The organism is Pseudofrankia asymbiotica (genome assembly GCF_001983105.1).
GTDB classification, from domain to species: Bacteria; Actinomycetota; Actinomycetes; order Frankiales; family Frankiaceae; genus Pseudofrankia; species Pseudofrankia asymbiotica.
Window position 1 is genome coordinate 1 of sequence record NZ_MOMC01000009.1, and the last position, 57,671, is coordinate 57,671.

A 57,671-nucleotide genomic window follows, 5' to 3' on the forward strand; every position below is an offset into this window, starting at 1 on the left:
GGCGGGCGCCGTCGCGGTCCTGGCGGCTGGCCGGCATGATGAGAACCCCGAGGAGCAGGCCGAGGGTGTCGACGACGATGAACCGCTTGCGGCCGTTGATTTTCTTGCCGGCGTCGTAGCCGCGGGACCCCGCGGCGACGACCTGGGAACCCTTGACGGACTGGGAGTCGATCACCCCGGCGGTCGGGTCGGGTCCGCGTCCTTCGGCGTGGCGGACCTGGTCGCGTAACCCGTCGTGGACGCTGATCGTGATGCCTTTCTTCTTCCACCGGTCGAAGAAGCCATAGACCGTCTTCCAGGGCGGGAAGTCCGCGGGCAGCGCCCGCCAGACGATGCCGTTGTGCGCCACGTAGAGGATCCCGTCGACGATGTCCCGGCGGTCATGGCTCTCGGGGCGGCCGTCCTTCGGAACCGGCGGCAACAGCGGCTCGACGTAGGCCCACTCGGCGTCGGACATATCGGAGGGATACCGGCGAGATCGACCCATCCCCCGACCGTGACCAACCGAGCCCACCCGACCTGCCCGCCACACCGCGCAGATCAGAAACAGACCACCCGCAGTCCACACCACCAAGATTCAGGACAGGCTCTCAGCCATGAAGGGCCGAGCCTTCAAACCCGGAACGGCGACCGGCAGCCTGTCAGGAGGACTACCAGCCGACCAGCCCCGCGCCGCACACGCCCGCACAGACGTCTTCCGCGCGAGCCAGCTGGGTCTGTCCACCCGCGGCCGTCGCGACCTGCTCACCCGTCTTCGACCGATCACCCAGGATCGAGCGCGTCCCCAGGTCGAGCTCCCTCGTTGACCCACCAGTGCTGATGGGGTGTGGACTGGGCGTAGGCGAGGGGCGCGATCGTGACCGCCTGAGGGCACGGACGGCGATCTGTGAGTGTCGCAGGGCCGATCACCGGGTGGCGGCGATGAGCTTGTGGGTCGCCGGTGTCTGTCGATCTCAAGAAATGTAGGGCTTGGCCGACGCGCCATCTTTAGGATCAACCGCAGGAGGACGTCCACGGTATGACCGACTCTCCGATCGATCTCTCCAGGCTCGCTGCTTCCCGCCGTACCGGAGCGCTCGGCTGGCCGCCGCGGTACGGCGTCGACGCGCCGGCCTTCGTGGCGGGCCTCGGCGTCGCCGGGGTGGCCAGCTGCCTGGCCGCCGCCCGGCGACGGCGAGGCCGGGTCGCGATGGCGGCCGCCGGTGGAGTGCTGCTGGCCAGTACGGGCGTGTACCTGCACACCACGCTGCGCGGCAAGCTGCGCGTCTGGGAGCGGGAACTGGACCGGGCCGGCCTGAAGGGCGACGAGCGGCTGCTGGATCTGGGCTGCGGCCGCGGCGCGGTGCTGATCGCGGCGGCCACGCGGCTGCCGTCGGGACGCGCCGTCGGGGCGGACCTGTGGTCGGGGAAGGACCAGAGCGGCAACGGTCCCGAGGCCACGCTCGCCAACGCCGCCGCGGCCGGGGTCGCCGACCGGGTGGAGGTGCACACGGCCGACATGACCGCCCTGCCGTTCGCCGACGGCTCGTTCGACGTCGTGACGAGCGCGCTGGCGATCCACAACATCCCGTCGTCCGAGGGGCGACTCCGCGCGGTCGACGAGGCCATGCGCGTGCTGCGCCCGGGCGGGCGGCTGCTCGTCGCCGACCTCTGGCCCATGGCCAGGAAGTACGCCGCGCACCTCGGTCAGGGCGCGCCGCGCCCGCTCGGGCCCGAGTACTGGTACGGCGGGCCGTGGGCCGGCATCACGTTCCTGCACGTCATCAAGGAGCGTTAGTACGACACGATCAAGGAGCGTTGGTACGACCCGGYCGGGGCGTGCTCGTGGCTAGGCGGCCTGGTATCCGGGGATGTCCTCGACGCGGTGGTAGACCGGCAGACCCCTCGCCTGGGCGATCTGGACGTCCTGGTCGGCGCCGGTGGACTCGCCGGGTAGCCGGAGCACCGCGTCGCAGTGCCGGAGCAGGCGTTCCGCGGTGGGATACATGATCTGCTCGGCGACCGGGTCGGTGGGGCCGGTGCCGCCCGCGCCGCGCAGCACGGGCAGCGCGACCCACTCTCCGATCATCGGGAGGTGGCCGCTGCGGAAGACCGGCCAGGCGGCTTCCTCCAGGCGGGCCAGGTTCCGCGCCATCAGCTCGGGATCGTCACCGGTGCCCGAGCGGTAGGGCCCCGCGATAAGAATCAGCATGGTGCCGACCATATCGTGTAAGAGTCGGCAGAAACAAGGAGAAACGTGCATGCTTGCCGCCCAGCGCCGCGACCTTCTCCTCGAACGGCTGCGTACTGACRGCCGGATCGTCGCCAAGGACCTCGCGGCGGAACTCGGCCTGTCCGAGGACAGCATCCGCCGCGACCTGCGCGACCTCGCGGCGGCGGGCCTGTGCCAGCGTGTCTACGGCGGGGCGCTGCCCGTCTCTCCGGCGATCGCTGACTACGCCGCCCGCCAGGCCGTCGAGGTGTCCGGCAAGCAGCGGGTGGCGGCCGCCGCGGCCGCGCTGATCGAACCGGGCGGCACCGCGATCCTCGACGGCGGCACGACCGCCCTGGCCGTGGTGCGCGCACTGCCCGTCGACCTGCGTGCCACCGTCGTGACGCACAGCCCGACCGTGGCGAGCGCGCTGGTCGACCACCAGGACGTCGAGGTCTACCTGATCGGCGGTCGGCTGTTCAAGCACTCGATGGTCGCCTGTGGCGCCGCCGCCGTGGAGGCCGCGCGCGGGCTGCACGCCGACCTGTTCCTGCTCGGCGTGACCGGCGTGCACCCCGAGGCCGGGCTGACCACCGGCGACGCGGACGAGGCCGCGATGAAGCGCGCCCTGGCGCACCAGGCCGCCGACACCTACGTCCTGGCGAGCTCGGAGAAGATCGGCGCGGCGTCGCGGTTCGCCGTGCTGCCGCTGACGGAGGTCGCGGGGGTCGTCACCGACGCGAGCGCGGACAACCCGACCGTGCGGGCCCTGGACGTGCCGGTCATCCACGCCCCGTAACGCGTGACGCGCGCCGCGGGGCGCCTGAACCTGACCCTGGTCCCGCGCGGCTCGGGGTTGGCCTCGGCCTGTTCGGCTTCCCTGAGGAGGCGGTCCAGGCGGCCATCGACGTCCGTGCCGGGCTCGCGCAGGTCGTTCGCGACCTCGGGAGGTGGGGACGGCCCGGGCGCCGCGGCGGGCGAAGGCTCGGGCGCTGGCCTGGCCGATGCGGCTGCCCGCGGCGGTGATGACCGCGACGACGGTGGTCCCTCAAGGCTCACACGTCTTTCGCTCCGTTCAGAGGCCCGCACGGCACGGCCGGCGCGGGGTGCTCGACGCTGTTGGTATGGCCGGCCGGGACGTCTGTACCGCGGTGGGTACCGCTACGTTGAACGTGCGAGCCGTTCATGATCCGGTGTGATCCTGGGAGCTCTGGCGCCGACGATTCCACCAGATCATGAACGCGGCCGTCGCGGAGCCGTCGGCACAGCCCACAGCCCACAGCCCACAGCCCATGGCTACGGCGCGACGGCCGGCTCGCTGTCTGCGCCCCCGTGGTAGCGGCCGATGGGGACGACCATGGGGGCGCAGGAGACGGGGTCGGGTACGACGCGGGCGCGGATCCCGAAGGCGGTGGTCACCAGCTCCTCGGTCACGATCTCGGAGGTGTCGCCCGCCGCGACGGCGGCGCCGGAGCGCATGGTGATCAGGTGGCTGACGATGTGGCGTCCGTCGCGCGCTTTGCTGCGATACCTCGGCGAGCCCTTCCGCCAGGGCCAGTCCGCGCATCGCGTTTCACGCGTCGCCGCAGGTTCATAGCGTGACATGGTTAGCTTTGGCTTACCTAAGCTGGTAGACACCGTGGTGGCTCGGCGCTGGATCGCGCCTGACGGTGGCGGCCGCCCTCGTGCGCGGCGCGGCATCCCGCGAAACCGACGCGGGAAGCGCCCGGGCTCGATGGAAGGAGCTGCCCGTGAACGTCGTCGTGCCACCACCCACCGACGGTGGTTCGGCGCGTGCCGACGCCGCGCCGTCGGCCGGCACGGAGGGGCTGGCGGGCGGCGACCAGCCGGCGGGCGGGGACCTGCTGCTGACGGCGGTGCGCGGCCAGCGGCGCCGGCTGGCCGGTGGCGTCGTGGGAGCGATCTGCCATCAGGGCGGCGAGGCCCTCGTGCCCGTCCTGATCGGTGTGATCATCGACCGCGCGGTCGCGACCGGCGCTACCAGCGGCCTGCTGGCCTGGCTCGGGGCGCTCGCCGCGGACTTCGTCCTGCTGTCCCTGGGTTTCCGGTTCGGCTTCCGGGTGACGGTGAACGCCGCCGAGTGGGCCGGGCACGACCTGCGCCTCCGGGTGGCGGCCCGCGTCGTCGACGACCGCGGCGGGGCCGAGACGGGCCGCCTCGCCGGGGAGCTCACGAACCTGGCGACCAGCGATGTCCGGCGCGCCAGCGGCGTCAACCTGGTCATGCCGGGCGGCACCGCCGGGCTCGCCGGCCTGGTGGTCGCCGCCGTCGCGCTGCTGAACGTGTCGATCGTGCTCGGCCTGTTGGTGCTGCTCGGCTCGCCTCCGTTGCTGTGGCTCTCGCACCTGCTGGGCCGTCCGCTGGAGCGGCGCAGCGCGGTGGAGCAGGAACGCGCCGCGCGCGCGTCGGGCGTCGCCACCGACCTGGCCACCGGTCTGCGGGTGCTCAAGGGCATCGGCGCCGAGGACGCCGCGGTGGGCCGCTACCGGCGCACGAGCCAGGACTCGCTGGCCGCGACGCTGCGGGCCGCCCGGGCCCAGGCGGGGTTCGACGGCGCGGTGCTCGTGCTCAACGGGATCTTCCTGGCGGTGGTGGCGCTGCTCGCCGGGCGGCTGGCCGCGCGGGGGGAGATCAGCATCGGCGGTCTCGTGACCGCGGTGGGGCTCGCCCAGTACCTGCTCAGCCCCCTGGGCATGGTGACCAACGTCATCGGCCAGTTCGCCCAGGCCCGGGCGTCGGCCACCCGGATCGCCGCCGTCCTCGGCGCGCGGCCGGCGGTGGCCGGCGGGCAGGCGGACCCGGTGGCGCACCCGCGCGGCCGCCTGCGGATCGACGGCCTCGCCTGCGTCGACGGGCTGCGCGGCGTCGACCTCGACGTCGCCCCGGGAGAGCTGCTCGGCCTGGTCGTCACCGACCCGGACGCCACCGGCGCCCTGCTGCGCTGCCTCGCGCGCGAGCGCGACCCGGACGCCGGCGTCGTCGAGCTCGACGGCGTGTCGCTCGCGGACCTCCCGCCCGGCGAGGCGCGCCGGCTGCTTCTCGTCGCCGCCCACGACGCGGACCTCTTCGCGGGCACCCTCGCCGAGAACGTCGCCTCCGGCCTCGCCGCGGACGGACCGGCCGCCTTCGCCGCGGCCGACGCGCGGACGCGCGCCGCCACCCTGTCGTCGGCGCTGGCGGCGGCCGGGGCCGACGAGGTGGCCCGGGCGCTTCCCGACGGCGTCGACACGCAGATCTCCGAGTTCGGCCGGTCGCTGTCGGGCGGCCAGCGCCAGCGGGTCGCGCTCGCCCGCGCGCTCGCCGCCGACCCGCCCGTCCTGGTGCTGCACGAACCGACCACCGCCGTGGACACGGTCACGGAGGCCAGGATCGCCACCGGCCTGCGCGAGCTGCGGCGCGGGCGGACGACGGTGCTGGTCGCGACGAGCCCGACGCTGCTGGCCGTGACCGACCGGGTGGTGGTGCTCGACGGCGGCGGCGTGCGCGCCGACGGCACCCACCGCCACCTGCTCGACAGCCACGCCGACTACCGCGCGGCGGTGCTCGCGTGACCGCCCTGGACGGATCGACGACCGGATCGACCGCCGGCGCCGCGGCGGACACGCCGCCGCCGCCGCCGACGACGGTGCCGGTGCCGGTGCCGGTGCCGGTGCTGCTGCCGACGGCGACCGGCGCGCGTACCCGAGGCGCCGTCGGCGAGCTGCTGCGGCCGCGGCGGGCGCTGGCCGTCGCCGCGCTGGTCGCGGTCGCGGCGGGCACCGGCGTCGGGCTGCTGACCGCGCCGATCCTCGGGCACCTCGTCGACCTCGCCGCCGACGGCCACCAGGCCGCCGCGATGACGGCGCCGTTCCTGTTCCTGATCGTCGTCGCGGTCGTCGCCGGGGGGTTGACGGTCCTCGGCGAGTCGCTGGTAGCGCAGCTCGGCGAGAACATGCTCGCCGAGCTGCGCGAACGGCTGGTGGCCCGGGCGCTGCGCCTGCCGCTGGAGCGGGTCGAGGCGGCGGGCACGGGTGACCTGACCGCCCGGGTCACCAACGACGTCGGGATGATCGCCGACGTCGTCCGCACAGCGCTGCCGCAGTTCGCCCGCGCCGGCCTGACGATCGGGCTCACCCTGGTCGGCATCGCGGTGCTCGACTGGCGTTTCCTGCTGGCCGCGCTGCTGGCCACCCCGGTGCAGGCCATCACGGTCCGGTGGTACGCGCGGACCGCCCCGCCGGTGTACGCCACGCAGCGGATCGCCGCCGGCGCCCAGCAGCAGCAGCTGCTGGAGACGGTCGGCGGCGCGGCGACGGTCCGGGCGTTCCACCTGGCCCCCCGCCAGCTGGGCCGGGTCGAGGAACGGTCCGCCGAGGCCGTCCGCTGGACGCTGTCGGGGACCGCGCTGGTCACCCGGTTCTTCGGCCGGCTGAACCTGGCGGAGTTCATCGGGCTCGCCGCGGTGCTGTCCACCGGGTTCCTGCTCGTCCGGCACGACGCGGTGAGCATCGGCACGGCGACCGCGGCGGCGCTGTACTTTCACAACCTGTTCAACCCGATCAACGCCGCCCTCAGCCTCGTCGACGACGCCCAGGCCGCCGGCGCGAGCCTCGCCCGCCTCGTCGGCGTCATCGACCTGCCGGACGAGTCCGCTGTGGTCGCGGCGCCGCCTCACCAGCGCGCGCACGCGGCGGACGGCGACGGGCCCCCCACCGCGGGCCCGCCCGCCGAGGCGTCCTCCACCCAGGTGGAACCGAGCGCGGCGTCCGTGAGCGTGACCGGGGTGACGTTCGGCTACCGCTCGGGGCATGACGTGCTGCGGGACGTCGACCTCACGGTCCGGGCGGGGGAGCGGGTCGCGCTCGTCGGCGCGAGCGGCGCCGGCAAGACGACCCTGGCCAAGCTGATCGCGGGTATCCACCAGCCGTCGGGCGGCTCGGTGTCGATCGGCGGCGTCCCGCTCGACGAACTCGGGCCGACGGCGACGAGGCGCACCGTCGCGCTGGTCACCCAGGAGGTGCACGTCTTCGCCGGCCCGCTGGCCGACGACCTCCGGCTCGCCGCCCCGGGCGCCACCGACGACGAGCTGACCGCCGCGCTCGACGTGGTCGGGGCCCTGGCCTGGGCGCGGCTGCTGCCGGCGGGCCTGGACACGGTCGTCGGCGAGGGCGGGCACCGGCTGACCGTCGCCCAGGCGCAGCAGCTGGCGCTCGCCCGCCTGGTCCTCGCCGACCCGCCGGTCGCCATCCTGGACGAGGCGACCGCCGAGGCCGGCAGCGCGGCGGCCCGCGCGCTGGACGCCGCCGCCGACGCGGCGCTGCGCGGCCGCACCGCCATCCTGGTCGCGCACCGGCTCGCCCAGGCGGCCACGGCCGACCGCGTCGTCGTGCTCGACGAGGGGCGCGTCGTCGAGTCCGGCCCGCACGCCGAGCTGCTGGCCACCCCCGGGCGCTACGCCACTCTCTGGTCCGCCTGGACCGCCCATCGCCCGAACTCTCCTGGCGGGTCCGCGCCGCCCCCTGCCCCGAGGAGGGCCTGATGGCCGCCGACCCTGCCGCCGCTGATCTCGCCGAGCTGCGGCGGCCGGTCCGCGGGCGGACGACGGTGGGAGCCGTCCTGCAGGCGCTGGCCGCGGTCCTGTCCGTCACGCCGGCGGTCGTGCTGGTGGAGATCGCGCGGCGGCTGCTGACCGGGTCCGGGCAGGCGGTGTGGCCGCTCGCGTGGGTGGCGGTCGGGCTGCTCGCGGCCCGGTTCGTGCTGTACGCGTCGGCGAGCCTGCTCAGCCATCTCGCCGACGCGGACCTCGCCTACCTGCTGCGCCGCCGCCTGACCGAGCAGCTGAGCGGGCTGCCGCTGAGCTGGTTCGCGGGCGGGGTGTCGGCCCGGGTGCGTTCCACGGCGCAGGACGACGTGGCGACGCTGCACCACGCGGTGGCGCACGCCCGCGGCGACCTGGCCTCGGCCGTGGCCGGCCCGCTGGTGGTCGTCGGCTACCTGCTCTGGGTCGACTGGCCGCTGGCCCTGCTGACGGTCGTGATGGTCGGCGCGGCCCAGTCGATCCGGACGCGGGTCCAGGTCCAGGCCGCGGAACAGATGAGCCGCATCGCGGCGGCGAACACCGAGCTGACGGCCGCCGTGCTCGAGACCGTGCGGGGCATCAGCGTCGTCAAGACGTTCGCCGGCGGCCGGGGCGCGGCGCGGTTCGCCGCGGCCGCGGCGGACTACGTCGACGCCGACGAGCGGGCACAGCGGATCTTCCTGCGGCCCCGCGGCCTGGCCAGGGCGACGGTCGCCCCGGCGACCGTGGTCTTCGCGGTCACCGCCGTCGGGACCGGGCTGGTCGCGGCCGGGTGGAGCGACCCGGTGGACCTCGTCGCCTTCACCCTGCTCGCGGTCGGCCTGTTCGAGCAGCTCACCCCGATCTACCTCGCCCAGGACCTGCGGGAGAGCGCCCAGGGAGCGGCCGGCCGCATCGGCGAGCTGCTGCGGGGACCCCGGCAGCCGGCGGTCGAGCCCGCGCGGGCGCGCGCGGTCGGCGCGCCGCTGACGGTCGAGTTCGACGACGTCCACTTCGGCTACCAGGAGGGGCATCGCGTCGTGCGCGGCGTCAGCGCGACGCTGGAACCGGGCACCGTGACGGCGCTGGTCGGGCCGTCGGGGGCGGGGAAGTCGACGCTCGCCATGCTGCTGGCGCGCTTCGCCGACGTCTCCGAGGGCGCGATCCGGCTCGGCGGCGTCGACCTGCGCGACCTCGAGCGGGACGAGCTGTACCGCCACGTCGGGTTCCTGCTGCAGGACGCCGTCCTGCTGCGCCGCTCGATCCGCGACAACATCGCCCTGCCCGTCCCGGACGCGACCGAGGAGGCGGTGCGCGCGGCGGCCCGCGCGGCCGCCGTCGACGACCGGATCCTGGCGCTGCCGCGCGGCTACGACTCGGTGGCCGGAGAGGACGCCGTCCTGTCCGGCGGGGAGGCGCAGCGGGTCGCGATCGCCCGCACGCTGCTCGCCGGGACGCCGGTGGTCGTCCTCGACGAGGCGACCGCGTTCGCCGACCCGGACTCCGAGGCCGCGATCCAGGACGCGCTGGCGGAGCTGGCCACCGGCCGCACCCTGCTCGTGATCGCGCACCGCCTCTACACGGTCACCGAGGCCGACCAGATCCTGGTCCTCGACGAGGGCCGCGTCGTCGAGCGCGGCCGGCACGACGACCTGCTCGCCGCCGGCGGGCGCTACGCCCAGCTCTGGCGGGCCCAGCAGGGGAGCGAACTGTGACCGACCCGTTGCGTGGCCTCATCCCGGCCGACCAGCACCGGCCGCTGGGCCGCTACCTGGCGGCGGTGGCCGCCTACGCCGTGAGCGAGGGCGTCGCGTTCGGCGTGCTCGTCCCGCTGCTGATCGCCCTGCTCGACGGCCGCACCACCACCGCCGCCTGGTGGCTCATCCCGCTCACCGCCGCGGCCGGGGTGGGCTGGTTCGCGCACTACTACCTGGGGTCGCGGGCGCTGCGGCTGTCCTCGGCCTGGCGCCGCGCCCTCTACGGCCGCATCGGCGACAAGCTCGTGACGCTGCCGCTGGGCTGGTTCGACGGTCCGCGGGCCGGCCAGGTGCCGCAGCTGATCGTCGGTGACGTGGCCCGGGTCGCCAGCACCGTCTTCCTCGTCCAGGCCCTGCTCGGCGCGGTCCTGACCCCGGCGACGATCGCGGTGTTCCTGCTCGCCTACGACTGGCGGGTCGGGCTCGCCGCGCTGCTCGTCGTCCCGGTCGTGCTCGCCGCGCTCTCGGTCGGGCGCCGGCTGACGGAACGCACCGAGGCGGCCAACCACGCCGCGACCGCCGAGGCCGGCAGCCGGCTGGTCGAGTTCGCGGGCGCCCAGCCGACCCTGCGGGCCACCGGCAACGCCGCCGCCGGCCGGGTGGGCCTCGACGAGGCGCTGGCCGCCCAGCACCGGGCGGCGCGGCGCGAGATCGTCGGCTCGCTGCCGGGCGAGTACCTCGGCGAGCTCGGCATCCAGCTCGCCTTCACGGCCCTGCTCCTCACCGGCCTCGCCCTGGCCACCGACCACGATCTCGCGCCGGCCCGGATGATCGCCGTCGTCGTCCTCGGGATCAGCCTGCTGCGCCCGCTCGACGCGCTCGTCGGCCTCGGTGGCGTGCTGCGGGCCTGCCAGGCGTCCGCCGGGCGGATCGACGACCTCCTCGAGGTCGAGCCGCTGCCGGAACCCGCGGCCGGCCAGCCGGTCGGCGACGCCGGGATCGAGCTCGTCGACGTCCGCTTCGGCTACCCCGGTGGTCCCGACGTGCTCACCGGGCTGACGCTGACGATCCCGGCCGGCCGCACCACCGCGCTCGTCGGCGCGTCCGGCTCGGGGAAGACGACCGTCACCAAGCTCATCGCCCGCTTCCACGACGTCGCCGCCGGCTCGGTGCGTGTCGGCGGCGTCGACGTCCGCGAGCTCACCAGCGCCGAGCTGCTCAGCCACCTCGCGCTCGTGTTCCAGGACGTCTACCTGTTCGACGCCACCCTCGAGGACAACATCCGCTTCGGCAACCCCGACGCGACCGCGGAGCAGGTGCGCGACGCGGCCCGGCGTGCCCAGGTGGACTCCATCGTCGCCCGGCTCCCGGACGGCTGGGCCAGCCGCGTCGGCGAGGGCGGGCGGCTGCTGTCCGGCGGCGAGCGCCAGCGCGTCGCCATCGCCCGCGCCCTGTGCAAGGACGCGCCCATCGTGCTCCTCGACGAGGCCACCGCGTCCCTGGACACCGAGAACGAGGCCGCCGTGCACGCCGCGCTGGCCGAGCTCGCCGTCCACCGCACGGTCCTGGTCATCGCGCACCGCCTCGACACGATCGTGCGCGCCGACCAGATCGCCGTCCTCGACGGTGGCCGCGTCGTGGAGTGCGGCCCGCACGCCGAGCTGCTGGCCCAGGACGGGCGGTACGCCGCCTTCTGGCGCGAACGCGGCCGTGCCCGCGGCTGGCGGCTCCACGCCGGCGAGCGCCTGGACCGGGAGCCGGCCGACCAGGCAAGCCCGTAGGACGGGTGCCGCGCTCTCCGCGGTCGTCGCGACGCTGGTGCTGGCGGTGGCGGTCCCTGCCGTCGCCCGCCGGTCGGTTCGCGGAATGTAGGTTAACCTGTCCTTACTTGTCGGGCCGAACTGTGGGGCGGTTGGTGCGTACTGTCACGGACGGCGTTCCCGCCGAGCGTCCGCCGGCCTCCTCGGCGCACCCGCCGAAGGGCGACGCGCCGGCGACACACCCACCCGTCCCAGCAGTAGGTACGTCCGCGGCGATCCCCGCGGTCGCACCGGTGCCCGCGGCCGTCGGGGAGCCCCAGGCCGCGCGGGTGCGGCGGGCCCGCTGGCGGCTGTGGGAGCCGCGGCGGCGGCGGTTGCCCGGTCTGCTGCTCGCGGTGGTCGTGCTGGCCGGGGTGTGCCTGCTCAGCGTCTGGATCGGCGCGAACCACCTGCCGTTCGGCGTCGTGTGGCGGGTCCTGTGGCACGACGACGGCTCGCAGGCCGCGGTGGTCGTCCACGACCTGCGGATCCCGCGCACGCTGCTCGGCCTGGTGGTCGGCGCCGCGCTGGGTGTCGCCGGCGCGCTGACGCAGGCACTGACCCGCAACGACCTGGTCGAGCCGGGGATGCTCGGGGTCAGCGTCGGCGCGTCCGCCGCGGTCGTCGTCGCGATCTCGGTCTTCGACCTCACGAGCCCGGCCGGCTACGTGTGGTTCTCGCTCGTCGGCGCGGCCGTGACCTCGGTGGCCGTGTTCGCGATCGGCGCCACCGGCCGCGCCGGGACCTCGCCGGCGACGCTGGTGGTCGCCGGCGCGGCCGCGACCGCCGTCCTCGGGTCTTTCGTCTACGCCGCGCTGCTGCTCGACACCCGCACGTTCGACCAGTTCCGGCACTGGGACGTCGGCTCGCTGGCGGTGCGGGGGTCGGGCAGCCTGACCGCGACGGCGCCGTTCATGGCGGCCGGCCTCCTCCTCGCGTGCACCCTCGGCCGGCCGCTCAACGCGCTCGCGCTGGGCGACGAGGCGGCCCGCGGGCTCGGCGTCCGGCTGCACCGCGCGCGGGTGTCGGGCGCCGTCGCCGTCGTCCTGCTCTGCGGCGGGGCGACCGCCGCGGCCGGGCCGATCACGTTCGTCGGTCTGGCCGTCCCGCACATCGCCCGCGTGATCGCCGGGCCCGACATCCGCTGGGTCCTGCCGTACTCCGCGGTGCTGGCCCCGGTCCTGCTGATCGGCTCGGACCTCGTCGGCAGGGTGATCATCGCGCCGGGGGAGCTGCAGGTGGGGGTGGTCACGGCCTTCGTCGGCGCGCCGGTGTTCATCGTGCTGTGCCGCCGCGCCAGGCTGGGCCGGGCGTGACCACCACCGCGACCACCGCGACCACCGCGGCTGCTTCGGCCGCCGGCCGCCCGTCCGTGTGGCGCCACCGGGTGGCCCGGTTCGGCGGCGACGCGGTGTCGGTCCGGGTCGTCCCGCGCTCCGTCGCGCTGAGCGGCGGGTTCGTCGTCGTGATCGTGGCCGCCGGCGTCGCCACGCTGACCACCGGGGACTACTCGATCCCGGCCGGCGACGTCGTGCGCGCGCTGCTGGGGCGCGCCGACGGCGGCACGGACTTCGTCGTCAACACCCTGCGGCTGCCGCGCCTGGTGACGGGCCTGCTGGTCGGCGCCGCGCTGGCGCTGTCCGGCGCCATCTTCCAGAGCGTCTCGGAGAACGTGCTGGGCAGCCCGGACATCCTCGGCTTCACCACCGGCTCGGCCACCGGGGCGGTCATCGTCCTGCTGGTCCTGCGCGGCGACGCGACGCAGGCGACGCTGGGCGCGCTGGTCGGCGGCGTGGCCACCGGCGCGGCCGTCTACCTGCTCGCCTACCGGCGCGGCCTCGCGGGCACGCGGCTGGTCCTCGTCGGCATCGCGACGGCGGCGCTGCTGAACGCCGTCAACTCCTATCTGATCACCCGGGCGACGCTGGCGGACGCGGTCACGGCGCAGGTCTGGCTGATCGGCAGCCTGAACAGCCGCGGCTGGGAGCAGGTCCGGCCGCTGGCCGTCGCGCTGGTCGTCCTGGTGCCGATCGGCGTCTACCAGGGCCGCCGGCTGGCCTACCTGGAGCTGGGGACGGACACCGCGAAGGCGCTCGGGGTCGACGTCGAGCGGTGCCGCCTCACGCTGGTGGTGGTCGCGGCGGCGCTCGCGGCCACCGCGACGGCGGCGGCCGGCCCGGTCGGCTTCGTCGCGCTGACCGCGCCGCCGCTCGCGCGCTGGCTGACGGCGGCGCCGTCGCCGCCGCTGGTCCCGACCGCGCTGGTGGGCGCCGCGCTGGTCACGGTCAGCGACCTGGCGGCGCAGCGCCTGTTCGCCCCCACCCAGCTCCCGGTCGGCGTGGCGACCGCCGGGATCGGCGGTGCCTATCTCGCCGTCCTGCTGGTCCGCCAGCGGCGGTCGGCGTGACGTCGCGCGGACGGCACAACCGGATGAAGGCGTGTCCAGCCGGTCGACGGCGGGCCGGGCCGACGAAGGAGGACCGCCGGTGACGCGGCTGAGTGCCCGTGACCTCACCCTCGCCTACGACAACCGGGTCGTGGCCCGCGAACTGGGGATCGACATCCAGGACGGCGCGTTCACCGTCATCGTCGGCCCGAACGCCTGCGGCAAGTCGACGCTGCTGCGCGCGCTCGTCCGCCTGCTGCGGCCGAAGGCGGGCGCGGTCCACCTCGACGGCGCGCTGATCTCGTCGTACTCGACGAAGGAGGTGGCGCGCCGGCTCGGCCTGCTGGCCCAGTCCGCGACCGCGCCGGTCGGCGTCACCGTCGCCGACCTGGTCGCCCGCGGCCGCTACCCGCACCAGCGGCTGCTGCGGCAGTGGTCCCGGGAGGACGAGCGGGTCGTGGTCGAGGTGATGGCGAGGACCAGCGTCACGGGGCTCGCCGACCGGCTGGTGGACGAGCTGTCCGGAGGCCAGCGCCAGCGGGTGTGGCTCGCGATGGTCCTCGCCCAGCGGACGCCGATCCTGCTGCTCGACGAGCCGACGACGTTCCTGGACATCGCCCACCAGGTCGAGGTGCTGGACCTGTGCGCCGAGCTGCTCGCGGACGAGGGGCACACGCTGGTGGCCGTGCTGCACGACCTCAACCAGGCGAGCCGGTACGCCGACCACCTGGTGGCCATGCGCGACGGGCGGATCGTCGCCCAGGGGCCGCCGGCCGAGATCGTCACCGCCGGCCTCGTCGCCGACGTCTTCGGCCTCGCCTGCCGGGTCATCACCGACCCGGAGTCGGGCACACCGCTGGTGATCCCGGTACACCGTCGCCGCCGCCCGGCCGGGCACGGGACGGCCGCGCCGAACGGTTGCGGCCCGACCGGACGCTGATCGTGATCGCGCACCGGCCGACCACGATCGAGCGCCTGCCGCGGATCGTGCGCGTCGAGGCCGGCCGCTGAGCTGATCCGGCGCGCGGCGTCGGAATGGTGGGTATCCGAAGCGCAGGGGTAGACGAATGTGGCCGTTTTAGGTAAAGATAACCTAAAGTAAGGCGAGCCTAAGTCGCGAGCACCTAGGTCACGAGCACCTCAGCCACAGGCACCCAGTCGCCGGCACCGATGTGGCGAGCGCCGATTAGCGGGCAGAGATCCAAGGAGACGGGCACCTCATGTCGACCAATCCGTTCGATGACGAGATGGGCAGCTTCTACGTCCTGGTCAACGCGGAGGGCCAGYACTCGCTGTGGCCGACGTTCGCGCCGGTGCCCGCCGGCTGGACGACGGCGCACGGGGCCGCGAGCCGGGCGTCCTGCCTGGAGTACGTGGAGGCCAACTGGACGGACCTTCGCCCGGCCAGCCTGATCGAGCGGATGGAGGCCGATCGCCAGGCCGCGTCGGCGACGGATGCGCTCGCCGCGCAGGGCAGCCGCGACGGCGTCGACTCCGGCACGGCGCGATGACGGCGCCGGTGGTCTACCGCGAACGGACGGTCGCCGGCGTGGGCGACCCGCTCGCGGCGGCCGCCCGGTTCGCCCGCGGCGCGGCCGCGCCCGTCACCGTGTACGAGCAGGACGGCGAATGGCGCTGCGGCTCGGGCGCCCTGGCCGAGATCGTCCTGTACTGGGACGAGATCCGCTACCGGATGGACGGCGGCTGGCGGGTCGAGCCGGTCGAGGGCTCCCCGTTGCGCGCCCTCGCCCGCGTCCTGTCGGTCCTGCCGATCGCGGACTGGCGGGCGTGCGGCTGGGCCGGCTTCGAGCTCGGCCCCCGGGAGCTCGGGCTGCCCGGGCCGGTCAGCCCCGACCCGCTCGCCCACCTGGTCATCCCGGCACGCGAGGCGCGGCTGTCGGCGACCGGCGTGCTGCTGCGCGCCGCCGACCCGGCCGACCTGGGCGTCCTGGCCGGGATCCTCACCGGCACGGCCGACGTCGAACCGGGCGAGGCCCGGCCGCTGGCCGACCTGGAGCACGACGCCGACGAGTACCAGCGCACGGTCGCGCGCGCCGTCGAGGACATCGCGGCCGGCCGGATCCGCAAGGTGATCGCCTCCCGGGTCGTCCCGGTCGAGGGCGAGATCGACCTGGTCGCCACCTACGAGCTGGGCCGGCGCGGCAACACGCCCGCCCGGTCCTTCCTGGTCGACCTGGCCGGCGAGCGCGCGATCGGGTTCAGCCCGGAGACCGTGGTCGAGGTCGGCGCCGACGGCCGGGTCTCCAGCCAGCCGCTGGCCGGCACGAGGGCGCTGCTCGGCGACGACGGCGACGCGGCCCGCCGGGACGACCTGCTGCGCGACCCGAAGGAGATCTACGAGCACGCCGTGTCGGTGCAGGCGGTCCAGGACGAGCTGCGGCCGCTGTGCGCGCCCGGCACGCTGGTCGTGGACGAGTTCATGAACGTCCTCGAGCGGGGCAGCGTCCAGCACCTGGCCTCGCGGGTCAGCGGCCGGCTCGTCCCCGGCAGGGACGGCTGGGACGCGCTGGCCGCCGTCTTCCCGTCGATCACGGCGACCGGCGTGCCGAAGGACGCCGCCTGCGCCGCGATCCGGAGCTACGAGCCGAGGCCGCGCGGCCTCTACAGCGGCGCCGTGATCAGCGCGACCTCGGACGGTGCCATCGACGCCGCCCTCGTCCTGCGCACGGTGTTCCAGCGCGACGGCCGCACCTGGCTGCGCGCCGGCGCCGGCATCGTCGGGGCGTCGCGCCCGGAGCGGGAGCTGGAGGAGACGCGCGAGAAGCTGCGCAGTGTCAGCCGCTTCCTCGTGCCGGCCCGCCCGGCGGCGGCCCCCGTGCCGGCGCTGGCCGCGGCCCCGGCCGCTTCGGGTCTGGTCGGTTCGGTGGCGTCCGAGGACCTCGAGGCGTTGCGGCGCGCCGTCGCCGAGCTGCTGGAGGAGGACCCGGCCGAGCTGGGGGACCAGGACAACCTCTTCGAACAGGGCCTGGAGTCGATCGCCCTGATCAAGGCGATCGGGCAGTGGCGGCGCGCCGGGATCGAGGTCAACTTCGCGGAGCTGGCCGAGACCCCGACCCTCGACGGCTGGTTCAGGCTGCTGACCGGCCGGCGGCCCGCGACCCCGTCGCGGACCGAGGCCGGGACCGGGACCGGGACAGGGCCGGCGGGCGTCGACCCGGCGGGGGCGGAGCCGGCGGCCGTCGACGCGGTGGAGCCCGCGGCCGGCACCGAGTTCCCGCTGGCGCTCATGCAGCACGCCTACTGGGTCGGGCGCGGCACGGGCCAGACCTACGGGGGCGTCGCCGCCCACCTCTACACCGAGTTCGACGGCGGCGGCCTGGAGCCGGCCCGGCTGTCCACCGCGACCCGGCGGCTGATCGAGCGGCACGAGGCGCTGCGCACCCGGATCACCGACAACGGCGGCCAGGTCGTCGAGGAGGTCTCCGGCTGGCGCGGCCTGACCGTCCACGACCTGCGCGGCCTGGACGAGGACACAGCGGCCGCCCGGCTGGAAGCGGTCCGCGACGAGCTGTCCCACCAGATGCTGGACATCGAGCGGGGCGAGGTCTTCTCGACCGCGCTCAGCCTGCGGCCGGGCGGCGCGACCCGGTTCCACCTCGACGTCGACATGGTCGCCGCGGACGCCGTCAGCTACCGCGTGCTGCTCGCCGACCTGGCCGACCTGTACGAGCGCCCGGACGAGGCCGCGCCCGCGCTGGCCTACAGCTACCGCCGCTACCGGGCGGAGCACGGCGCCGCCCGGCCGGAGTCCGTCGCCCAGGCCCGCGCCGCCTGGCACGACCGCCTGCCCAGCCTGCCGGGCGCGCCCCAGCTCGCGCTGGCGACGACCCCGGCGGCGCCCGGCGGGGTCGACGCACCGACCGGCGCTGGCGACCCGGCGGCGCCGCCGCGCGTGTCCCGGCGCCACTTCCAGCTGCCGCCGTCGGCCCGCGAGGCCCTCGGCCGTGCGGCCCACCAGCGCGGCGTCACCCCGGCGATGGCGGTCGCGACCGCGTTCGCCGAGGTCCTCGGCGGCTGGAGCGGGCAGCCGCGCTTCCTGCTCAACGTCCCGCTGTTCGACCGCGAGCAGCTGCACCCCGACGTCAACCGGGTCGTCGGCGACTTCACCAGCTCGGTGCTGCTGGAGATCGACCTGACCGACCGCGTCCCGTTCGTCGACCGCGGCCGCCAGGTCCAGGCCCGGCTGCACGCCGACGCAGCCCACGCGGACTACTCCGGCGTCGAGGTGCTGCGCGACCTGGGCCGCCACCACGGCGAGCCGGTGCTGGCACCGGTCGTGTTCACCAGCGCGCTCGGCCTCGGCGAGCTGTTCGACGCCCCGGTGCGCCGGGAGTTCGGCCAGCCGGTCTGGATCATCTCGCAGGGGCCGCAGGTGCTGCTGGACGCCCAGGTCACCGAGCTCGACGGCGGGCTGCTGGTCAACTGGGACATCCGCGAGGGCTCGTTCGCGCCCGGCGCCGTCGACGCGATGTTCGCGGCGTTCGAGCGGCTCGTGCGTGACCTGGCCGACCTCGGCTCGGCGAGCGGCGCGGGCGGCGGCGCCTGGGACCAGCCCGTCGACGGCCTGCTCGACAAGTCCACCCGGGCGGTGCGCCGCCGGGTCGCGGCGACGGCGGGTCCGGCGTCCACCCGCCTGCTGCACGAGGGGTTCTTCGCGGCGGCGCGGAGCCGTCCGGACGCACCCGCCCTGCTCTGGGACGAGGCGGCGTCCGCGGCCGGACCGGCCGGGGGCCGGTCGCTCTCCTACGGCGCGCTCGCCGAGCGGGCGACGGCCGTCGCCGGCGCCCTGGTCGCCCGCGGCGTCCGGCGCGGCGAGCTCGTCGGCGTCAGCCTCCCGAAGGGGCCGGACCAGGTCGTCGCCGTCCTCGGCGTGCTCGCGGCCGGGGCGACGTACGTGCCGATCGGGGTGGAGCAGCCACCGGCCCGGGTCGAGCGGATCGCCGCGACCGCCGGCCTGCGCACGGTCATCGCCGACCCGGCGGCCGGCCGGGACTGGCCGGCCGGCGTGACCCCGCTGCGCCTCGGCGACGCCCGCGAGGCCGCCCCGCGCGGCGCGCTCACGCTGGGCGCGGCGGACGACGCCCACCGCCTGGACGAGCCCGCCTACGTGCTGTTCACCTCGGGGTCCACCGGCCAGCCCAAGGGCGTCGAGGTCGGGCACCGCGCCGCGATGAACACCATCGACGACCTGATCGACCGCCTCGAGCTCGGCGAAGGAGACCGCACGCTGGCCGTCTCGGCCCTCGACTTCGACCTGTCGGTCTTCGACATCTTCGCCCCGCTGTCCTCCGGCGGCGCCGTCGTGATCGTCGACGAGGAGTCCAGGCGCGAGGCGAACCGGTGGGCCGAGCTCGTCGCAGGCGGCGTCACGATCCTCAACTGCGTGCCGGCGGTGCTGGACCTGATCCTGTCCGCCGGCGTGCCGCTGGGCGACAGCCTGCGCGCGGTGCTCCTCGGCGGCGACCGGGTCGGCGTCGACCTGCCGGGCCGGCTGGAGGCCGCCGTCCCCGGCTGCCGGTTCCTGGGCGTCGGCGGCACGACCGAGACCGCCATCCACTCCACCGTGTGCGAGATCGTCGGGGGCGGCCCGGTGCCGCCCGAGTGGCGCTCGGTGCCGTACGGCACGCCGCTGCGCAACGTCCAGCTGCGCGTGGTGGACGCCCTGGGCCGCGACTGCCCGGACCACGTCGCCGGCGAGCTGTGGATCGGCGGCGCCGGCGTCGCCCGCGGCTACCGGGGCGACCCGGAGCGCACCGCGGACCGGTTCGTCACCCACGAGGGCGCCCGCTGGTACCGCACCGGCGACCTCGCCAGGTACCAGGCGGACGGCACCGTCGAGTTCCTCGGCCGCCGTGACCACCAGGTCAAGATCAAGGGATTCCGGGTCGAGCTCGGCGAGATCGAGGCGGCGCTCGGCTCCCTGCCCGGGGTCCGGTCCGGAGTGGCCGCGCTGACGCCCGGCGCGGATGGCCGGCCGCCGGTGCTCGGGGCGGTCGTCGCCCTGGCAGCGGGGACCGACGAGGCGCGGGCGCCGGCGCCGGCCGCTGTCCAGGCCGGCCTTCGGGCGCTGCTGCCGCCGCACATGGTGCCCGACCGCGTCGTCGCGGTGGCCGAGCTCCCGCTGAGCGCCAACGGGAAGATCGACCGGCGGGCGGTCGGCGCGCTCCTCGAACGTGAGCCGGCCGGGCCCCGCCCCGCCTCGGCGCCGCCGCGGTCGGACCTGGAGCGGGTGATCCAGGCCGTCTGGCGGGAGGTGCTGGGCGTCGACGAGTTCGGCGTCGACGAGGAGTTCTTCGCCCTCGGCGGCGACTCCGTGCTGGCCACGTCCGTCGTGGCCCGGCTGCGCGAGGAGCTCGACACCGGCGAGGTGACGGTGCGGATGGTCTTCGGCGCGCCGACGGTCTCCGGGCTCGCGGACACCATGCGCGCGGCCGAGGCCACGCCGGGCCGGCTCGACCGCGTCGCGGCGATCGCCTGGGAGATCTCCGCGCTCTCCGACGACGAGATCGAGGCGCGGCTGCTCGACGCCACCGGCCAGGCCGGCTCGCCCGACCAGGCCGGCGCCGCCGGTGCCCCCGGCGACGCCGCCGACACGGCCGACACGGCCGGGGTGCGGCAGTGAGCGCCCCGCTGGTCACCGACGCCGCGGCCCAGCCGGACTCCGCCGACGGCTGGGTCCCCTGGCCGGAGGAGTTCGCCCGCCGCTACGCCGCCGAGGGCTACTGGGGCGGCGGCCCGCTCGGCGACCGGCTCCGGGACTGGGCCGCCCGGTCCGGCGCCGCCACGGCCGTCGTGGCCGGGCCGGCGTCGGGCCCGGTCCGGCTCTCGTACGCCGAGCTCGACCAGGCCGCGGACGACCTGGCGGCCGGGCTCACCCAGCTCGGCGTCGCACCCGGCGACCGGATCCTCGTCCAGCTGCCGAACCGCGCCGAGTTCGTGACGCTGCTGTTCGCGATGCTGCGCCTCGGCGTCATCCCGGTGCTGGCGCTGCCGGCGCACCGCCGGGTCGAGATCGAGCACCTCGCCAGCCTGTCCGGCGCCGTCGCCTACGCGGTCCCGGACACGTACGAGGGCTTCGACCACCGCGCGCTGGCGAGGGACGTCGTGACGGCGGTCCCCGCCGTGCGCCACGTGCTGGTGGCCGGCGACGCCGGCGCGCTCACCGGCCTCGACGCGCTCGCGGCCGCTGGCGCCGCGGCGCGGCGCGAGGGGCGGGCCGCGGCGCCGCCAGCCCCCGACCCGGCCGGCGTCGCGGTGCTGCTCATCTCGGGCGGCACGACCGGCAAGCCCAAGCTGATCCCGCGCACCCACTGGGACTACGCGTACAACGCGGCGGCCAGCGCCGAGCTGTGCGGGCTGACCGCCGACGACCGCTACCTCGTCGCGCTGCCCGCGGCGCACAACTTCCCGCTGGCCTGCCCGGGGATCCTGGGCGCGCTCGGCGTCGGGGCGACCGTGGTCATGGCGAGCTCGCCCAGCCCGGACGTCGCCTTCGACCTGATCGCGCGGGAGCGGGTGACGGTGACCGCCCTGGTGCCGGCGCTCGCGCGGATCTGGGTCGACGCCGCCGAATGGGAGCGGCCCGACACCGCCAGCCTGCGCCTGCTCCAGGTGGGCGGCGCCCGGCTCGACGCGGAGCTGGCCGGGCGCATCCCGCCGATCCTCGGCGCGCGGGTCCAGCAGGTCTTCGGCATGGCCGAGGGGCTGCTGAACTACACCCGTCTCGACGAGGCCGACGAGCTGGCCTTCACCACCCAGGGCAGGCCGCTCGCGCCGGCCGACGAGATCCGGATCGTCGACAGCGACGGCGCCGACGTCGCCCCCGGCGAGGTCGGTGAGCTGTGGACCCGCGGCCCGTACACCCCGCGTGGCTACTACCGCGCCGCCGAGCACAACGCGACCGCCTTCAGCCCGGACGGCTACTACCGGTCCGGCGACCTGGTCCGGCGGACCCTCAGCGGAAACCTGGTCGTCGAGGGCCGGATCAAGGACGTCGTCAACCGCGGCGGCGAGAACGTCTCCGCGGGCGAGCTGGAGGAGCACCTGCTCGCCCACCCGGCGATCGCGCAGGCCGCCGTCATCGCGGCGGCGGACGAGCAGGTCGGTGAGAGCGTCCGCGCGGTCGTCGTCCTCGCGCCCGGGGCGACGCTCACCCTCAAGGCGGTCAAGGCCTTCCTGCGCGAGCGGGGGCTAGCCCGTTTCATGCTCCCCGACCTGCTCACGGTTCTCGACGCGCTGCCCCTCACCGCCGTCGGAAAGATCGACAAGCGGGAGCTGCGGCGCCGCATCGGCTGACGCCGCCCGGCCAGCGCCGCGAGGGCGCGAGTGCGCCGAGCCGTGTACCCGACCCGACCCGGCGGCCCGCCGCCCGTCACCCAGCCACACCTGCGCCGCCCCCAGCCCCTCGATGCCGGCACCACCGGAAGGACGTGCACCGTGGCAAGTCCCGACTCCGCGCAGCGCAAGCGCGAGCTGCTCCGCCGCCGGCTGGCCGCCGAGCGGCTGACGCGCGAGGTGGTTGACGGCGCCGGCGGCCGGACCCGGCGCGAGCCCGGGCGGGGCTACCCGGTCAGCCCGGGACAGCGGCGGATGTGGTTCCTGTCGCGGCTCGACCCCGGGAGCGCCGCGTACACGATCTCGGCCGCCTTCGAGCTCACCGGACCGCTCGACACGGAGGCGCTGCGCCGCGCGCTGCTCACGGTCGCGCGACAGCACGAGATCCTGCGCACGACGTACCAGGTCACGCCGGACGGGCGGCTGGAACAGGTGCTTCGGGACGACGTCGAACCGGCCTGGCTCAGCGTCGACCTGTCCGCCGAGCCGGCCGGGTCCGCCGAGCCGGCCGACCCCGCCGAGGACCGTGACGGGCGCGCGCGGGAGATCGCCCTGCGCGCCGCCCGGCGCCCGTTCGACCTGACCGCGGAGTCGCCGCTACGGGTCACAGTCCTGCGGCACGGCCCGCTGCGGCACACGCTGGCGCTCGCCGCCCACCACATCGCCTGGGACGACGCCTCCTGGGACGTCTTCTTCGGCGACCTGCTCGCCGCCTACGGCCGAGTGGACGGCGACCCGGCCACGTCACCGGACGCCGTGCCGGACGGCTCCGCCCCGTTCCTGGACGCGGCCGCGCCGGACGGCGAACCGCCCGTCCGGCCGGCGGGCCTTTCCTACTGGCGGGACCGGCTGCTCCCGCTCGCCGAGCCGGTGCGCCTGCCCGAGCCGACCCCCGACGACCGCGCGGCCGACACCCTCGCGGCCAGCGACCTGCCCGGCCTGACCGACGCGGCCGCCGCCGGCCGCCGCGACGCGGGCCGGCAGATCGTCCACCACGCGCCGGCGGAGCTCGCCGGCCAGATCCGGGCGTTCGCCGCCGCGCGCGGCGTGACGCCGTTCATGGTGCTGGTCGCCGGCTACGCCGCCCTGATCCACCGGGTCGCCGGGGCGACCGACGTCACCGTCGGCTCGCCCGTCGTCAACCGGGACGCCGCCGCGACCGACGGCGTCATCGGCTACTTCGGCAACACCGTCTGCCTCCGGCTGGCCGTGGCGCCGGCCGACACCTTCACCGACCTGCTCGAACGGGCCCGCGAGGCGTGCCTGGGCGCCTTCGCCCACGCCGACGTCGACCTGGCCGACGTCGTGCGCGCGGTCAACCCGGACCGCTCCGACGGGGTGTCCAGCCTGTTCAGCACGATGTTCGGCGTCCGCTCGCCGGCCGCCGCCGCGCTGCGCCGCCGTGACCCCGGCGGCGGCGACCTGCGCGGCGAGCGCCGCCCACTGCACAACGGAACCGCCCAGTTCCCGCTGATGGTGGTGGCCGAGCTCGGCGGGGACGCGGGCGGCCCCGACTCGCTGGAGCTGGAGACGACCTACCAGCCGGCGACCGTGTCGGCGGCGTTCGCGGGCGCCGTCGGCCCGAGGCTGGAGCGGCTGCTGRCCCGCGTGGTCGCCGACCCCGCCGCGCCGATCGGCTCGGCCGACCTGCTCGGCCCGGCCGAACGTGACCAGGTCCTGCGCGCCTGGAACGACACCGCCGGACCGGGCCCCGCCGAGCCGTGGATGGCGCTGTTCGACGCCTGGGCGAGCCGCGGCCCCGGCCGGACCGCGCTGGTCACGCCCGGGCGGACGCTGACCTACGGCGAGCTCGCCGCCGCGGCCGACACGTTCGGCCGCCGGCTGGCGAGCCGAGGGGCCAGGCCCGGCTCCGTCGTCGGGATCGTGCTGCCCCGCCGCGCCGACCTGCTCGTCGCGCTGGCCGGCATCGGCCGCGCCGGCGCCGCCTACCTGCCGATCGGCCCCGACTACCCGGCCGACCGGATCGCGTTCATGATCGAGGACGCGGCCCCGGCGATCGTGGTGACCACCCGCGCCCTCGCCGCGCGGATCCCGGTCGTGCCCGGCATGGAGCTCGTGCTCCTCGACGAGCCCGAGGCCGAGCCTGAGTCCGCGGCCGAGCCTGAACTCGCGGCCGAGCCCGAGCCCGAGCCCGAGCCCGAGCTCGAGCTCGAGCTCGAGACCGCGGCGGTCGCCGCGGCGTGGCCGCCGGCCGTCGGCCTGGACGACGTGGTGTACGTGATCTACACCTCGGGATCGACCGGCCGACCCAAGGGCGTCCCGCTCAGCCACCGGTCGCTCGGCAGCTTCCTGGCGTCCATCGCCGACGCGGTGAGCATCGGGCCGGACGACCGGGTGCTGGCCGCGACGACCCTGACCTTCGACCCGAGCACGCTCGAGCTGCTCGCGCCGCTCACCGTCGGCGCCTCGATCCACCTCGTCGACGACGAGACCGCCCGCGACCCGTCCCAGCTGGCCCGGCCGCTGACCGCCGGCGAGGTCACGGTGGCCCAGGCGACTCCGTCGCGGTGGCGGTCCATCCTCGACGCCACCCCCGCGGCGTTTCCAGGGGTGCGTGCCCTGTGCGGCGGCGAACCGATGCCGGCGAGCCTCGCCCGGGAGCTCTCCGCGCGCGCGGGCAGCGTCACCAACCTGTACGGGCCGACCGAGACGGCGGTCTGGGTGACGGCGGGCCCCTGGCGCGACACCAGTGCGGGCGGTGGGCTCCCGCCGGTCGGCCGGCTGCTGCGCAACACCCGGGCCTACGTGCTGGACGGCGCGCTCATGCCGCTGCCGCCCGGAGCCGTGGGCGAGCTGTACATCGCCGGCGTCTTCGTCGCCCACGGCTACCTCGGCCGGCCGGCACTGACCGCGTCCCGCTTCGTCGCGAGCCCCTTCGACGCCGGCGAGCGGATGTACCGCACCGGCGACCTCGCGCACTGGACCGCGGCGGGCGAGCTGGTCGTGGCCGGCCGCTCGGACGACCAGGTGAAGGTGCGCGGCTTCCGGATCGAGCCGGGCGAGATCGAGGCGGTGCTCGAACGCCACCCGGCGGTCGCGCGCTGCGCGGTCGTCGTCCGCGAGGACGGGCCGGCCGGGCGCGCGCTGGTGGCCTACGTCGTTCCGGCGGCGGGCGCGGCCGACCCTGCCGACGAGCCGAGCCCGGCCGACCCCGCCGGGGAGCCCGGCGAGGACCAGGCGGCAGGCGAGCCGCTGGTGGACCGGCTCCGCGCGCACGCGGCGGCCTTCCTGCCCGACTACATGGTGCCGGCGGCCTTCGTGACGCTGCCCGCCCTGCCCACCAACACGAGCGGGAAGCTGGACCGCGGCGGCCTGCCCGCTCCCGACTTCGCGGCGGCGGCCCGGGCCGGCCGGGCCCCGGTGACCAGGACGGAGACGGTCCTGCGGGACGTCTTCGCGGCCGTGCTCGGCCAGCCGGAGATCGGCGTCGACGACTCGTTCTTCCACCGGGGCGGGGACAGCATCCTGGCCTTCGCCGTGGTCACCCGGGCAGCCGCCGCCGGCGTGCCGGTCGCGCTGGCCGACGTGTTCAGCACGCCGACCGTCGCCGGGCTCGCCGCGGTGGCGGATGCCGCCGCGGCTGCCACGGCCACAGCCACGACCGGGCAGACGGCCGAGGCGGGGCAGGTTCTCCCCGCGCGGCGGGTGCCCCTGGCCGAGCCGGACCTCGCGGAGCTGGCACCTGTGGACCCGGTGGACCTCGCCCGCTGGCGTGGCCGGCTGCCCGAGCTGACCGAGGTGTGGCCGCTGTCGCCGTCGCAGGCGGGGATGCTGTTCCACCGCCTCGTCGACGGTGACGACACGCCGGACGTCTACGTGATCCAGTTCGTCCTGGACCTGATGGGCGACCTCGACCTCGACCGCCTGCGCGCCGCGTCGCGGACGCTGATCGCCCGGCACGCCATCCTGCGCGCCGCCGTCCTCGCCGACGGCCGGGCGCCGGCCCAGGCGATCCTGGCCCACGCCGAGCCGGAGTGGACCGTCGTCGACCTGTCCGCCTGGCCCGCCGCCGAGCGGGCGACCGAGGCGGACCGGCTGGTCGCGGACGACCGGGCCGCGCGGTTCGACCTGGGGGCGCCCCCGCTCATCCGCTTCCTGTGGGTCCGCACCGGGCCGGACAGCGCCCGGCTGGCGGTCTGCGCCCACCACCTCGTCGTCGACGGCTGGTCGCTGCCGCTCCTGCTGCGCGAGCTGTTCGCGCTGGCCGCCGACCCGTCCGCCAGCTTCAACGGCGGCGCGAACTCCAACGGCGGGGCGCACTCCAACGGCGGCGCGAACTCCAACGGCGGCGCGGACTCCGACGCGGTCGACGGCTCCGCCCGCGCCACGGCGGCGGCGCCGCGCCCGTCGGCCGCCCGCCCCTACGCGGACTACCTGCGCTGGCTGGGCGCTCAGGACCGGGACGCCGCGCGCGCGGCGTGGAGCGCGGAGCTCGCCGGCCTCGAGGGACCGACCCTGCTGGCACCCGGCGCCGGGCACCGCGCCGCCGCGCCCGCCGGACCGGCCGCCCAGCCGATGGGCGCCGACGAACCAGGCCCGGCGTCCGCCGTCGACCGCGAGATCGACCCGGAGCTGGCCGACCGGCTCGCCGCGCTCGGCCGCGAGCGCGGCCTGACGCTGAGCACGGTGCTGCGGGCGGCCCACGCGGTGCTGCTCGCGCGGGCGACCGGCCGCGACGACGTCGTCCTCGGCGCGGCGACCGCCGGCCGGCCGCCGGAGCTGACCGGCGTCGACGCCATGATCGGCCTGTTCGTCACCACCGTCCCGGTCCGGGCCACGGTCACCGCCGACCGGACGTTCGCCGCGCTCATGGCCGACGTCCAGGCGGCCCAGGGCCGGCTGTTCGCCCACCAGCACGTCGGCCTGGCCGACATCCAGGCCCTGGCCGGCCACGGGGACCTGTTCGACACCCTGCTGGTGCTCGAGTCCTACCCGTTCGACGCGGCCACGCTGATCCCGCCGGGCGGGCCGCGGCTCGCCGCGGTCGACGGGCACGACGCCACCCACTACGCGCTGACGATCAGGGTGATCCCCGGCGACCGGCCACGGCTGACCTTCGGCTACCAGCGCGGCGTCCTCGACGACGCGACGGTCGCCGGCCTCGCCGACCGCATGCTCGCCCTGCTCGGAGAGATCGCCGCCGACCCGGACCGGCCGATCGGCGCCGTCGCCGCCCTGGCACCGGCCGCGCGCGCCCAGGCCGCGCTCACCCCGGCACCCCGCCACGGCGACTGGGGCGCGGACGCCACCCTGCCCGATCTCTTCGAGGCCCAGGCCCGCCGGACCCCGGACGCGGTGGCGCTGCGCTGGCGCGACGGGGAGCTCACCTACGCCGACCTCGACGCCCGCGCCTCCCGGCTCGCGCTGCTGCTGCGCGGGCGGGGCGTCGGGCCGGAGTCGATCGTGGCGGTCGCGCTGCCCCGGTCGACCGACCTGGTCGTGACCCTGCTGGCGGTGCAGAAGGCCGGCGGCGCCTACCTGCCGGTCGACCCGGCCTACCCCGCGGACCGGATCGCGTTCATGCTGCGCGACGCCGCGCCCGTGTGCGCGGTGACCACCGCGGCGACCCGGGTGACCCTGCCGACCCGTACGGGCGTTCCCCTGATCGCGCTGGACGACCCGCTGGTCGTCGCGGCCCTCGCCGAGCAGCCGCCGGCCGCGTCCACCCCGCCGGCCTCGGCCGGCGCGGACGGGCGCGCGCGGGCGGACAGCCTCGCGTACGTCATCTACACCTCCGGCTCGACCGGCCGGCCGAAGGGCGCCCTGATCCCGCACCGCAACGTGGTGCGCCTGTTCGCCGACAGCCGGGACCACTTCCACTTCGACTCCTCGGACGTGTGGACGCTGTTCCACTCGGTGTCGTTCGACTTCTCGGTCTGGGAGCTGTGGGGGCCGCTGCTGCACGGCGGCCGGCTCGTCGTCGTCGACCACGACGTCTCCCGTTCGCCCGAGCAGTTCCTCGCCCTGCTGCGGCGGGAGTCCGTCACCGTCCTGAACCAGACGCCGTCGGCCTTCGGCGCGCTGATGGCGGCCGAGGCGGCCGCCGGCGATGGCGCGGACCGCGGCGATGGCGGCGGCCTGCGCCTTCGCCTCGTCATCTTCGGCGGCGAGGCGCTGGAGGTCGGCCGGCTCGCCCCGTGGTACGAGCGCCACCCGGACGCCCCGGCCCTGGTCAACATGTACGGGATCACCGAGACGACGGTGCACGTCACGTACCTGCGGCTCGGTCGGGCCGACGCGGCCGCCGGGCGGCACGGCCTGATCGGCGAGCCGCTGCGCGGCCTGCGCGCGCGGCTCCTCGACCGCCACCTCGCCCCGGTGCCGCCCGGCGTCGCCGGCGAGATCTACGTCAGCGGCGGCCAGCTCGCGCGCGGCTACCTGGGACGGTCCGCCCTGACGTCGACCCGGTTCGTGGCCGACCCGTACGGCGAGCCCGGCGACCGGATGTACCGCACCGGCGACCTCGCCCGGCTGGGCGACGACGGCTCGCTCGCCTACCTGGGCCGGGCCGACGACCAGGTCAAGATCCGCGGCTTCCGGATCGAGCCGGGCGAGATCGAGGCCGTCCTCGCCGCGGACCCGGCGGTGGAGCGGGTCGTCGTCATCGCCCGGGAGGACGGCGCGGCCCGGCGCAGGCTCGTCGCCTACGTCGTTGCCCGCGCGGGCCACCACGTCGACGGCGCGGCGCTGCGGGCCCGGGCCGCGGCGGCGCTGCCCGACTTCATGGTCCCGGCGGCGGTCGTCACCCTGGACGCGCTGCCCCTGACCGGCAACGGGAAGCTCGACCGGGCCGCGCTGCCAGCACCCGACCTGACCGCCGCCACGTCGGCGCGCCACGGTGGCACCGACCTGGAGCGGGCGCTGTGCGCGGTGTTCGCCGCCGTGCTCGGCCTCGACCGGGTCGGCGTCGACGACGACTTCCTCGCCCTCGGCGGCGACAGCATCCTCGCGATCCAGCTCGTCAACCGGGGCCGGCGTGAGGGCGTCGAGCTCACCCCGCGGGAGGTCTTCGTCCAGCGGACGCCGGCGGCGCTCGCCGCGCTGGTCGCGGGCCGCGCCGCCGTGCCCGAACCGGTCCTGGAGACCGGGTCCGCCCAGCCGGCGGCGGCTGACGAGTCCGCCACCGTGGCGGCGACTGCGACTGCGACTGCGACTGCGGCCGCGACCTTCGACGCGACGGCCACCGGGATCTTCACCCCCCTGCCGATCGTGGCCCGGCTCGCCGAATGGGGCGGGGAGATCCGGCGGTTCAACCAGGCGTTCCTCGCCCGGACGCCGGCCGGCACCGACGAGGCCGCGCTGCGAGCGGCACTCGCCGCGCTGGTCGCGCACCACGACGGCCTGCGCTCCCGGCTGCTGCGCCCCGCGCCCGGCGTGTGGCTGCTCCAGATCGACCCGGCCGCGCCCGAGGCTGGCGACGCGGCCGCGCGGGGCGCGGTCTCGGCGGGGGACACAACCACCGCGGGCGGGGCGGCGGACGCCGACCCGCTGACCCGGATCGACGTCACCGGACTCGACCCGACCGCGCGCCGCGCCGTCATCACCGCCGCCTCCGGCTCGGCCGCCGGCCGCCTCGACCCGGACGCCGGGGTGATGCTGCGCGCGGTCTGGCTCGACGCCGGCCCCGACGAGCCCGGCCGGCTGGTCCTCGTCGCCCATCACCTCGTCGTCGACGGCGTGTCGTGGCGGATCCTGCTCGCCGACCTGGAGACGGCGTACCTCGCGGCCCGCTCCGGCGGCCGGCCCGCGCTCGACGCGGTCGGCACGTCGCTGCGTGCCTTCAGCCAGCTCCTCGGCGAGCAGGCGGCGGCGCCGGCCCGGCTCGGCGAGCTGTCCCACTGGCTGGAGACGCTCGCGCCGGGCGGGCGGCCCTTCGCGGAGCCGGCAAGGCCGGTGGCCGCTTCCGGCGGCCTGGCCGAGCCCCGGCCAGGGCCGGGCGCCGTGGGCACGGTCGCCGACACCGCGAGCCTGGTCGTCGAGCTGCCGCCGGCCGTCACGGCCGCCCTGCTCACCGGCGTCCCCGTCGCGACGGGCGCCGAGGTCACCGACGTGCTGCTCGCCGGCCTGCGGCTGGCCGTCCCGGCCACGCGGGCGTACGGCCAGCCCAACGGCGAGCCGGCGGCCGGCAAGGATGACGTCGACGGCGACCTTCTCGTCGACCTCGAACGCCACGGCCGCGAGGAGATCGTCCCCGGCGTGGACCTCGCCAGGACCGTCGGCTGGTTCACCAGCATCGCGCCGGTCAGGCTGGCGCCGGCCGGGGCGCGGGCGCGGGCGACGCTCGCCGACGTGACGGCGCGGCTGCGGGCCACGCCCGACGGCGGCGTCGGCTTCGGCATGCTGCGCTACGCCAGCCCGCTGGCCGGCCCGGCGCTCGCCCGCGCCGGGCAGGCCCAGGTGCTGTTCAACTACCTGGGCCGGTTCGGCGCGGACCGCCGGGCCGACTGGGGGCCGGCCGAGGAGTTCGACGCCCTCGCGGCCAGGCCCGACCCCGGCCTGGGCGTGGGCTACCCGCTGACCGTCGACGCGGTCTGCGTCGAGACCGCCGACGGGCCGGTGCTGCGCGCGACGTTCACCTACCTGACGACGGTGCTCGCGGCGGACGAGACGGCGCGCATCGCCGACGGCTTCGTCGACGCCCTGCGCGAACTGGCCGCGCTCGCGCCGGCGGCGGCTGCCACCGTCGCCACCACCGCGGGCACCGTCACCACCGCGGCGATGGCGACAGGGGCGACGGCCGGGCCGGCCACCGCCGAGCCACCGGTCGAGCTGCTCGCGCTCGCGGAGCGGGACGCGGCGCGGATCGCCGGCGCGTTCCCGGCGGAGGTCGAGGACGTCTGGCCGCTCTCGCCGCTGCAGGAGGGCCTGTACTTCCACTCGGCCCTCGACCAGACCAGCGACGCGTACACCGCCCAGTTCACGTTCGACTTCGACCGTCGGCTCGACGCCGAGCGGCTGCGCCGCGCCTGCCAGGTCCTCATGGCCCGGACCCCGACCCTGCGCGCGGGCTTCCTGTCCGACGGCCTGCCCCGCCCGGTACAGGTCATCGCGCGCGAGCTGCCCGCGCCGGTCGACGAGATCGACCTCGCCGGCCTGGCCGAGCCCGAGCGGGCGGCCGAGGCGGACCGGATCGCCGCGGCCGACCGGGCCCGCCCGTTCGAGGTCGCCCGGCCGCCGCTGTTCCGCCTGACCCTGATCCACCTGGGCGAGGGACGCGACCGGCTCGTCGTCAACCGCCAGGTGCTGCTGTGGGACGGCTGGTCGGGCGCCCTGTTCGTCGAGGGGCTGCTCGACCTCTACGCCGACGCCGACGCCGCCGCCGCCGACGCCGACGCCGACACGCCGGGCTCGGCGGCCCCGCCCGCGCCGCGAGGCTCGTTCCGGGACTACCTGGTCTGGCTGCGCCAGCGGGACATCGCCGCGTCCGAGAAGGCCTGGCGCTCGGCGCTCGCCGACCTGGAGGGCCCGACGCTGGTGGTACCGGCGGCACGGGGCCTGCCGCCGGTCGCGCCGGTCCGGATCACCGCCGAGCTGCCCGAGGCGACGGCGAGCGCGGCGCGCGCGGCCGCCCGCGCCCACGGCGTCACCCTGAACACGGTCTTCAACGCCGCGCTCGCGCTGGTGCTGGCGACCGCGACGGGGACGGACGACGTCGTGTTCGGGACGACCGTCGCGGGCCGCCCGACGGAGCTCGACGGGATCGACGAGGTCGTCGGACTGTTCCTGAACACCGTCCCGGTGCGGGTCCGGCTCGACCCGCGCGAGACCGTCGGCGAGCTGCTGCGCCGGGTCTCGGAGCAGCGCCTCGACCTGCTGGACCACGAGTACCTCGGTCTCGGCGACATCCAGCGGGCCGGCGGCCACCCGGTGCTGTTCGACACCCTCTACGTCCTGCAGAACTTCATCGACGAGGTCGCGAACGACCAGACGACCGCCCGCCACGGGATCATCGGCGGCGGCAGCCTGGACCACACCCACTACCCGCTGACGTTCGTCCTGTTCCCGGGGGCGCGGATCACCGCCCGGCTGGAGTACCGCGCGGACGTGGTCGCGCCGGAGGTGGCCGAGGGGCTGTTCGCCCGCCTCGTCGCGACGATCGACGTGCTGGTCGGCCAGCTCGACGCGCCGGTCGGCTCCCTCGACCTGCTGCTGCCCGCCGAGCGGGACAGGTTCGCCGCCGCGGCGGCGCCGGCACTGCCGATCGGCGGCCGGACCGTCTCCGACCTGCTCGCCGAACGGGCCGGCGACGTCGGCGACGAGGTCGCGCTCGTCCTCGGCGACGAGCGGCTGACCTACCGCGAGCTCGACGACCGGGTGAACCGGCTGGCGCGGCTGCTGGTCGGCCGCGGCGCCGGCCCGGAGACCGTGGTGGCCCTGGGGATCGGGCGGACGGTGCACATGGTCGTCGCGCTGTTCGCCGTCCTGCGCACCGGCGCCGCCTACCTGCCGCTGGAGCTGGACCACCCACCCGCCCGCCTGCTGGCGATGGTGGCCGACGCCGGGGCCGGCCTGGTGGTCACCACCCGGGCGGCCGGCGACTACCTGACCGGCGAGACGGACGGCCTCGGCGCGGACGCGCCCCGCACCGTCGTGACGGACGCGAGCGCCCGCGGGGCGGCCGTGCCCGCCGCGGCGGTGCCCGCCGCGGCCGTGCCCGCCGCGGACGCGACGGCCTCGGACGCGACGGCCGATGGCCAGGACCCGGTCGCCCCGGCCTGGCTGGTGCTCGACGACGAGGCCGTCGGGGCCGAACTCGCCGCGACCTCGCCCGCCGCGCTGTCGGACGCCGAGCTCGGTGCCTTCGCCCGCGACCGCGCGGACCGGCTCGACCACCCGGCCTACGTGATCTACACGTCGGGCTCCACCGGCCGGCCCAAGGGCGTCGTCACCCCCTACCGCGGCCTGACGAACATGTGGCTCAACCACCGGGACGAGATCTTCGACCCGACGGTGGCGGCCACTCGGGGTTCCTGCCAGATCGGCGAAGCCGATCTGGGAGGTCGTGGCCGGCGGCTGCGGATCGCGCACACTGTCTCGTTCGCGTTCGACATGTCGTGGGAGGAGCTCCTCTGGCTCGTCGAGGGCCACGAGGTGCACATCTGCGACGAGAACCTGCGCCGCGACGCCGAGGGCCTCGTCGCCTACTGCGACCGCCACCGGATCGACGTCGTCAACGTCACGCCCACCTACGCGGCCCACCTGTTCGAGGCCGGCCTGCTGGAGCGGACCGGACAGCCGCCCGCCGGTGACGCGCGGCCCCCCGGCGAGGCGGCGCCGCGCGCGGCCGGGATGCCGGGCCGGAACGGCGCCCCTGCGAACGGGTACCGCCACCGTCCGCCGCTGGTCATGCTGGGCGGCGAGGCCGTGCCCGACTCGGTCTGGAACCGGCTGCGCGACACCGACGGGACGACCGGCTACAACCTCTACGGCCCGACCGAGTACACGATCAACGCCCTCGGAGCCGCCACCGCCGACAGCCGGACCCCGACCGTCGGGCGGCCGATCCGCAACACCTCGGTCTACGTGCTCGACCGCTGGCTACGCCCCGTGCCGGACGGCGTCCCCGGCGAGCTGTACATCGCCGGCGACGGCCTCGCCCGCGGCTACCTCGACCAGTTCGGCCTGACCGCGACCAGGTTCGTCGCCGACCCGGCCCGCCCGGGCGGCCGGATGTACCGCACCGGCGACCTGGTGACCCGCCGGCCCGGCGACGGCAACCTCGACTTCCTGGGCCGCACCGACGACCAGGTCAAGATCCGCGGCCACCGCATCGAGCTCGGCGAGGTCGCCGCCGCCGTCGACGCCCACGAGGCGGTCAGCCAGTCCGTCGTGATCGCGACCGACGACCCGGCGACGCCGGGGGCGAAGCGCCTCGTCGCCTACGTCGTGCCGGCCGAGCGGTCGGCCGCCGACCGGGCCGCGATCGAGGCCGAGCAGGTCGGCGAGTGGCGCCAGGTCTACACCGACGAGTACGAGCGGATCCCGACCGCGCTGCGCGCCGAGAGCTTCGACGGCTGGGACTCCAGCTACGACAGCCAGCCGATCCCGCTGGAGAACATGCGGGAGTGGCGGGCGAGGACCGTCGACCGGATCCGGGCGCTCGCGCCGCGGCGGGTGCTGGAGATCGGCGTCGGCACCGGCCTGCTGCTCGGGCAGCTGGCCCCCGGCCGCGAGGAGTACTGGGGTACGGACTTCGCCGCTCCCGTCCTCGAGAAGCTGCGCGCCGAGCTCGCCTCCGACCCCGCCCGCTTCGGCCGGGTCGAGCTGCGCCACCAGCCGGCCCACGTGACCGACGGGCTGCCGACGGCGTTCTTCGACACGATCGTCATCAACTCGGTGATCCAGTACTTCCCGAGCGCCGACTACCTGCGCACGGTGCTGCGCGGCGCGCTCGACCTGCTCGCCCCTGGCGGCTCGCTGTTCGTCGGCGACGTGCGGGATCTGGGCCGGCTGCGCGTGTTCCACAGCGCGATCGAGCTCGCCCGCTCCGGCCAGTCGCCCGCCGCCACCGCGCCCGTGCGCCCCGGCCCGGAACCGGCCCGGCTCGCGGCGGCCGTCGACCGGCGCGTCCTGCTGGAGAAGGAGCTGGTGGTCGCGCCGGCGTTCTTCGCCGGCCTGGCCCAGGCCGCCGATCTCGAGGTGTGCGTCCGGGTCCGGCGGGGACGTCACCGCGACGAGCTCACCCAGCACCGCTACGACGTCGTGCTGCGCCGCCCCGCCCAGGCGGATGCTGCCACTGGCACGGAGCCGGCCGCCGCGGTGCCCGGCGCCGAGCCGGAGCCGCTCGTCGCGGCCTGGGGCGTCGACGTGCGCGGCCTGGACGAGTTCGGCGCGCTCGTGCGCGCCCGTCGGCCGGAGCGGATCCGCCTCACGGCGATCCCGGACGCCCGCGTCGCCGCGGACCTCGCCGCGGCGGGACTCGACCCGGTCGGCTTGGCGGGCGCGCCGGGCCGAGCGGGCTCGGCGGACGCCGAGGGCGGCGCCGTCGACCCGCACGACCTCTACGCGCTGGCCGACGAGCTGGGCTACGAGGCGGCCCTGGCGCCGCGCCCCGACGACGCCGGCCGGCTCGACGCCATGCTGGTGCGCGGCTCGGGGCCGGCGGCTCTCCCGGTGACCCGGCCGGCCGCGGACCCGGCCAGCCGGCCGCGTCCCGGGGCGGCGCTGACGAACGACCCGACGTCGGCCCGCGCCGCCGGCGCGCTCGTCGGGCGCCTCCGTTCCGACCTGGCCGCCGTCCTCCCGGACTACCTCGTCCCGTCGGCGTTCGTGCCGCTGCCGGCCATTCCCCGCAACGCCAACGGCAAGCTCGACCTGGCGGCGCTGCCGCCGGCCGAGGCGGCCGCGGCGCCGAGCTCGGGCCGGGCGCCGGCCACCGCCGTCGAACGGACCCTCGCGGAGCTGTTCGCCGACGTCCTCGGCCTGCCCGAGGTGGGCGCGGACGACGACTTCTTCGCCCTCGGCGGCCATTCCCTGCTCGCCACCCGGGTGATCAGCCGCGCCCGGACGGCGCTCGACACGGAGCTCGCCATCCGCGACCTGTTCGACGCGCCGACGGTCGAGGCGCTGGCGGCGAAGGTCGCCAGCCGCACCGTGGCGAAGCGCCCGCCGCTCGTCCCGGCGCGACGGCCCGAGCGGATCCCGCTCTCGCCGGCACAGCGGCGCCTCTGGCTCGTCGAGGCGCTGGCGGGCGGTACCGATGCCTACAACTACCCGCTCGCGTTCCGGACCGGTGGCCGCCTCGACATCGCCGCGCTGCGCGCCGCCGTCACCGACCTCCTCGGCCGGCACGAGGCCCTGCGCACGGTCATCGACGTCATCGACGGCGAGCCCTACCAGCGGATCCTGGACCCGGCCGACGCGAACCCCGGCGTCGAGGTGCTCAGGTGCGCCCCGGAGGAGGTGACCGGCTGGATCACCCGGTCCGCGGCACGCCGGTTCGACCTGACCCGCGAGGCGCCGCTGCGGATGGCCCTGCTGCGCTGCCCGGACGCCGACGTGCTCGTCGCCGTCCTGCACCACATCGCGACCGACGAATGGTCGGACCGCCCGTTCCTGCTCGACCTGGACGCCGCCTACGCCGCGAGGCTCGCCGGGCACGCGCCGGACTGGGAGCCGCTGCCGGTCCAGTACGCCGACTACACGCTCTGGCAGCGTGACCTGCTCGGCGGGCCAGGCGACGAGGACGGCCTGGCCGCCAGACAGCTCTCGTTCTGGCTGGAGGCGCTGCGCGGCCTGCCGGAGGAGGTCCCGCTGCCGCTGGACCGGCCGCGCCCGGCCGACCGGGACGGCGTGTCCGCGCGGGTGGTCCGTGTCCTGCCCGCACCGGTGGCGACCGGGCTGCGCGCCCTGTGCGCGGCGACCGGCACGAGCATGTCGATGCTCGCCCACGCGGCCATCGCGACCCTGCTGCACCGGCTGGGCTCCGGCGACGACATCCCGATCGGCGTGCCCATCGCCGGCCGGACCGACGCCGCCCTCGACCGCCTCGTCGGCTTCTTCGTGAACACGCTGGTGATCCGGTCCGACCTGACCGGCGACCCGACCTTCCGGGGCCTGCTGGGCCGGACCCGCCAGACCGACCTGGCCGCCTTCGACCACCAGGACCTGCCGTTCGAGGACATCGTCGCCGCGGTCAACCCGCGCCGTGTGCCCGGGATCAACCCGCTGTTCCAGGTGATGGCCGGCTACCACCACCTGGCCGACGACGACCGGGAGCTGCTCGGCGGGCCGGTGACCTGGATCAGCCCCGAGGCCGGTACGGCCAAGTTCGACCTGGACGTGACGTTCGCCGACCGGTTGGCCCGCAACGAGATCACGGCGCTGGTCGAGTTCGCCACCGACGTGCTCGACCCGGACAGCGGCGCCCGGCTGGCCGACCGGCTGGTCCGGCTGCTCGCCGAGATCGTCCGCGACCCGGACCTGCCGGTCAGCCGGCTGGAGATCGTCGACGAGGCCGAGCGCGCGGCCGCCCTGCGGGCCTCCCACGGCCCGGTGCGGGCGCTGCCCGACCTGAGCGCCGGCGCCGACGCCGATGCCGACGCCAGCGCCAGCGCCAGCGCCGACGCCGCTGTCGCGGGGACGGCGGCGAGTGGGACGACGGTGCCGGACCTGCTTGCCCGGGCCGTCGCCGTGTATCCCGACCGGGTCGCGCTGGTCACCGCCGAGGGCCGGACGACGTTCGCGGAGCTGGGGCGCGAGGTCGACCGGATCGCGGACGTGGTGTCCCGCCTGGGCGCGGGCCCGGAGGCCGTGGTGGCGCTCGCGCTACCTCGCGCGTCGATGGTTCCCGCGATCTTCGGCGTGCTGGCGGCGGGCGCGAGCTACCTGCCGATCGACGTCGAGGCGCCAGCGGACCGACTGGCGTTCCTGCTGGCCGACGCCGCGCCGGCGGCCGTCCTCACGACCCAGGCCTTCGGAAGGCTGCTGCCCGCCGTCGCGGCCGCCGTCATACCGCTCGACGCCCCGCTGTCCGGCGGCGCGCCCGAGTCCGTCGGCCGCTCGGTGGCGCGCCGCCGCCGGCCCGAGCCGGCCGGCGCGGCCAGCGTGATCTACACCTCGGGGTCGACCGGGCTCCCCAAGGCGGTCGTTGGCACCCACCAGGGGCTGGTCAACCTCTTCGCCTCGCACGCGGTCGACCTCATCGCGCCGGCCGAGCGCGCCGCCGGTCCCGACCGGGGCGCCCAGCGTGTCCTGCACGCGGCGTCGTTCAGCTTCGACGGCTCCTGGGAGCCGCTGCTGTGGCTGCTCGCCGGGCACGAGACACACGTCGTCGACGAGCTGGTCGCCCGGGACGCGGCCGCCCTCGTCGACTACCTCGAGCGGACCCGGATCGACGTGCTCGACCTGACCCCGACCTACCTCCAGGAGCTGGTCAGGAACGGTTTCCTGCGTCCGGAGGGCCACCGGCCGGGCGTGCTCCTGGTCGGCGGCGAGGCCACCCCGCCGGCACTGTGGGAGCGGCTGCGCTCGCTGCCCGGGACGGTGGCCCACGACCTGTACGGACCGACGGAGTACTCGGTCGACGCCTACGGCTGGCACAGCGCGGGTGACGATCCACGGCCGACGGCTGACGGCGCGGACCTGGCGGCCGAGGACGTCGCCGAGCCGGCTGCCCGGGCTGGCGGCGGCTGGGCCGCGCCCATCGGGAACACCGGTGCCTACCTGCTGGACGCCGCGCTGCGGCCCGTTCCCGACGGCGTGGCGGGCGAGCTGTACCTGTCCGGTCCCGGGCTCGCCCGAGGCTACCTGCGCCGCGCGGCCCTGACGGCGGGCCGTTTCGTCGCCGACCCGTTCGGAGCGGCGGGGGACCGCATGTACCGCACCGGGGACCTCGCGCGCCGCCGGCCCGACGGCTCGCTCGCGTTCCTCGGGCGCGCCGACGACCAGATCAAACTGCGCGGGTTCCGGGTCGAGCTCGGCGAGATCGAACGGGCGCTGGAGGCGGCGCCGGGCGTCGCCCAGGCGGCGGTCTGGTTCCGCCCGGACGCCCCGCCCGCGCTCCAGCTCGCCGTCTACCTCGTGCCCGCCGCGGCGGGCGACGCCGAAGGGCCGGCCGGCGCGGCCGGGTCGGTCAGGCCGGCCGGGTCGGACCTGGTCGAGGCCGCCCGGGCGTACGTGGCCCGGACGCTGCCGGCGTACATGGTTCCCCAGGCGTTCATCGCGCTGGACCGGCTGCCCCGCACGGTCAACGGCAAGCTGGACCGCTCGGCGCTGCCCGAGCCGGTCGCGCCCGCGCCGTCGGCCGGGCGGCGTCCCCGTGACGCCCGGGAGGAGCTGCTGGCCGAGCGGTTCGCGGCCGTGCTCGGCGTCGAACGAGTCGGGACCGACGACGACTTCTTCGCCCTGGGTGGCCACTCGCTGCTCGTCATGCGGCTGTGCGCCGCGATCCGGTCGACGTTCGGCGCGGAGATCACGCCCCGCGCGGTCTTCGAGGACCCGACGGTCGCCCGGCTCGCGCGGCGGATGGACCAGGCCGGCGCCGCTCGCCCGGCGGTCCGCCGCGCCGCGCGCCCGGTGAACCCACCGCTGTCCTTCGCGCAGCGGCGCCTGTGGGTGCTGGGGCAGGTGGAGGGTCCCAGCCCGACGTACAACATCCCGATCACCTGGCGGCTGACCGGCCCGCTGGACCTGGCCGCGCTGCGCGCCGCGGTGCGCGACGTCGTCGCCAGGCACGAGGCGCTGCGGACGGTCTTTCCCGCGCCCGGCGGCGAGCCGGTCCAGTGGATCCTCGACCCGGCCGACACGGAGATCCCGTTCGACGTCATCGAGTGGGCGCCCGCGGCCGGCGGCGGTCGCAGCGGCGGACGGCCCGCGCCGGAACCGGGCGACCCGGTGCTGGCGGACGTCCTGGCCGTCGCCGCGTCCTACGCGTTCGACCTGGAGCGCGAGCCACCGATGCGGGTGACCGTAGTCCGGTGCTCGCCGGACCTGCACATCGCGCAGTTCCTGATCCACCACATCGCCGCCGACGAGGGCTCCGACCGGCCGCTGGCCCGCGACCTGTCCGTCGCCTACCGGGCGCGGGTCGGCGGCGCCACGCCAGACTGGGCGCCGCTGCCTGTCCAGTACGTCGACTACTCGCTGTGGCAGCGCGAGCTGCTCGGCGACGAGGCCGACGCGACGAGCCCCTCCGCCACGTCGCGGGAGTTCTGGCGCCGGCAGCTCGCCGGCCTGCCGGCCGAGCTGGCGCTGCCGACCGATCGTGCCCGGCCGCAGGAGCCGACCCACGCCGGCGGGATCGTCGAGACGACGATCGACGCCGAGCGCGTCGCCGCGCTGCGCGCCGTCGGCCGAGCCCACAACGCCAGCCTTTTCATGGTGCTGCGGGCCGTCGCCGCGACCCTGCTGCACCGGCTGGGCGCGGGCGACGACATCCCGGTCGGGAGCCCGGTCTCCGGCCGCGTCGACGACAGCCTCGACGACCTTGTCGGCTTCTTCCTCAACACGGTCGTCCTGCGAACCGACCTGTCGGGCGACCCGACGTTCGGCGAGCTGCTGGGGCGGGTCCGCGACAGCGACCTCGCCGCCTTCGACCATCAGGAGCTGCCCTTCGACCGGGTCGTGGAGGCCGTCAACCCGCCGCGGCTGCTGGGCCGCCACCCGCTGTTCCAGGTCATGATCGTGTACCTGGCGGCGTCCGACGCCGTCGACGAGCTGGCCTTCGACGGCGTGGGCGCCGATCCCGAACCGGTGCGGGCCGCGAGCGCCAAGTTCGACCTGTCCTTCGACTTCCTCGAGCGGACCGGCGCCGACGGCGGCATGGTCGTCGGCGTCCGCTACAGCGACGACCTGTTCGACCGCGCCACCGCCGACCGGCTCGGCGAGCTGCTGCTGCGCGTTCTCGCCGCGGTCGCCGCGGACCGGCCGGTACCGGTCAGCGCGCTGGACATCGGCGGCCTGGACGAGTGGATGGATCGGGCTGGCGGCCGTGCGGGCGGACGCCCGGACGGCACGGTGGACCTCGCCGACCGGCCGGACGAGGACCGGTCGACGCCGCCCGCCGGTGGCGTCGGTGAACCGGCGGCCGGGCGCGCTCCCGCGAACGAGATCGAGGCGACGCTGGTCGCCGCGTTCGCCGCGGTGCTCAAGGTCGACGAGGTCGGCGTCGACGACGACTTCTTCACCCTCGGGGGCGACAGCATCGTCGCGATGCGGCTGGTCAACCGGATCCGCGCCGCGGGCCTCACCGTGACCCCGCGGCTGCTGTTCGGCCACCGCACTCCCGCGACGCTCGCCACCGTCGTCACCCGCGCGTCGTCGCGGTCCTCCGTCACGACGGCCGGGCCGGCCGGGCCGGGCGGGCAGGCGGCGGGCGACGCGGCCCGGCGGGCAGGCGGCACGGCCGAGGCGGACTCCGAACCCGCCGGCGTCGTCGTCGCCCCGCCGACGCCGGCGCTGCAGGCGGTGCGCGGCCGCGGCACCGAGACGGACGGCCGCCTCGCGTTCGCGTCCTTCTCCTCGCCGGTCCTGCTGCGCACCCCCGCCGGTCTCGACCTGGCGACGCTGGTCGCGGCGATCACGACGGTCGTCGATCACCACGACGTCCTGCGGGCCCGTCTCGTCCGGTCGGACTCCGCCAGGCCGCTGCCGGACGGCGCGGCGGCGACGGGCGCCGACGGCGGTGCCGCCTGGTCGCTGGCCATCGCGCCGCGCGGCGGCGTCGAGGCCGGGCGCTGGGTCCGCTGGGTCGACGCGGCCGACCTCGCCGCGGGGGAGGGCTTCGACAGCGCGGCCGGGCGTGCGCTGGTCGCCGGGCTCGCGGCGGCGGCGAACGCCGAGCTCGATCCGGACGACGGGCAGACCGTGCGCTGCGTCTGGCTGGACGCGGGCGCCACCCGCCCCGGCCGGCTGCTGCTGATCATCCATCACGCGCTGATCGACGGCGTCTCCTGGTCGATCGTGCTGGAGGACCTCGCGGCCGCGGCGAACGCGCTGGCGGCGGGCGGGCGGCCCCGGCTCGCGCCCGTCGAAGTCTCGTTCACCGAATGGGCGCGCCGCCTCGACGAGCGGGCGCGCGCGGCGGAGACGGACCGGCGGCTGCCCTTCTGGTCGGGCCTGCTCGACCGTGCCACGCCCGTCGTGTGGACCGTGCACCCGGCCGGACCGGCGGACCCGACGGGCCCGGGTGCCCCGGCGGCCGGCCAGGAGGACGCGGTCGGCCCGGTCGCTCCGAGCGGCCAGAACCAGCCGGCGGCGGTCACGGTGAGCCTGCCGCCGGAGCGGGCGGCGCCCCTGCTGTCGACAATTCCGGCCGCGTTCGGGGTCGGCGTGGACGAGCTCCTGCTCGCCGCGCTGTCGCTGGCCGTGGCCGACCAGACCCGGCCGGACCGCGCCGGCTCGTCGACGATGGTCGCCGCGGTGCAGGCCCATGGCCGCCAGGAGCAGGTCGTCGACGACCTGGACCTGTCCCGGACGGTCGGCTGGCTCGCAGAGGTGTTCCCGTTCCCGCTCGAGCGCGCCGATGACGACGGCGCCGTCCTCGGTGACCGTTCCGTGGACGCCACGGTGGCACGCGTGCGCGCCCTCATGGGCCAGATCCCCGACGGTGGAACCGGCTACAGCATGCTGCGCTTCCTCAACCCGCGGACCGCGCCGGTCCTCGCGGCGGCGCCACCGCCCACCGTCTACCTGAACTATGTGGGCCGGCTGACGCGGGGCGAGGCCACGGACTGGTCGGTCGCCGCCGAGGACGAGGAGCTGTTCGCCGACTGGAACGCGGACCAGCCCGACCCGTTCCCGCTCAGCCTGATCGTCCGGGCCGTCGACGGCCCGGACGGCCCGGAGCTCGGCGCGCGGTGGTCCGTCGGGCCGGACGGCCCGCCAGCGTCGGTCCTGCGCGGCCTCGCGGACTCGTGGACGCGGGCGCTCGACACCCTCGCGGCCCGAGCCGCGCGCCTGGGGGAGCACGCATCCCCGGCATCCGTCCCAGACGGCGGCAGCTGAGTCGCTCCAACCAGGCCATTCCAACCAGGCCATTCCGACCGAGCCACGCCATGACCCCGGGCCGAGACCGGCCCGCGGCTGACCAAAGAGAGAAACCACAGTGCGAGACAGGCTGAAACTCAGTGGGGTGCGCATGGCCGGCACGACGGACGCGCACCGCGAGGAGATCCTGGACCTGGCCATCGGTCCGGTGCCGGAATGGGGCGCCGGCTGCGCGCGGGACATGATCGCGACGCTGCGGTCCAACGCCGAGYCGTTTCCCTGCATCTTCGCGACGGCCGCGGCGAACCGGGGCGGGCTGCGGTTCGGCTTCGTCGACGACCTTGACGACGAGCGGACCTGGTCCGTTCTGCCGGACATCCTCGCCACCTATCTCTCGGTCTACCGGTCGCTCTCGAGGAACACCTCACTCGTCGTGCTCTTCGGGCCCGGCGGCGCGGCGGCGGGGGAGCGGGCCGACGGCGTCCTCGGGTACGAACGGCGGTTCTGGTCGCTGCTGCGGTACCTGAACGACAGCGACGGCGAGCCCTGGCCGTCGGACATCCCCACCGACACCGACACCCCGGGCTGGGAGTTCAGCTTCCGCGGCACCCCGATCTTCGTCGTCTGCAACACGCCGGCCCACGAGCGGCTGCGCAGCCGCAGCAGCCCGGTCTTCACCATCACGTTCCAGCCGCGCTGGGTCTTCGAGGGACTGGAGCCGCACACCCCGCGAGGCGCCGCCGCCCGCAGGACCATCCGCGAGCGCCTGCGCCGGATCGACACGGTGGACTCGACCCCGCTGCTGGGCTCCTACGGCGATCCGAACAACCGGGAATGGAAGCAGTACTTCCTGCGCGACGACGCCTCGGTTCCGGCCAGGTGCCCGTTCCGCGCCGGTTCCGGCCGGGCCGAGACGGCGGGAACGACGCCCGGGACGACGACGCCCGGGACGACGACGCCCGGGACGACGACGCCCGGGACAACGACGCCCGGGACGGCGACACCCGGGACGACGAATGCACCCGACGTGGCGGGCGAGCCGGAGCCCCGCCTGTTCAAGGTGGTCGTCAACCAGGAGCAGCAGTACTCGGTATGGCCGCTGGGGCGTCGTAACGCGCTCGGCTGGTTCGACACCCTCGTCACAGGGAGCCGGCGCGAGTGCCTGGACAGCATCGAGCTCACCTGGGGCGACCCGCGCCCACGCAGCCTCCGGCGGCGGATGCCCGGCGTGCCCGGGGCCGACGGCACGGCGGCGGGCGCCGCGACGCGTAACGGCCGGCCCGGCGGGCTTCCCACGCCGGGCTCGGCGTGGGACCGCGAGCCGGTCTCCGCGAGTTCCGCCTGACCGCGACGGAACGGGTTCACACACCCGGCGAGGCGGCGTAGGGCGCCCACCCATGGTCGCTCACCGCCTCCGTTCAGCGCCTTTTCGTTCATCGTGGAACTGAAGGGAACACTGCCGATGGTCGCGAGCCGGCCCTCCATCCCCTCCGCGCACCCGTCCCGTGACGACGCCGCGGCCGGGTACGAGCTCACGTCCCCGGAGACGACCGGGTCCGGGGCCGCCCCCGGGGCAGAGGACACCACCACCGGCGCGACCGCTGGCGCTGGCCTCGACGACGCGCCGGGTGCCCCGCCCCCGAACACCGAGACCCAGGACCCGAACACCGAGACCCAGGACCCGAACACCGAGACCCAGGACCCGAACACCGAGACCCAGGACCCGAACACCGAGACCCAGGACCCGAACACCGAGACCCAGGACCCGAACACCGAGATCCGGGTCCTGGACGCCGACTACGACCCGGTGCCGGTCGGCGGTGTCGGCGAGGTGTTCATCAGCGGGCTGCCGCTCGGCTGGGCCTTCCGCGACGACCCGCGCCGGACGGCGGACCGCTTCGTGCCCGACCCGTTCAGCCCGATACCCGGCAGCCGGATGTACGCCACCGGGGACGTGGCCCGGCTGCGCGCCGACGGGGAGGTCGAGTTCCTCGGCTCGGCCGATGACCAGGACTGGCAGCACACCATCCACCAGCCCCGCCGGGAGAGGAAGCCGATGACTCCGGACCAGACCACCCTGTCCGAGCTCACCAGCCCGGACAGCCCCCTCGACACAGCCCCGCCGGCCCCGTCAGCGGCCGAGGCCGCGACCGGACAGGCCCAGCCGGGCGAGACCGCGGCGCGCCCCGGCGCGTCCGGATCCGCCGATCCGGCGGGGTTCGACGACTTGGCCCGCCGCGTGGAGGCCGCCCAGGACGGACCCGGCGCGCACGCGCTGGTGCGCTCGTTCGCGTCGAACCCGGCCTTCCGCCCCGCCGAGTGGGAGGAGCTGACCACCGAGGGCGACCCGTACCGGCGTCCGGTCCGGCCCGCCGACCTGGCCTGGCTGAACTACGGCCGCCCGCTGCGGCCCGAGGGCGTCCTGAAGCTCTCGGGACTGCTCGGGCACCGGATGCTGCGCAACATCTACGACGCGGACCTGCTCTACCTGCCGCCGAGCCGCAACGGGGCGGCTGACCGTGACGCCGCGGACTTCTACGGCGAGGCGAACCGGCTGCGGGCCGCGCTCGCCCAGCCGATCCTCGAGAGGCACCTGTTCTCGTTCCTGGCGGACCAGCGCCCCGCCCCGCCAGGCGACCCGGTGGAACCCGGGGCCGATTCCGCGGCGGCGCCGGCCGGTGCCACCGGTGCTGCGGGGGCCGCGGGCGCGGTGGGCGCCGGTGCGGGTGGCCCGCTCCTGGGCGGACTCCGGCGCGAGCTGCACGGCCACTGGGAGGAGCGCCGGGACCGTCCGGGCGACGCGTTCGCGGTGCTGCGCGGCACCCGCGACCGGCGGGAGGCGACGACCTTCGCGCTGCTGCAGCTCTCGGCCTACCTGCCGGCGGCGCGCGCGGCGATCGCCCGGGCGTCACTCGGTGAGTACGACCTCGCGCAGCCCGCCGCCCGGGCGCGGCTCCTCGGCGACTACCAGCGCTGGGTGGCCAGCTCGGCGGACTGGACGGCGCTGCTCGCCGCGGCCCAGCTCACCTCGGGGGCCGGGGCGTACTGGCAGCTCTACCTGAACACCTCGCTGGCCCGCGGCAACCATCTCCACCAGCTGTCCCGCTCGCCGCGCCGGCACGCGGAACTGCTCGGCGCGTTCGTGCACCAGCGCCTCGACGACGCGGCCGTCGCCGTCGCCTGGGCGGACGCGGTAGAGGACGGCCTCGGCGAGCGGCCGGCCCTCTTCGCGTCCGTTCCGGCGGTGACCCCGGCCGTGTTGGACGACCTGCTCGACACGCTCCTGGCCCCGCTGCTCGCGCTGTACGGCGACGCGGCGCTGACCGCCTTCCGCGACGGCTTCGCGGACGCGGCCCACCTCGCCTGCCTGTGGGACCGGGACCTGGCCACGCAGCTGGCATGGGCGGACTCGATCGACGAGTACAAGGCGAAGGCCGAGGCCATCGACGCCTACCTCAAGGCCGAGCGGATCGCGGTCGACCTGGACACGTTCGTCGAGTCCTGCGACGAGACGTCGACGACGCACGTCCACGACGAGCACCGGCTGGTCATGATCGAGTCCGGCGACATGCACTTCTGGAACAACGTCACCCACAAGATCGCGCTGAGTGACGGCGACAAGATCCTGATCCCGAAGTCACGGCTGCACGGGTCCACCGTGCTGTCGGGATCGTGCACCTACCACCAGCCGATCATCCCGGACGACATGTACCTGAGGTTCTGAGCCGGCCGACGTGATCAGGTCACCCGTGCCTCAGCGGTCGGGTGACCTCGGCCGCGGCGGTCCTCGTGGCTGGCGAGGGTGCCAGGTTGGTTAGGTAAGGTTTACCCTTGTGTAGGTTAGGTTTACCTGCTAGCCTGCCGTTCGCGCCGGGATCGCTTTGGCCTCCGCCGCCCTCAGGAACTGGCCGCCCACGTGCCGGGGCGGGCTGGATCCTGCCCGCTGACCGAGGGGAACGATGGTGAGTTCGCGCTCTGGCGATGGTCCGCTGCCGGCCCGGCCGGCCGGCGGACCGGCGACGCTGGAGAACTTCAACGACTTCAGCGTGCCCACGGCGATCACGACCGTCGTCGATCTGTTCACGGCCCAGGTGCGGCGCACGCCGGACGCGCCCGCTGTCGTCGCTCCCGGGGCTCGGCTGACCTACGGGGAGTTCGGGGCGCGGGTCTTCCAGCTCGCGCGGGTGCTGCGCGCCCGGGGCCTGGGCCCGGAGGACATCGTCGGCATCCGGCTGGTCCGGTCCGCGGAGATGATCGTCGCGCTGCTCGCGGTCATGGCCGCCGGCGGCGCGTTCGTCCCGGTCGAGCCGGGGTGGCCCGACCAGCGGCGCCGGCGGGTGCTGGCCGACGCGCGGGCCCGGTTCGTCGTGACCGACGCGGACGCGCAGGCCACGCCCGGCGGGCTGGTGGGCGAGGGGCTGGTGGACGGTGTGCCCGCCATCCCGGTGGATCTGGGCGCCTGGTCCTGGGGGGCGGAGTCGGCCGAGCCGCTGGACCTGCAGATCCCGCCGGCGGGGCTGGCGTACGTGATCTTCACCTCGGGATCGACCGGCGCCCCCAAGGGGGCGATGATCCGGCATGACGCGATCGCCGAGCGGCTGCGGTGGCAGGTCACGGACCTGTTCGGTTTCGGCCCCGACGACGCGTCCCTGTTCAAGGCGCCGCTGTCGTTCGACATCTCGATCAACGAGATCCTGCTGCCGCTGGTCTGCGGCGGCCGGCTGGTCGTCGCGGAGCCGGAGGGTGAGCTCGACCCGGGATATCTGGTCGACCTGATCGAGGACGAGCGGGTCACCTTCGTCTACCTGGTGTCCTCGATGCTGGACATCCTGCTGGAGGCGGCCGAGGGCACGGACGCGCTCGCCTCGCTGCGGCATGTGTGGTGCGGCGGAGAGGTGCTGACGCCCGCGCTGTTCGCCCGGTACCGTGCGCAGCTCGGCACGGCCATGTACCACGGCTACGGGCCGGCCGAGACGACGATCGGCGTCTCCCACGTGATCTACAAGGACAGCGCCGAGYGCCTCGCCGCCTCGATCGGCCGGCCCAACCCGCACACGCAGCTGCACGTCGTCGACGACACGCTGGCCCCGGTGCCGGACGGCGAGGTCGGTGAGCTGTATGTGGCCGGATTCCTGCTTGGCCGCGGCTATGTGAACAACGGGCCGCTGACCGCCGCGCGCTTCGTCGCGGACCCCTTCGCCGGTGGCGGCGCGCGGATGTACCGGACCGGGGACCTCGCCCGGTGGAACGACGCCGGCTGGCTGGAGTTCGTGGGCCGCGCCGACAACCAGGTGAAGATCCGCGGGATGCGGCTGGAGCTGGAGGAGGTGGAGGCGGCGCTGGCCACGCACCCCCGGGTGCGGCGGGCGGCGGTCGTGGTGTCCCGCGACGCCGCCTCGCCCCGGCTGCTCGCCTTCGTCGTCCCCGATGCCGACGCGACCACCGCCGACCCGATTTCCGCCGACCCGGCCACCGCCGACGCGGCCACCGCCGACGCGGCCACCACCGACCCGACCGCCGCCGGCCGCGCTGGCGGCCGTCCGAGGCCTGGGGCGGCGGCGGCCGGGTCGTTCGCCGGCGAGGTGCTGGCCTGGTGTGCCGACCTGCTTCCCCGGTACATGGTGCCGAGCGCCGTGACGGTGCTCGACACGCTCCCGGTCACCGCCGGCGGAAAGGTGGACCGCCGGGCGCTGGCCGAGCCCGCCGCGGCGGCTGGCTGACCGTGCCGTGCCGCGGCGCGACGGCCAGCGCTGACGGCGTCTCGGGCCGACGAGCCACGCAGTCCCACCCACGACCGCGAGCCATCCAGGCGCGCGGCCTGATCACGGAAACGAGAACGAGTGCGAAACCGACTGAAACTCATCCCGGCACTCGTCCTGGCCGCCGTCGCGCTCGCCCTCGCGGCCGGCTGCGGCGGCAGCGACGGGGGCGACGACACGCCGGCGCCGGCGAGCGCGGCGGCGGGCAGCTTCCCGGTCACGTTGAAGGACAAGTTCGGCACCACGGTGGTCCCGGCGCAGCCGAAGCGTGTGATGGCGCTCAGCTACGAGGAGGACACCCTCGCGACGCTCGGGATCACGCCGATCGCCTACGCGAAGAACGAGTACAAGCCCGACGGCGTCTTCCCGTGGCTGACCGGGAAGGTGGACCTGTCGAAGAGCACCGCGCTCGACACCGCCGGTGACCTGAACCTCGAGCAGATCGCCTCGCTGAAGCCCGACCTGATCCTGGCCACGAACTTCTACGGCCTGGCGGACTACTACGACCGGCTCTCCAAGATCGCGCCGACCGTCGGCTTCACCGAGGACGCCGGCATCGCGACCTGGCAGGAGAACAGCACCATCATCGGCAGGGCCGTGGGCCGCGAGGCCGACACCGCCAAGGCGATCGCGGCCACCGACAAGGTCATCAAGGACACCGCGGCGGGTCTGCCCGGCCTGGCCGGCAAGACGTTCAGCTACTCCTTCTACTTCGAGCCGGGTGGCCTGGCGGTCATCGACGACCCGGCGACGGTGTCGGTGCAGCTCTACTCCGAGCTCGGCATGAAGCTCGCGCCGGGCGTCACGGAGAACGTGGTCGACCGGTCGCTGAGCATGGAGAAGCTCAGCGCGCTGGACGCCGACTTCCTGCTGATCGGATACGCCACGCCGGATCTGAAGACCGAGATGAACGGCAACAAGCTGTTCACCGAGATCCCGGCGGTCAAGGCGGGACGAGCACTGGAGGTCGACGCCTTCACGGCGGGCGCGGTGAACAACCCGACGATCCTCAACATCCCGTGGCAGCTCGAGCAGCTCAAGCCGACCCTGGCCAAGGCCGTCGGCGCCAGCTGATCCCCGCGGCGCGGAGCTCGCGCGGCAAAAGCCACGCGAGCTCCGCGTCTGCCGGTGACGACGCGTACGTCGACCCTGGCCGCCGACCCTGTGTCAGGAGTCAGGAGCCAGGAGCGCCCGCGAGGACGCAGGGGACCGCCCCTGCTGGTCCGGGGCAAATTCCGTGGTGGTTGTGGTGCCGCGTCGGTGAGGATGGGTCGCATGCCGCGACCAAACGACCTGGGGCAGCCGGTGGGAGATCCAGTCAGCTGGTCGGGAGCGCGGCCGCCACAGCCGCGGGAGTTCACCGGGCGCTGGGTACGGCTGTGCCCGCTGTCCGCCGAGGAGCACGCACGGCAGGTGGTCGAGCGGCTGAGCCCGCATCCCCAGCTGTGGACCTACCAGGGCGATGACGCGCCCGCCGACGCGCGGGAGGCGGCGCGGGGGATCACTGCCATGACCCGGCGGGCGGGCACGTGCGCGTTCGCGATCGTGGATCTGTCCACCGGGGTGTTGCAGGGGCGGGTGGCGCTGTTGCGTGCTCAGCCGGACGTCGGGTCGATCGAGGTCGRCTCGATCATCTACGCGCCGTCGCTGCAGCGGACCCGAGCCGCGACCGAGGTGCAGTACCTGCTCATGAGGTACGCCTTCGACGACCTCGGCTACCGCAGGTACGAGTGGAAGTGCGACAGCCTCAACCAGCCCTCCCGCGTGGCCGCCGCCCGGCTGGGCTTCGTGGAGGAGGGCACCTGGCGCAACGCCCTGGTCGTCAAGGGGCGCAACCGGGACACCACCTGGTTCTCGATCGCCGACCACGAGTGGCCTCTTGTCCGTACGGCGCTCGAAGCCTGGCTCGCGGACGACAACTTCGACGGGGCCGGCCATCAGCTACGGTCGCTCGCCGACCTGCGAGCAGGCCTCGGCGACGGCCTGGCATAGACAGGCCTACCCAGCGGGAGATCTCTCGCGGCTGGCGCGGAGCGGTGGCATGACCGCCTTGCGCGACAGCCGGAGTCGGCCGCGTTTCCGTCACGAGCGGTAGGTGCCGACCGGGCGGTTTGTCCCTCAGTGCGTCTGGACATCGTGGTCACGTTAGGTAATTTGGTATGTCCGGCGTGTAGCGGGTAGTCCTCTAGGTTGTGGAGAGTCACCGGCTGTGCGTGGTGAGGGCCCGGAGGAGGACGCCGTGGTCGAGCGGAGCGATTGTCATGGTGCTGGCCAGTCCTTCGGCGTCGGCCCGGACCCGCCCGGCGAGACCACCCGCCGGATCCTGTCGGTGGCACGGCAACACCTGGACATGGAGCTTTCCTGCCTTTCGCGCTCCGCCGGTGAAGCCCTCATGGTCGAGGTCACCGAGGGCGACTCGAGGTCGTTCGGTCTCGTTCCGGGGATAGTGGTCGACGATCCCGAGTCGATGTGCGGAAAGCTGCGGGACGGCCGGCTGCCGCCGGTCATGTCGGACGTGCGCTCGGACCGGCGGACGGCGGGCGATCCGGCCGCCGGTGAACAGGGGACCGAACCGGGGATAGGAGCCATCGTCACGGCGCCCGTCCGCCGCGCGGACGGCCAGATCTACGGACTTCTCACCTGCCTGAGCCATGACGCGGATCATCGGCTGGGGGAGAAGGACGGATCCTTCCTGTCCCAGTTGGCCAGCGCGCTGTCGTACTCCGTCACCGAACCGGGTGCCACCCGGCAGGGGCATGACCGGCGGCACTGCCGGATCCGCGGGCTGGTCGACGGCGGCGGCCCGAGGATGGTCTTCCAGCCCGTGTTCAACCTGGCGACGATGCGCCTGGTGGGCGCGGAGGCGCTGGCCCGGTTCCCGCCCGGCTTCGGCTCACCGGAGCGGTGGTTCGCGGATGCCGTCTCGGTCGGGCTCGGCACCGAGCTGGAGCTCGCCGCGATCAGCGCCGCGCTTCGGGTGCTTCCGCGCATTCCGGACGGGCTGACGGTCGCGGTCAACGCGTCGCCCGCGACCGTCGCGTCCGGCCGGTTGGCGACGCTGCTCGCGGACAAGCCCGCGGGTCGGATCATCGTGGAGATCACCGAGCACGAGCGCGTCGAGGACTACCCGGCGACCCGCGCCGCCCTGGACCATCTGCGCGCCCAGGGGGTGCGCACCGCGGTCGACGACGTCGGCGTCGGATACGCGGGACTGCACCACCTCGTGGAACTGCTGCCTGACGTGATCAAGATGGACCGGCGGCTGACCCACCGGATCGACGCCGACAGGAACCTGCACGCCCTGGCCGTGGCCCTCACCCGGTTCGCCGGCGACATCGGCGCCTGTGTCCTCGCGGAGGGGGTGGAGACGGCGGCCGAGCTGAGGTGCCTCATCTCGGCGGGTGTTCACCAGGCCCAGGGCTACTACCTCGGCGCGCCAGGGCCGCTGCCCTCGCCCGTGCCGTCACCCGCGCCCCCGCCCGCGCCCGCGGCGATGTCATAGACGCCCTGGCGCGCGAACCGCGCCATCGGCCACCACCGCCACCGCCGGCGGTGGCGTCGGCGCCGGTGGTGGCCAAGGGCAGTGCTCCAGCCGCCCGGGCGGCCGTCAGCGCCTCGGCCAGGGCGGCGAACTCGGTCCGGACGGGGGCGAAGGCGGGCAGCGCGGACGTCGGATCCCCACCGGCCACCGGAAGGCCGGTCGTCGCGTCCGCGCATGCCCGGAACGCGGCGCGGGCGGCGGTCGGCCCGGCGGGCAGCGGCCCGTGGAGACCGGCCGGATCGGCCAACACCAGATAGCCGAGCCGGCGGGCGGCGACCACGGCGGGCCAGAGCAGGTCGGCCGTCCGCGGTCCACGTATCCGCTCGTCCTCGGCGTCGACATGCAGGGAGGTCATCCGCGCGAGGGCCATCTCGAGCCGGTCGCGGGCGTCGGCGACGTCCGCCGCGCGACCGGCGTCGCCCAGGCTTCCGCCGTCCGCCGTGAGCCGAAGGACGAGCAGCTCGCCGGTCGCGTCGAGGGAGTCCGCCAGTGCCCGGGGCAGCCTGCGCTCGGCGGCGTGCGGCCAGAGCAGCAGGACGACGGCAAGGCCGACGGCGCAGCCCAGCAGCGTGTCCAGCAGCCGTGGCGTGACCAGCTCGGYCGGGGGCGTGCCCGGTCTGGCGAACTCCACGAGGATCAGGGCCAGTGGTGTGACGAACACCGTGGCCAGTGCGTAGTTCGCCGCCATGAGGACCTGGGCGGCCCCTTCCAGCACGGCGATCATGACGATGAGCCACCAGGCGGGCAGCTGAACGCTGAGGATGCCCAGCGCGACCACCACTCCGATGGCGGTCCCCGCCGCCCGCTGCAGTGACCGCCGGCCGGCGGCGCGGACGGTCGTCCCCTGCACCACGGTGGCCGCGGCGGCCGGGGCCCAGTAGGGATGGTCCACCCCGGCGGCGATCGCCAGCGCCGCCGCGGCCAGCCCGGCCAGCCCGGCCCGGGCCGCCAGTGGCCAGGCCAGCGCCTCCCGGTCCAGCCGCCGGCGCCGCTCGGCCCGGGCGGCGGGCAGAAGTGGAGCCGGCGGTCGGACGGACGGCCGGTCGGGCGTGGGGTGAGCCAGCTCGGCGACGGCCGCGCAGAGGCCGCCCCGCGCCATCGAGGCCGCCGCCCCCACGCGTGGCGGGTCGGCACGGTCCCGCTCCAGGTCGACCAGGCCGGCGCTGGGGGCACCGGTGCCACCAGCGCCGGCCTGGATTCCGGCGGCCAGTTCACGCAGGGCCGCGGGCAGGACGGGCGCGACGGGTTCCCGGGTCACGGTCGCGTAGGACACGGCCGAGTCGAACACGTGCTGCGCCCCGTATGCCACCGCCGCCAGCGTTCGCCTGCTCCTGTCCTGCCCGGAGCTCTCCCTGAGCACCGTCCGCAGGAGGCGAACGGCCTGCGCGGCGTTGTGCCGCGCGGAGTCGTAGTCCGGCGTGCCGATCGCCTCCAGCATGGCGGCGAGGCCCGTCAGGGCCGCCGCGGCCGCCCGCCGCGCCGGCCCGTGCCGGTCAGGGAACGACGCGGATATCGTCAGCAACCAGGCGAAACCGGCACCGGCCAGCGTGAGCGCGACGCGTTCTCCGAGCTGCTCGACGTCCTGCGGAAGCTGCGTCGCCACGGCGCAGCTGATGACGAACGGGTACGCCCCGGGAGCGGGCACGTCGAACGCCCGCACGAGCAGCGTCGCCAGCGCCGCCAGTCCGGAGATCCCCACCGCGATCGTCCAGCTGGCTCCCGCCGCCGTCACCCCGATCGCGGCGGACAGGGCGAGGCCGGCTCCGATCACCGGTAGTGCCCGTGCCCGGAACGCCAGGGTCGCGTCCGGAAAGTAGGCGGCGGCGAAGGCACCGAACGTCGCCAGAAGTCCGGCCTGCGGCTTTCCGGCGAGTTGGCCGACGGTCAACGGCACGGCGAACGCGACCGCGCAGACCACCGCCAGCCGCAGCCGCCCGCGGGGGCGGGCCACGCCGAACACCGCGCCGATCCGGCTCGGGCCGACGGGCGCGGGAACCGGAGGACGGGTCGGGCCGCTCGTCATGCGACGGCGGCGGGGCTCGGCACCACACCGCAAGCATTCCCCGGCCCGGCCGATCGACCACCGTGGCTGGCGGGTCAGCGGGTCAAGGCGGTGTGGGACGGCCGTCGCGCGGCTGGGTCGGCATCGCCTCGACCTCGGCTGATCCCATCAGCCGCAGCTTGCGTTGCGCGCGCTCGTAGAAGGTCGTCCGGCCGAGGCGGACGACGTGGGCCGCGCCGGGCCGTGCGCGCAGGATGACGCAGGCGCCCGGCTCGACATAGCCGGACACGCGGCCGTCGACCTCGACCGCGAGCCGACCGCTCGCCGGCAGCACGTCCAGAGCGAGCGCGTCGTTCACCGACAGCACGAGCCCGCGGTTGAACGCCGAGTGCGGAGCCGCCGGGGTGACGAGAAGCGCCTCGACCGACGGACTGACGATCGGCCCCCCGGCGGAGAAGCTGTAAGCGGTCGATCCGGTCGGTGTGGCGACGACCACCGCATCGACGGCATAACTGACGAAGGGCCGGTCGCCGACCCGCAGGCAGACCGCGGCGCTGCCGTGACCGGGCACCCGCACCACCGCGACGTCGTTGAACGCGCTGACCGTCTCGCCGTGCACCTCGGCGTCGACCGCGAGCCGCGGCTCGACCGTGTACAGATGCTGGTCGATCGCGGACAGGGCGTCGGGCACGTCGGGTACGTCGACCTCGGCCAGGAAGCCCAGCCTGCCGAGGTTGACGCCGAGGACGGGCGCGTGCCCACCGTCGGCCAGCCGCATCGCCCGCAGCATCGTGCCATCGCCGCCGAGACTGACGATCAGGTCGCTACGACGGCCCAGCTCCGCCGCCGGCACCGGAAGGGCGTCGCATCCCAACCGCCGGATCTCCTCGTCGACACCGAGCACCTGGGCACCGCGGCCGGCGGCCCAGTCCACGATGGCGGTCACCGCCTCAGCCGAGTCGCGACGAGGGTGCAGCACGATCCCCACCGTCCGCATCAGACCGCTCCGCTCCCTTCCACCACCGATCCCACGGCCGCGCGGCCACTGCCGCGTACAGCCCGGCCCCGCGCAGCCGCGGCCCCGCCTCATTCTGCTGACGATCGCCGCGGGCCGCCCAGCGGCCTTCCGGAGGACGCCGTGTCCGGATCACGGACGCCCTTTGAGAGAGTGGGGGAGTGTCGGACGAGGCGACGCGGCGAGCGGTGGAGGCCGCGCTGGAGCCTCTCCTCGGCGTGGTCGACGTGACGGTCGGCGAGCGGCTGCCTGGCAGCGACCGGAACCGGGTGCTGCGTGTGGTGGCTCAGGGGCGCGACGGCCGGCCCCACCGGCTGGTGGTGAAGACGGCGGTGGACGCGGGCGACGGCGCGGCCCGCGCGGAAGCGGCGTTGCGGCTGCTCACGGCCCGCGCGGTCCCGGGGGCTGTGCGGCTGGTGGCCGCCGGATCCGATCCGGTACTGCTTGTCCTCGACGACCTCGGCCCGGGGCCGACCCTGGCCGACCGGCTTCTCGGCGCGGCGCCGCGCGCCGCCGAGACGTCCCTGCTCGCCTGGGCCGGGGCGCTCGGCTCGTTCCACGCCGGCACCACCGGGCTCCGTGACGCCTTCGCCGAACACCTCGCGGCGCTGTCGCCGCTGGGAGCGCCGAGCCTGGACACATCCGCGGAGACGGTCGGCCAGACGGCGGCCGTGCTGCGTCGCGTGCTGCCCCGGCTCGACGTCGACGCGAACCCGGCCGCCTGGGACGAGCTGGGCGCGATCGCCGCCGACCTCGACGTCTCACGTCCCGGCCGGCCCGGCGCGATGACCCCCGGCGACATCTGCCCCGACAACGCCATCGACACCGCCGACGGCCCGGTGCTGATCGATTTCGAGGGTGCCGAGTACCGCCACGTCGCCTGGGACGCCGCCTACCTGAGGGTGCCCTGGCCGTCGTGCTGGTGCGGCTGGCTGCTGCCCGCCCCACTCGCCGCCGCGGCTCTGGAGCGCTGGCGCGCGGCTGTCGCGCCCACCCTGCCTGTCGTGCGGACGGCCCCCTTCGACATCGACCTCGCCAGGGCCGCGGTCGCGTGGGTGTTCATCTCCGCGGGCTGGTTCCTCGAGGAAGCCCTCGACGGTGACCGGCGCCCGGCCGACCCCGCCCGCCACGCCATCGTCCCGACCCGCCGGGCCCTGCTGCAGCACCGCCTGCGGTGGGCCGCCGAGCAGACGGACGCCCCGCTGCCCGCCCTGCGCCATCTCGCCGCCGTGCTCCACGCCGCGACCCTGCGCCAGTGGGGCCCTGTGCCACTGCCGCTCGCCCCCGCCTTCCGCTGAACCCGTGGGCCGTTCATGATCTGGTGGAATCGTCGGCGCGACAGCTCCCAAAATCCCACCAGATCATGAAGTGCGGTGCCGACGTATCTATCCGGTCGGCACCTGAGTGGGCTCGACCACGGTCTCGACGAGTCCGGTGGAGACGTCGTAGACGAGGCCTGACACCAGGTAGCCGCTGCTCCGGATCTCCTGCCTGATCACGTCGACGTCGACGCGGATCGAGCCGAACGGGTCGCTGACGGACTTGGYGCCGAGCTCGCCGAGCGGGATCTCGAAGTAGCCGGCCAGCAGGTCGGGGAAAGATGCCAGGTCCGTCATTCCGCAGTCGGTGTGATGCAGGATGACCAGGTTCCAGTCGCCAGGGCGGCGGCTTTCCGCATTGGCCTGACCGACCTTCCCCAGCATGGCCATCGTGCGAAGTGTCGAGGGCGTGATCCGCCCGCCGACGTTGCGGATCACGGCGGCCTCGCCCTGCTTGAGGCCCAGCACCTGGGTCGGGTCGACGCGCGGGTCAACGCAACCGATGACCATCATGTTGCCGCTGGGGTTGATGGTCAGATCCGCCGCGAACCGGCTGGCGGCGAAGTCCGCGTTGCGTCTGATCAGATCAGCGGTGTCGGTCACGACGTGCCCCTCACAGGTGTGTTGTGACGCTCGACGTTCCCCCGAGACTTCCTCGTCCGCCGCGGCGGCGCTACCGGGACCGGGACCGGTCACCGCACGCCACTCAGGCATCGGCAATGCCGGCCGCCGGTCCCGTGGCCGGCGGATCCGGCGAAACCGGCGGAGCCGGGACCGGGACCGGCGGTCTGATCAGTGGGTGGGCGGAGCGAACTCGGGTTGGTCGAGCACCCGCAGCCAGCTGCCGTCAGGCTGGCGCCGGACGACCTGTGCTCGGGCGCCGGCTCCGTCCCTGGGCGGCGTCGAGGTGAGGGCGATGTCGCCGCTGACCAGGGTCGGCAGCGGCTCCTCCGGCTCGAACCGAGGACGGCCGGCCAGCACCCGCTCCCACAGGGCCCGGATCGACTCCCGGCCGACCGTCTGGCTGCCCGGCGGGTAGGCCAGCACCGCGTTCTCCTCATAGAGCTCGGCGACCCCGGACGCGTCACCGGCGTTGGACCGCTCGACGAACAGCCGGGTGATGTCCTCGGGTCGCATGGCCTTCTCGTGGGACATGTGCCGCTCCCTCCGTGGGTCCGATTGACGTATCCCTCAGCCTGGCCATCCGGCATCTAGAAGTCCAACAGATGCTTCTAATAGAAGCTAGAATCTGAGGTTATGGATCTGCGGCAGCTCGAGTACTTCGTCGCGGTCGCGGAGGAGCGGAACTTCACCCGCGCTGCCGAGCGGGTGCGAATCAGCCAGTCCGGCGTCAGCGCCCAGATCCGTCAGCTGGAGCGCGAGCTCGGCGCCGAGCTCTTCGACCGCTCGGCGCGGGCCGCGACCCTCACCGTCGCGGGTAAGGCGGCGCTCGAGCACGCGCGCGCAGCGCTCGCCGCCGCGGCGGCGGTCGGCCAGGCGGTGGACGAGGTGACCGACCTGATCCGTGGGCGGCTCACCGTCGGCATGGTCTCCGGCTGCACGCTGGAGCCACTGTTCGACGCCCTCGCCGCCTTCCACCGG

Annotated in this window: 28 protein-coding genes (1 of these 28 running past the window's edge); 21 read left to right on the top strand and 7 right to left on the bottom strand. The window is 75.5% G+C overall.

Translation table 11 applies throughout. The features are described 5' to 3' along the window. On the bottom strand, nucleotides 1–550 hold a 550-nt coding region (locus tag BL253_RS04390), incomplete at its 3' end, for an IS5 family transposase (RefSeq protein ID WP_420801620.1). A gap of 468 nt (nucleotides 551–1,018) precedes the next feature. Between BL253_RS04390 and BL253_RS04395 the strand changes: the two genes are divergently transcribed. After that, nucleotides 1,019–1,777 carry a class I SAM-dependent methyltransferase gene (locus BL253_RS04395; protein ID WP_081437998.1) on the top strand — a complete coding sequence of 253 codons (759 nt, stop codon included), beginning with the start codon at nucleotides 1,019–1,021 and terminating at the stop codon, nucleotides 1,775–1,777. A 51-nt stretch (nucleotides 1,778–1,828) separates the two neighbouring features. Here BL253_RS04395 and BL253_RS04400 read toward each other — a convergent pair whose 3' ends face one another. After that, nucleotides 1,829–2,191, bottom strand: coding sequence for a DUF4406 domain-containing protein (locus BL253_RS04400; RefSeq protein WP_198946163.1), 363 nt, complete (start codon nucleotides 2,189–2,191; stop codon nucleotides 1,829–1,831). Between the two features lie 49 nt (nucleotides 2,192–2,240). On the opposite strand from BL253_RS04400, the gene BL253_RS04405 reads away from it, so the two are divergent. Then, nucleotides 2,241–2,990, top strand: a complete 750-nt coding sequence (locus tag BL253_RS04405; RefSeq protein WP_076813819.1) for a DeoR/GlpR family DNA-binding transcription regulator — start codon at nucleotides 2,241–2,243, stop codon at nucleotides 2,988–2,990. A gap of 497 nt (nucleotides 2,991–3,487) precedes the next feature. Here BL253_RS04405 and BL253_RS04410 read toward each other — a convergent pair whose 3' ends face one another. Continuing rightward, nucleotides 3,488–3,670, bottom strand: a complete 183-nt coding sequence (locus BL253_RS04410; RefSeq protein ID WP_198946164.1) for a hypothetical protein — start codon at nucleotides 3,668–3,670, stop codon at nucleotides 3,488–3,490. A 272-nt stretch (nucleotides 3,671–3,942) separates the two neighbouring features. Between BL253_RS04410 and BL253_RS04415 the strand changes: the two genes are divergently transcribed. From BL253_RS04415 to BL253_RS04495, 17 genes are all read left to right on the top strand, one after another. After that, nucleotides 3,943–5,763 carry an ABC transporter ATP-binding protein gene (locus BL253_RS04415; RefSeq protein WP_081437999.1) on the top strand — a complete coding sequence of 607 codons (1,821 nt, stop codon included), beginning with the start codon at nucleotides 3,943–3,945 and terminating at the stop codon, nucleotides 5,761–5,763. Beyond that, the gene (locus BL253_RS04420) at nucleotides 5,760–7,730 is read left to right on the top strand and encodes an ABC transporter ATP-binding protein (protein ID WP_241834518.1); all 1,971 of its coding nucleotides are present in this window, start codon (nucleotides 5,760–5,762) and stop codon (nucleotides 7,728–7,730) included. The genes BL253_RS04415 and BL253_RS04420 overlap by 4 nt, the downstream gene beginning before the upstream one ends. Continuing rightward, nucleotides 7,730–9,463, top strand: a complete 1,734-nt coding sequence (locus BL253_RS04425; protein WP_076813820.1) for an ABC transporter ATP-binding protein — start codon at nucleotides 7,730–7,732, stop codon at nucleotides 9,461–9,463. Before BL253_RS04420 ends, BL253_RS04425 begins: the two co-directional genes overlap by 1 nt. Continuing rightward, nucleotides 9,460–11,226, top strand: coding sequence for an ABC transporter ATP-binding protein (locus BL253_RS04430; RefSeq protein WP_076813822.1), 1,767 nt, complete (start codon nucleotides 9,460–9,462; stop codon nucleotides 11,224–11,226). Before BL253_RS04425 ends, BL253_RS04430 begins: the two co-directional genes overlap by 4 nt. A gap of 134 nt (nucleotides 11,227–11,360) precedes the next feature. After that, the gene (locus BL253_RS04435) at nucleotides 11,361–12,560 is read left to right on the top strand and encodes an iron chelate uptake ABC transporter family permease subunit (protein WP_338013688.1); all 1,200 of its coding nucleotides are present in this window, start codon (nucleotides 11,361–11,363) and stop codon (nucleotides 12,558–12,560) included. Then, a complete protein-coding gene (locus BL253_RS04440; protein ID WP_076813958.1) occupies nucleotides 12,557–13,651 on the top strand; it encodes a FecCD family ABC transporter permease in 1,095 nt (364 codons plus the stop codon). The genes BL253_RS04435 and BL253_RS04440 overlap by 4 nt, the downstream gene beginning before the upstream one ends. A 79-nt stretch (nucleotides 13,652–13,730) precedes the next feature. Further along, the gene (locus BL253_RS04445; RefSeq protein ID WP_096335911.1) at nucleotides 13,731–14,570 is read left to right on the top strand and encodes an ABC transporter ATP-binding protein; all 840 of its coding nucleotides are present in this window, start codon (nucleotides 13,731–13,733) and stop codon (nucleotides 14,568–14,570) included. Between the two features lie 280 nt (nucleotides 14,571–14,850). After that, nucleotides 14,851–15,141, top strand: a complete 291-nt coding sequence (locus BL253_RS04450) for an MbtH family protein (RefSeq protein WP_076813825.1) — start codon at nucleotides 14,851–14,853, stop codon at nucleotides 15,139–15,141. After that, the gene (locus BL253_RS04455) at nucleotides 15,138–20,273 is read left to right on the top strand and encodes a salicylate synthase (RefSeq protein WP_274535180.1); all 5,136 of its coding nucleotides are present in this window, start codon (nucleotides 15,138–15,140) and stop codon (nucleotides 20,271–20,273) included. Before BL253_RS04450 ends, BL253_RS04455 begins: the two co-directional genes overlap by 4 nt. Next, nucleotides 20,270–21,946: a (2,3-dihydroxybenzoyl)adenylate synthase gene (locus BL253_RS04460; RefSeq protein ID WP_076813827.1), complete on the top strand. Its 1,677-nt coding sequence runs from the start codon at nucleotides 20,270–20,272 to the stop codon at nucleotides 21,944–21,946. The genes BL253_RS04455 and BL253_RS04460 overlap by 4 nt, the downstream gene beginning before the upstream one ends. A gap of 141 nt (nucleotides 21,947–22,087) precedes the next feature. Then, nucleotides 22,088–42,451, top strand: coding sequence for a non-ribosomal peptide synthetase (locus BL253_RS04465; RefSeq protein WP_076813829.1), 20,364 nt, complete (start codon nucleotides 22,088–22,090; stop codon nucleotides 42,449–42,451). 133 nt (nucleotides 42,452–42,584) lie between these two features. After that, on the top strand, nucleotides 42,585–43,778 hold the full coding sequence (locus tag BL253_RS04470; protein WP_081438001.1) for a YqcI/YcgG family protein: 1,194 nt from the start codon (nucleotides 42,585–42,587) through the stop codon (nucleotides 43,776–43,778). 93 nt (nucleotides 43,779–43,871) lie between these two features. Beyond that, a complete protein-coding gene (locus tag BL253_RS04475; RefSeq protein ID WP_241834519.1) occupies nucleotides 43,872–46,157 on the top strand; it encodes an AMP-binding protein in 2,286 nt (761 codons plus the stop codon). A 235-nt stretch (nucleotides 46,158–46,392) separates the two neighbouring features. Beyond that, nucleotides 46,393–48,153: an amino acid adenylation domain-containing protein gene (locus tag BL253_RS04480; RefSeq protein WP_076813833.1), complete on the top strand. Its 1,761-nt coding sequence runs from the start codon at nucleotides 46,393–46,395 to the stop codon at nucleotides 48,151–48,153. Between the two features lie 120 nt (nucleotides 48,154–48,273). Beyond that, a complete protein-coding gene (locus BL253_RS04485; RefSeq protein WP_076813835.1) occupies nucleotides 48,274–49,266 on the top strand; it encodes an iron-siderophore ABC transporter substrate-binding protein in 993 nt (330 codons plus the stop codon). Nucleotides 49,267–49,467: 201 nt separating this feature from the next. Beyond that, a complete protein-coding gene (locus tag BL253_RS04490) occupies nucleotides 49,468–50,184 on the top strand; it encodes a GNAT family N-acetyltransferase (RefSeq protein ID WP_076813837.1) in 717 nt (238 codons plus the stop codon). Between the two features lie 247 nt (nucleotides 50,185–50,431). Continuing rightward, nucleotides 50,432–51,694: a sensor domain-containing phosphodiesterase gene (locus BL253_RS04495; protein WP_241834520.1), complete on the top strand. Its 1,263-nt coding sequence runs from the start codon at nucleotides 50,432–50,434 to the stop codon at nucleotides 51,692–51,694. On the opposite strand, the gene BL253_RS44670 is transcribed toward BL253_RS04495, so the two are convergent. Together BL253_RS44670 and BL253_RS04505 are read right to left on the bottom strand one after the other, a co-directional pair. After that, entirely contained in the window at nucleotides 51,582–53,756 is a 2,175-nt protein-coding gene (locus tag BL253_RS44670) for an FUSC family protein (RefSeq protein ID WP_274535181.1), read from the bottom strand. The two genes, BL253_RS04495 and BL253_RS44670, sit on opposite strands and share 113 nt — an antisense overlap. Before the next feature lie 82 nt (nucleotides 53,757–53,838). Beyond that, nucleotides 53,839–54,732 carry an NAD(+)/NADH kinase gene (locus BL253_RS04505; RefSeq protein ID WP_076813838.1) on the bottom strand — a complete coding sequence of 298 codons (894 nt, stop codon included), beginning with the start codon at nucleotides 54,730–54,732 and terminating at the stop codon, nucleotides 53,839–53,841. Between the two features lie 179 nt (nucleotides 54,733–54,911). Between BL253_RS04505 and BL253_RS04510 the strand changes: the two genes are divergently transcribed. Further along, nucleotides 54,912–56,048 carry a hypothetical protein gene (locus tag BL253_RS04510; RefSeq protein WP_076813840.1) on the top strand — a complete coding sequence of 379 codons (1,137 nt, stop codon included), beginning with the start codon at nucleotides 54,912–54,914 and terminating at the stop codon, nucleotides 56,046–56,048. 87 nt (nucleotides 56,049–56,135) lie between these two features. On the opposite strand, the gene BL253_RS04515 is transcribed toward BL253_RS04510, so the two are convergent. Both BL253_RS04515 and BL253_RS04520 read right to left on the bottom strand, forming a co-directional pair. Beyond that, nucleotides 56,136–56,672 (bottom strand): carbonic anhydrase, encoded by a 537-nt coding sequence (locus BL253_RS04515; protein WP_076813843.1) that lies wholly within the window; start codon nucleotides 56,670–56,672, stop codon nucleotides 56,136–56,138. Nucleotides 56,673–56,861: 189 nt separating this feature from the next. After that, nucleotides 56,862–57,224, bottom strand: coding sequence for a YybH family protein (locus BL253_RS04520; RefSeq protein ID WP_076813845.1), 363 nt, complete (start codon nucleotides 57,222–57,224; stop codon nucleotides 56,862–56,864). A 102-nt stretch (nucleotides 57,225–57,326) separates the two neighbouring features. On the opposite strand from BL253_RS04520, the gene BL253_RS04525 reads away from it, so the two are divergent. Next, nucleotides 57,327–57,671, top strand: partial view of a LysR family transcriptional regulator gene (locus BL253_RS04525; protein ID WP_076813847.1) — the start only. The gene runs 561 nt beyond the window's last position; the window shows 345 of its 906 coding nt (coding positions 1–345); its start codon is at nucleotides 57,327–57,329; the stop codon falls past the right edge of the window.

Bases quoted from the DNA above. Each gene is read 5' to 3' on its own strand.
- BL253_RS04410 (WP_198946164.1), bottom strand. From the start codon at position 3,670: ATGCGCTCCGGCGCCGCCGTCGCGGCGGGCGACACCTCCGAGATCGTG.
- BL253_RS04425 (WP_076813820.1), top strand. From the start codon at position 7,730: ATGGCCGCCGACCCTGCCGCCGCTGATCTCGCCGAGCTGCGGCGGCCG.
- BL253_RS04400 (WP_198946163.1), bottom strand. From the start codon at position 2,191: ATGCTGATTCTTATCGCGGGGCCCTACCGCTCGGGCACCGGTGACGAT.
- BL253_RS04520 (WP_076813845.1), bottom strand. From the start codon at position 57,224: ATGTCCCACGAGAAGGCCATGCGACCCGAGGACATCACCCGGCTGTTC.
- BL253_RS04505 (WP_076813838.1), bottom strand. From the start codon at position 54,732: ATGCGGACGGTGGGGATCGTGCTGCACCCTCGTCGCGACTCGGCTGAG.
- BL253_RS04395 (WP_081437998.1), top strand. From the start codon at position 1,019: ATGACCGACTCTCCGATCGATCTCTCCAGGCTCGCTGCTTCCCGCCGT.
- BL253_RS04455 (WP_274535180.1), top strand. From the start codon at position 15,138: ATGACGGCGCCGGTGGTCTACCGCGAACGGACGGTCGCCGGCGTGGGC.